This window comes from Bradyrhizobium sp. SZCCHNS3016, from assembly GCF_032484535.1.
In the GTDB taxonomy this organism is placed as follows: Bacteria; Pseudomonadota; Alphaproteobacteria; order Rhizobiales; family Xanthobacteraceae; genus Bradyrhizobium.
Window position 1 is genome coordinate 112,894 of the sequence record NZ_JAUETE010000004.1, and the last position, 55,772, is coordinate 168,665.

Below are 55,772 nucleotides of genomic sequence, written 5' to 3' on the forward strand. Positions count from 1 at the left end.
AGGGAGTTGGCCGTGAGCACAGACCGTTCCACCGTCGAGGCCGTCGTTCAGGGCTATTTCGATGCGCTGTACGAGGGCGACGCCGATAAGCTTGGTGCCGTGTTCCACCCCACCGCTGACCTGCGCTGGGTCGAGAATGGCGAGCTCAAGATCCTGACCGTGCCGGATTGGCTGGCCTGGGTGCGCAAGCGCCCATCGGCCAAGGCTGAGGGCAAGCCGCGCGAGGACTTCATCGTCACCATCGATCGTTCGGACGACAAGACGGCCTTCATCAAGGTGCGGTGCCAGCTGCCGCCGCGCTATTTCACCGATTATCTCGTGGCGATGAAACTGAAGGACGGCTGGCAGATCGTGTCGAAGTCCTACCGCTACGACCTCCGGGATTGAGGCCGGCGCAACGATGCCCGGCTGATATCTATGGAAGCCCATTTTCAGACATTCCTGATCCTGCTGGCCGTGCTGGCAGGAACCGCCCTGATCGCGCGGCGCGCCAACCTCGCGCCGGCCATCCTCTTGATGCTCGCCGGCATCGCGCTCGCCTTCGTGCCGACCATGCCGGCCTTCGCGCTGCCGCCGGAGTTGGTGCTGCTGGTGGTGCTGCCGCCGCTGATCTATTCGTCGAGCGTCGCGATGAGCTGGCGCGAGTTCAAGCGCAATCTGCGGCCGATCGTGCTGCTCGCGGTCGGCTGCGTGATCTTCACCGCCTCCATGGTGGCCACCGTCACCCACTATCTTCTCGGCCTGCCCTGGAGCATCGGCTTCCTGCTCGGCGCCATCGTGGCGCCGCCCGACGTCGTGGCGCCGCTCGCCATCGCCCGCCGGCTGCATTTGCCGCGCCGGGTCATGGTGATCCTCGAAGGCGAGGGCCTCGCCAATGACGCGACAGCGCTGATCCTCTATCGCTTCGCGGTGGCCGCGATCACGACCGGCGTTTTTTCCTTCCCCGTCGCCGCGGGCGAGTTCGCAGCCATCGTCGTCGGCGAGATCGCCTTCGGCATCGGCGTCGGCTGGCTGATGCTGCGCGCCCGTCACTACGCGCGTGACCCGCAGGTCGAGATCACGTTGTCGGTGCTGACGCCGTATCTGGCGTTCTGGATCCCCGAGCATGTCGGCGGCTCCGGCGTGATCGCGACCGTGGCCTGCGGCCTTTACATGAGCTGGAACGGCCCATTGTGGATCTCCTCGGCAACCCGCCTGCAGGGCGTCTTCTTCTGGGACCTCATGGTCTACCTGATCGAGGGCATGCTGTTCCTGCTGACCGGCTTCCAGATGCGGCTGATCTACGAGAAGTCGAAGATCTTCCCGCTCGACGAGATCATGATCGCGACCGCGCTGGTGCTCGCCATTGTCGTGATCGCGCGCTTCGCCTGGACCTTTCCGGCGACCATCCTGCCGCGCCTGCTGAGCAGTTCGCTGCGCGCGCGCGATCCGCTGCCATCGTGGCGGCAGACCTTCATCATCGGCTTCACCGGCGTGCGCGGCACGGTCTCGCTCGCCACCGCGCTGGCGCTACCGTTGACGCTCTCGACCGGCGATGCGTTTCCCTATCGCGACCAGATCCTGTTCATCGCCTTCGGCGTGATCTTCTTCACCCTGATCGGGCTCGGCCTGACCCTGCCGGCCGTCGTGCGCTGGCTCGGGATCGGAAACCAGGGCCGCGCCGAGCATCAGCGCGAGCACGAGCAGGAGATCGCGGCGCGGCGCGAGGCGCTCGACAGCGCCCTGCACTCTCTGGAGACGATGACCAGCGACCGCGAGCTATCGGACGAGGTGGTTCGGCTGCTGCGGGCGCGTCATGAGGTGCGGACCAACCAGCTCCCGGAGGGTCTCAAGCCGGACGACAACGATTCGTCCGCGCTCGGCATCGAGCTGACGCGCGAGCTGATCATGGCGGAACGCAAATTCATCCATGTGATGCTGCGCGACGGCAAGATCACCGACGAAACCCGCCGCCGCATCGAGCGCGATCTCGATTTGGAGGAAGCGAGCCTCGCCAACCGGTCGTATGGCGAACTGCCGCTGTAGGGATCGAGCTGCGAGTCCACCGCCTCACATTCAGTGTCATCCCGGCGCACGCCGGGATCCATAACCACCGCGTTTCATGGGTGGCAAATCTCACAGCTCCAGCGTACCGCGCGAGAGGCCGGCAGTCTCACCTCACCGCTCGATCATCCAGCGCGTCACCGCCTGATGGTAGTTCATCGGCCCGGGCACGGTCTTGTAGGTCTTCAAGTAGCGGAATCCGGCCTTCTGCAGGGCGCGGTTGGGGGCGGTGTTGTAGGCGTGCGGCTCGCAGAACAACTGCTTGAGCTGCAGCCGCTCGAAATAGAAATCGATGCTGCGGCGGACGCATGCGGTGCCGAAGCCGCGGCCGCGCAGCTCCGGCTCGGTGACGTGCAGATGCATGTGGGCGCGATTGCCGAACACGATGCGGTCGCAACTGGAGAAGCCGATCGGGCGGCCGTCGAGCCGCCAGATCACCAGCAGCGCCGCGCGCTCGGCCAAGGGCGTGTCGTAGAGCGTCTCGAACAGTCCGGTCCACACCGACCTGGTCGGCATCCGCGTCGGATCGATGCCCATCAGGTCGAGCTGCTCGATGCTCGACGAATAGAAGTAGTCGATGACCATCGAGGTCTCGGCGAGTTCCATTTCGCGGATGTCGAGATTCATCGAGGCGTCCTCTTCAGCAGGCCTCAAGGTGCCGATCATGCGGGCAGCAGTGGGGCGGCGCGAGGCGGATCGTGTCGTCACGGCAACGGCGCGTGTCGCAGCAGCCGCGCGCTGCGGAAAATTTCAGAATGAGTAGCTGGAGACCAGCAGCCGCCGGTTGCAATTGCAGCACGGTCGGCGCGGCGAAGTCGGGCCTCATGGTTCTCAAAGCGATGCGAGAGCATCGCCTGAACGCGCCGCGAGCGGCGCTCCTCACGATGAGGGTCCGATAGTTCGTTCGCCGAGACGTCGGTCCTCGTCCTGGGGAGACCGCCGCAGGCGGTCGTCTCGAAGGAACGGCCAAGAGGGTTCTGCCTAACGGGCCCTCCGCACCTACGCGGGATGGCCGGGGCGGGGCCTGGAGCGGAGCCTACTACTCCGCCGCGGTCACGCTCTCCGGCGCCTTGGCACCCTGCTGGCCGTAGCGCTGGTCGATGTAGTCGATGACGAGCGCCTTGAAGTCGGCGGCGATGGTGGGCCCGCGCAGGGTGCGGAACTTCTTGCCGTCGACGAAGACGGGCGCGGCCGGGGCCTCGCCGGTGCCAGGCAGCGAGATGCCGATATTGGCGTGCTTGGATTCGCCGGGGCCGTTGACGATGCAGCCCATGACGGCGACGTTGAGCGCTTCCACGCCGGGATATTGCGTCTTCCACGCCGGCATCTCCTCGCGGATGAAGTCCTGGATCGAGCGTGCCAGCTCCTGGAACGTGGTCGAGGTGGTGCGGCCGCAGCCGGGGCAGGCCGCGACCAGCGGCACGAAGGTGCGGAAGCCCATGGTCTGCAGCAGCTCCTGCGCGACCTGCACCTCGAGCGTGCGGTCGCCGCCGGGCTCCGGGGTCAGCGAGATGCGGATGGTGTCGCCGATGCCCTGCTGCAGGAGGATGCCGAGCGCGGCCGAGGAGGCGACGATGCCCTTCGAGCCCATGCCGGCCTCGGTGAGGCCGAGATGAATGGCGTAGTCGGAGCGTGCGGCGAGGTCCTGATACACCGCGATCAGGTCCTGCACGGCCGAGACCTTGGCCGACAGGATGATGCGGTCCTTCGGCATGCCGAGCTCCTGGGCGCGGGCGGCCGACAGCAATGCCGACTGCACCATCGCTTCGCGCATCACCGCGCGGGCATCGCGCGGGCTCGCGGAGGCAGCGTTCTCGTCCATCAGCTTGCTGAGCAGCTCCTGATCGAGCGAGCCCCAATTGGCGCCGATGCGGACCGGCTTGCCGTATTTGTTGGCGAGCTCGATGATGGTCGAGAACTGCGTGTCCCGCTTGTCCTTGAAGCCGACATTGCCGGGATTGATGCGGTATTTCGCCAGCGCCTCGGCGCAGGCCGGATAGTCGGTCAGCAGCTTGTGGCCGATATAGTGGAAGTCGCCGATCAGGGGCGTGGTGATGCCGCGCTTGTCGAGCTGCTCGCGGATCTGCGGGACGGCCGCGGCGGCCTCCTCGCGGTCGACCGTGATGCGGACCATCTCGGACCCGGCGCGCGCCAGCGCTGCAACCTGGGCCACCGTCTGGTCGACGTCGGCGGTGTCGGTGTTGGTCATCGACTGCACCACGATCGGAGCGCCGCCGCCGACGGCGACGTTGCCGACCATGACGCGGGTGGTCTGATGCCGGGGAGCGGGTCCGGCGACATCGGACGCTGAAGTGTTCTCGGTCAGGATCTCGGGCTTGTTCATGGGCGCTCGGATATCAGGTTTTGGTGACATTCAGCAATGGATCAGTCGCGGCCAGGACCACGCGGTTCGGGCGGTTTACGAGAAAAAGCCCAACGATCACAAGCACGGCAGCCAGGCCAAAGGCCAGCGTCAGGGCGTCATGCAGGATGAAATAGCTCGCCACCACCCCGAATAAAGGGGTGATGAAGGTAAATGCCGACAATTTGCTGGCCGAGTAGGCCTTGATCAGCGCGAACCAGATCGTGAACGTGGTCCCGACCACCCAGATCGACTGGTAGGCCATCAGGCCGATCACGAACGGGCTGGGAACCTGGGTCAACCGCTCCCCGGCAATGAGGGCCGCCAGGGCCATGATCGGGACGGAGACCGCCACCTGGTACCCCAATGCCCGCTCGGGCGCGATGAAGCGCAGCCGGGTGCCTTTGACGAACACCGTGGTCACACCCCAGAGCAGGCCGCCGCCGACCACCAGGAGATCGCCGAGCAGCACGCGGCCGTCGACATCGGCCTGGGGAATGCCGATCGCCAGCGCCACACCGGTGAAGCTGAGCGCCAGCCCGCCCCATTGCGCCGGCCCCATCCGCTCGCCGAGGAAGCGGAACGAGCCGAGCGCGACGAAGAACGGCGCGGTATACAGGAACACGATGGCGCGCGACGCCGAGGTCAGCAGCAGGCCCTGATAGATCAGCACAAATTCCAAGCCGAACAGCAGGCCTGCCACCAGGCCGAGCCCCAGCGTGCCGTCGCGCTCGAACATCTTCACGCCGCGCACCCGCGCGAACACCAGCAGCACCGGCAGCGCACCGAGCGAGCGGAAGGTGGCCTGCAGCAGCGGCGGAATTTCAGGCAGCGCGAGCTTCACCGCGATCTGATTGAACGCCCAGGACAGGCACAGCACGAGGATGACGGCGATCGCACCCAGGCCGAGCGGCCGGGTCGCGGCGGATGAGGTTGACGTTGCGGACACGAGGACGTTGGCTCCCTGGCGCGCTTCTTTGTATTCGGACCGCCATCAAGGTGTGGTCAGCTTTGTCTTGGTCGGTCGGAGGTGATGCGGAGGTAGAGCGGCGGCGGTGCTGGCCTCTCCCTGCGCGCACCGTTCTCGCGCTGAACCTCGAATACGACAGTCATTCACACGTGTATAGCTTCGGCCGCAGTGACGGACCTCACGCGGCCCTCTGGCAATGCGCGCACAACCCGGTGATCTCGACGACGGAAAGCTTCGGTGTGAAGCCCGTTGCCGCAGCGGCCAGCTTCAGGCTTTCCGCGATCGGCGCAGCCGGAACCTCGCCAACGGCGCCGCAGCTCTCGCAGATCAGGAACGCCACCAGCGCGGTCTGCTCGTGGTCGTGGGCGCAGGCGAGGAAGGCATTGCGGCTCTCGATGCGGTGCACCAAGCCGTTCGCCATCAGGAACTCGAGCGCGCGGTACACGGTGATCGGCGCGGGCCGCGCGGTGACCTTGGCAAGTTCCTCGATGATCTCGTAGGCCCCGAGCGGCCGGTGGCTCGACAGCAGCGCCTCCAACACCTGGCGGCGCTGCGATGTGAACTTCTGGCCGCGCTGAGCGCAGATGCGCTCGGCATGGTCCAGGGCATCGGCCGCGCAGCGGCCATGGTCGTGGTCCGGCGCCGGGAAGGTGGGCTTTGCGAGGGTCATTGTTGACAATCTAGCATCTCGGGCCGGTCTCGCCAAAGGCCGCGGCCGAGCCATGCATCTTCGGCGGGACCGGTGCGCTCGGCGGGGCCATCAAATATTCATAAGCTTGCTTATTATATCGGAAGCTCATTACAGCCAAAGCTCAATTTCTTCCGCCACTGAATCGAGATCCGCCATGACCCGCACGTCCGCGGACGTGAATTTCCTGTTTACGCTCGGCGAGCTGCAGCGCCTGGTGCGCGCCTATGCCGACAAGGAGGCGGCGCGCTTCGGCATGACCCGCGCGCAATGGGCAGTGCTGGCCAAGGTGGAGCGCAACGAGGGGATGAAGCAGTCCGAGCTCGCCGAGCAGATGGAGATGCAGCCGATCACGCTGACGCGGCTGATCGACAAGCTCGCCGACGCCGGGCTGATCGAGCGGCGCGGCGACGACACCGACCGCCGCGTCAACCGGCTCTATCTGAAGAAGGCCGCGCGTCCGCTGCTCGCGAAGCTCGCGGTGCTGCGCGGCGATCTGACCGACACCGCCCTTCAGGGCATCAGCGCCGACGACGCCGAGCGGCTGATGACCCACCTCGAGGCCATCAAAGAAAACGTGAGAAACGCCCTGCAGTCGTTGTGCGACGAGCAGCGAAAGGAGCAGCGCTATGGCTGAGCCCGCCCTGAAACTCGCCCCCGAACAGAAAGCCGGCTCGGATGCGGCGGCCGCCGCCGAAAAGCCGGCGCGCCCCGGATTCGTGCGCCGCTACCGTCGCACGCTGCTGCTGGTCGTGCTGCCGCTCGTCGCCGCCGTCGGCGGCCTCGCGCTCTATCTCAACGGCGGCCGCTACGTGACGACAGACGACGCCTATGTCGGCGCCCAGAAGGTGCTCATCACCCCCGACATCTCCGGCAAGATCATCAAGGTCGTCGTCAAGGAAGGCCAGCAGGTGCAAAAGGGCGACGAGCTGTTCGAGATCGATCCCGTGCCCTACCGCCTCGCGGTCGACCAGACCAAGGCGGCGCTGGAGCAGGCGCGGACCACCTACGACAACCTCACCGCCAACATCAAGATCTACGGCCAGATGCTCGACCTGGCCCAGCAGGGCATCGAGCTGAAGCAGAAGGACGTCGAACGCAAGCAGACGCTCGCCAAGAACAATTTCGGCTCGCAGCTCGACCTCGACAACGCCGCCAATGCGCTGGTGACGGCGAGCGCGCAGGCGCAGTACATCAAGCAGCAGCTATCGAACGCGAAAACGCAGCTGCTCGGCAATCCCGAGCTGCCGCTGGAACAGTTCCCGCCCTACATCCAGGCCAAGGCCAAGCTCGATGACGCCCAGCGCGATCTCGACCACACCACCTTGCGCGCGCCGATGCCCGGCATCGCCACGCAGGTCGACCAGATCCAGCTCGGCCGCTTCGTCACCGCGGGCACGCCGGTGTTCTCGGTGATCGACGTCAGCAATCCCTGGGTCGACGCCAATCCGAAGGAGAGCGACTTCACCTATGTCGCGGTCGGCCAGCCGGTCGAACTCGACGTCGACGCCTTCCCGAACCATCGCTTCAAGGGCACGGTCGGCTCGCTGTCGCCGGGCACCGGCGCGCAGTTCGCGATCCTGCCGCCGCAGAACGCGAGCGGAAACTTCGTCAAGGTCGTGCAGCGCGTGCCTGTGCGGATCCATTTCGACAAGACCGACAGGTTTGTCGCCAGGCTGAAGGCCGGCATGAGCGTCAACGTATCGATCGACACCGGCCACGAGCGTACGCTGGCCGGGCTGTTCGGAGCGGCGCATGCGGCGGAGAAGGAGGAGTAGCGCGCCATGACTGCGCCGGCGGCCTCATCATCGGCGGTTCCGGGATTCCGCCGCAACATGGTGACGATCTGCGCCATGACGGCGACGATCATGCAGGCGCTCGACACCACCATCGCCAACGTCGCCCTGCCCTACATGCAGGGCACGCTGTCGGCCTCGCAGGACCAGATCAACTGGGTGCTGACGTCCTACATCGTCGCGGCCGCGATCATGACCGCGCCGGTGGGGTGGATCGCCAACCGCTTCGGCCGCAAGCGCACCTTCATCGTCTGCTCGGCCGGCTTCACCATCGCGTCCGTGATGTGCGGGCTTGCCCAGGACATCACCCAGATGGTGCTGTTCCGCCTGTTGCAGGGCGTGTTCGGCGCCTCCCTGGTACCGCTGTCGCAGGCCGTCATGCTCGATTCCTACGCGCTGCATGAGCGCGCCAAGGCGATGGCGATCTGGGGCATGGGCGTGATGCTCGGCCCGATCATGGGGCCGTCGCTGGGCGCCTGGCTGACCGAGACCTATTCCTGGCATTGGGTGTTCTTCGTCAACCTGCCGTTCGGCGCCGTGACCGTGCTCGGCCTGATGGCGTTCATGGAGGAGACCAAGCCGAACGCGGAACTGACCTTCGACTGGTTCGGGTTCGCTGCGCTCGCCATCGGCATCGGCTCGCTGCAGATCGCACTCGACCGCGGCGAGGATCAGGGCTGGCTGGAGAGCAACGAGATCATCATCGAGTTCATCGTCGCCGGCGTCGGCTTCTACTATTTCCTGGCGCATTCGCTGACGACGCAGCGCCCGTTCATCCAGTTCGCGCTGTTCAAGGACCGCAATTTCGTCGGCGGCTGCGTGTTCATGACGGTGATGGGCCTCGTGCTGTTCTCGACCATGGCGCTGTCCTCGCCCTATCTGCAGAACGTCATCGGCTATCCCATCATCACCGCCGGCGTGCTGTTGGCGACGCGCGGCTGCGGTACGTTCGTCGCGATGATGCTGGTCGGGCGGATGCTGCGCTATATCGAGGCGCGCACGCTGATCATCGTCGGCTTGGCGCTGACCGCACTGTCGCTGTTCCAGATGACGGCGTGGACTGACCAGACCGGCGTGCCCGAGATCATCACCATCAGCATCATGCAAGGGTTCGGCTTCGGCCTCGTCTTCGTGCCGCTGTCGACGGTTGCGTTCCTGACGCTGCCGGGCGAGCTGCGTACCGATGGAACCTCGATGCTGACCCTGGTGCGAAATGTCGCAAGCTCGATCGGCATCTCCATTGCGATCGCGCAGCTCACCGAGGGAACGCGGCGAAACCACGCGATCCTGGTCGAGCACATCAACCCGTTCAATCACGCGCTGCAGATGCCCAATGTTGCCGGCCTCCTGAACCTGTCCACCGATGCCGGGCGCGCGATGGCCGACGCGATGGTGACCGTGCAGGCGCAGATCCTGGCGTTCTCCCACGACTACCAGCTGGTCATGACGTTCATCCTGGTCTCGATCCCGCTCGCGGCCATGATCGGCTCGACCCGCAGCGCGTTGCGCGCACAGTCCGCACCCGCCGATCACGCCGTGATGGAGTGACGGCTTCCCCCGCGACGGAAAAAGCGTGCGCTGTTGAGACGCAGTGGGACCGGGATAGCAAAAAGGTGACCGCGACGTGATGGATTTGTAACTTCAATCCGGCGCGTTTCCGGCTATCTTCTACTCACCCCACTCGGTTCTCTGCGTATGAGTTGCGCGCAGGGACTGCACTTCATGAGCGCCCCACTCGTGATGTGCCGGGCGGGGGCGGTGGCTCCTCCAGCGCCGCCCCCAGCCCCGGGGGAATTGGTCGCTCGCGTCGCGGGCTGACGGTATCAAGAATCCCAAACCGAGAACCTCCGCTGTCGTCCCGGGCAAGCCCGATGACGCCAAGCGTCAGCGGGCGCCGACCGGTCTGCCACGCCGTCTGCGTCGCGCTCGCCACCTCGGCACGGGTGCTCGCGGTCTTGTCGGCGATGTCGCGCTCGTCGAAGAAGTTCTCGGCGTTGAAGAACGAGATGTCGGTCTGGTCGAGCTTGGTCAGCGACACCGATTCCAGCTCCAGGCCGTTGGACTGCACGTCGGCCTCGACCGCGGCCTGGACGTGCTTGACGAAATCCGAGCGCTTCTCCTGCAGGTCCAACAGCTCCATCGTCGCCGCGACCGAACGCAGGCCGTCGACGAACTTGGCCTCGATGCCATGCCCATGCCGATATGTCGCGCCGATGCTGGCCGGCGGTTTAAGGCCGGCGAACAATCTCTGGTAATCGTTAAGGGGGCTGGTAGCGACGACGGCAAATGCATCGCAGTGACGTGTACCGACAAAGACCTCGCCGCGCGCGTGCGGCCCTGTCTCGAGGGAAGCGCCGTCAGTCCAGCAATTCGCGGCAGCCGAGATCGTCGAACGCAAGGAAGATGCGCTCGAGATTATTCCACCAGATCACCGGCGGGAGCTGGATCGCCCATTGCCAGACCGGCTGGGCGACGTGCCAGAGCACGGCGAGACGATAGTCCTGATCCAGCGACGCCCTGTCGTAGCCGGTCACACCGCCTGCGACCAATGTCTGATGATAGCTGTCGAGCAACGGCCGCTCGATCCGCGCCCGACGGTCGGGATAGATTTGCAGCGCGATCATGTAGGCGAGATCGTTCGCGGGCACGCCGATCCGCCACTGGTCGAAATCAAACGCGCGCACGTCGTCGCTGTCGGCGGCCTTCGGCACCAGAAAATTCCAGACATGCGCGTCGCCATGCGCAATGCTGAGGTTTCGCCGCGACAGATAGCGTTCCGAGAGCCGCGGCGTCGCCGCCATCAGGCGTTCGTAGACCGCGCGCCGGTCCGCGCTCAGGCGGTCTCCCAACTGATCGGCGAAGCGCTGATAGTGGCCGGCAAAGGTCCTGCCGCGCTCGGCGCGCTCGTCCGCGGTCGCGAAGCTGCCGATGGACACGCCAAGCCGCGGATCGTCCCACCACGCCGCATGCAGCCGCGCCAGCGCCCGCACGATCCCCTCGGCCTGGGGCAGCGCGGGCGGCAGCGGCCATGGCGTCGCCGTCTGGTGCGTATCGGTGAGATCTTCGAGCAACAAGTGCCAGGTGAGCGCGGCTTCGTCCCACGCGCCGCCGTAAGAGCCGGGCACCATGCCCGTCGGCATGAGCCGCGCCAGTCCGCGATAAAAGTTGACCTCGTGGCGCCCACCCCGCCACAGCGTCTTGGCGAAGGCCGGCATCGGGATTTTCAGGATCAGCACCTTCGGCGCGTCCGGGGCCGCGCCGCTATAGGACAAACCAAGGCGGATGATGCGCGACAACAGCATCGGCCGGTCGCTGATCACGGCGACGTCCGAGACCGCGCCGGACTCGAGCACACCCGCCTCACGCATCGTCGCCGTCAACGCGGCAGGCTTGGCAACGGACGGCAAGTCGGAGGAGGACATGTGGGCGCCGTCCCTTCAGGGTTGCAGCTTGCCCACACTAGCATGGATATTCCGAAGCGCTACTTGATCGGCGCGCGCGGCAGCACGGTGTTGCCGATCTCCATCCGGTAGACGTGATCGAGCGAATACCAGGGCGTGGTGACGTCGGGTTCGGTCGGGTGCGGCGTGTCGTGGCGAATGAAGTTGCCGAGCAGCGCCTTGGTGACGCCGAACTGGACGTCGCTGTCGATGTGCGGGTCGTTGGGGTCGTAGACCTGCGAGATCAGGACCTTGAATCCCGGCTTGACGATCAGCGCGTGCAGATGCGCCGGCCGAAAAGGATGGCGGCCCTGCGCCTTCAGAAGGCGGCCGACCACGCCGTCGGTCGGGATGGGATAGCCTACCATCATCACCGAGCGAAACCAGAAGCGGCCATCGGCATCGGTCACGAGCTTGCCGCGCAGGTTCATGTCGGCCTGCTCCGGGTCCTGGTTCTCGTAGGCGCCGACCGGCGAGGCGTGCCAGACATCGACCTCGGCGCCGGCGACCGGCGCACCTTTCGGATCGACCACCCGCCCCTGCACGAACAACGCTGGCCCTGGTGTCGCCGAGCGCACGATCGAGCCGCCGTTCGCGGTAACAGGCGAATTCAGCCGCCAGAACGGGCCGAGCAGCGACTGCGCGGTCTCGGTGTTGCCGCCATCGCCATTGTTGAGCAGGCAGACCAGCGGCGAGACGCCGAGCGAGCCGGCCATCAGCACCACCTCGTTGTGGGTGTCGTTCGTGCGCTGACCGAGCTCGGCGACGAGGGCGGCGGCCTCGCGGAATTCGGCCTCGGTCAGCCTGACATCGCGGACGAAGCCGTGCAGGTGCTTGATCAGCGACACCATGATCTCGCGCAGCCGCGGATTGGTGGTCTGCTCCATCACCGCCAGCACGGCCGGCGTGACGTCCTGTTCGCGGGAGATGGTCATCGTCAATTCTCCGTCATTCCGGGGCGATGCGAAAGCATCGAACCCGGAATCTCGAAATTGTTGGGACTCATCTCCAGATTCCGGGTTCAGCCCTGCGGGCTGCCCCGGAATGACGAAGCGCTTAGCGCTTCGTCAGTTGATCGTCTCGACCGCCAGCGCGACGCCCTGGCCGACGCCGACGCACATCGTGGCGAGCGCACGCTTGCCGCCGCGGACCTCGAGGCCGTGCACCGCGGTCATCGCGATGCGCGCGCCGCTCATGCCGAGCGGATGTCCCAACGCGATGGCGCCGCCATGCGGGTTGACGAAATCGGCATCGTCGGCGACGCCGAGCTGGCGCAGGCAGGCGATGCCTTGAGACGCGAACGCCTCGTTCAACTCGATCAGGTCGAAATCGGTGATCTTCAGACCGAGCCGCTCCATCAGCTTGCGCACCGCCGGCACCGGGCCGATGCCCATGATGCGGGGCGGCACGCCGGCCGAGGCGAGGCCGAGAACGCGCGCGCGCGGCGTGAGGCCGTGCTTCTTCACGGCGGCCTCCGACGCGAGAAACATCGCGGCCGCGCCGTCATTGACACCGGAGGCGTTGCCGGCGGTCACCGTGCCCGGATTGCGCACGATCGGCTTCAGCTTGGCGAGGCCTTCGAGCGTGGTCTCGGGACGCGGATGCTCGTCCTTGTCGACGGTCACGGGCCCTGCCTTGCCGCCGGGCACCGACACCGGCGTGATCTCGGCGGCGAAATAACCCGAGGCGATCGCCTGGCCGGCGCGCTGCTGGGAGCGGATCGCGAACGCGTCCTGGTCGGCGCGCGACACCTGGAATTCCTCGGCGACGTTCTCGCCGGTCTCCGGCATCGAATCGACGCCGTACTGCTGCTTCATCAGGGGATTGATGAAGCGCCAGCCGATCGTGGTATCGAAGATCTCGGCCGAGCGCGAGAACGCCTCCGTCGCCTTGCCCTGCACGAACGGCGCGCGCGTCATGGATTCGACGCCGCCGGCGATCGCGAGATCGACCTCGCCGGCGCGGATCGCACGTCCCGCCGCGCCGACCGCGTCGAGACCGGAGGCGCAGAGACGGTTCAAGGTCTGGCCGGGAATTGAATCCGGCAGGCCCGCGAGCAGCAGCGCCATACGCGCGACGTTGCGGTTGTCCTCGCCGGCTTGGTTGGCGCAGCCGAAGAACACCTCGTCGACCGCCGCCCAGTCGAGATTTGGATGCTTGGCCTTGAGCGCCTTCAGCGGTGTCGCCGCGAGATCGTCGGTGCGCACTTTCGCCAGCGAGCCGCCGAAGCGGCCGATCGGGGTCCGCACCGCATCACAAATAAACACGTCTCGCATCGCTCTCTCCCGGGATCTCAGTGTTTCTGGTCGAAGTTGACGGCGGTTTTAGGAGTGCGCCGGAGGCAGGTCAAATGACGGAGGCGCGGGGTGGTATGCGCAGAGACTGACGAAGGCTCCCTCTCCCCACGCGACCGGTGCGCCCCCTCTCCCGCTTGCGGGGGAGGGCTGGGGTGGGGGCAGCCCCAAGCGAGAATCCCCGTGAGGAGAGACTTCCCCCACCCGTATCGCATCTTCGATGCGATACGACCTCCCCCGCAAGCGGGGGAGGTGCAACAGCAGGCACCGCTCATCGTGGAAAACCGGGACATCGCCGCCAAAGCGGTAGGACCGTCCGGGCAAATTGGCTAGTTTCCGCGCCATGACGATCCAGCAGCCTATCTCCGCCCCGGTTCCGCCCGACGCCGCGCCCGCCGAGGCGCCGGCCAAGCTCACGCCGATGATGGAGCAGTATCTCGAGATCAAGGCGGCGCATCCGGGCCTGATGCTGTTCTACCGGATGGGCGATTTCTACGAGCTGTTCTTCGAGGACGCGGAAGTCGCATCGAAGGCACTCGGCATCGTCTTGACCAAGCGCGGCAAGCACCAGGGCCAGGACATCCCGATGTGCGGCGTGCCGGTCGAGCGCTCCGAGGACTATCTGCACCGGCTGATCGCACAGGGCATCCGCGTCGCGGTCTGCGAGCAGATGGAGGATCCGGCGGCGGCGCGGGCGCGCGGCAACAAGAGCGTGGTCAAGCGCGGCGTGGTGCGCGTGGTGACGCCGGGCACGCTGACGGAAGACAATCTGCTCGATGCGCGCGCCAACAACTATCTGTTGTCGATCGCGCGCAGCCGCGGCTCGTCCGGCGGCGATCGGCTCGGGCTCGCCTGGATCGACATCTCGACCTCGGACTTCATCGTCACCGAATGCGCGTTCGCGGAACTGACCGCGACCCTGGCGCGCATCAATCCGAACGAGGTGATCGTCTCCGACGCGCTATACTCGGACGAAGCCTTCGAGCCTGTGCTGCGCGAGCTCGCCGCGGTGACGCCGCTGACCCGCGACGTGTTCGACGGCGCCACCGCCGAACGGCGGCTGTGCGACTATTTCGCGGTCGCCACCATGGACGGCCTCGCGGTGCTGTCGCGTTTGGAGGCGACCGCGGCGGCCGCCTGCGTCACCTATGTCGAACGTACGCAAGTGGGGCAGCGCCCGCCGCTGGCGCCGCCCGCGCGCGAGGCGACCGGCAGCACCATGGCGATCGATCCGGCCACCCGCGCAAATCTCGAGCTGACGCGCACGCTCGCCGGCGAGCGCCGCGGCTCGCTGCTCGACGCCATCGACTGCACGGTGACCTCGGCCGGCTCGCGCCTGCTAGCGCAGCGGCTCGCCGCGCCGCTGACGGAGCCGGTGCAGATCGGCCGGCGGCTGGATGCCGTCAACGTCTTCGTCGCCGACAGCGCCGCGCGCGAGGACATCCGCTCGATCCTGCGCGGCGCGCCCGACATGACCCGTGCGATGGCGCGGCTGTCCGTCGGCCGCGGCGGTCCGCGCGATCTCGCCGCTCTGCGCGACGGTATCCTTGCGGCCGACCAGGCACTGGCGCGGCTGTCGGCGCTCGACCAGCCGCCGCAGGAGGTGGCGTCGGTCATGTCCGCGCTGGCGCGGCCGGCGCGCGCGCTGGCGGAAGAATTTGCGCGCTCGCTCGACGAGCAGTTGCCGCTGATTAAGCGCGATGGCGGCTTCGTGCGCGCCGGTTACGACGCGACGCTGGACGAGACGCGCAATCTGCGCGACGCCTCGCGCCTCGTCGTGGCGTCGATGCAGGCGCGCTATGCCGACCAGACCGGCGTGAAGGCGCTGAAGATCCGGCACAACAACGTGCTCGGCTATTTCGTCGAGGTCACCGCGCAGCACGGCGACAAGCTGATGTCGGCGCCGTTGAACGCGACCTTCATCCACCGCCAGACGCTGGCGGGCCAGGTGCGCTTCACGACATCGGAGCTCGGCGAGATCGAGGCCAAGATCGCCAATGCCGGCGAACGCGCCCTCAATCTCGAGCTCGAGATCTTCGACCGGCTCTGCGCGTCGGCGCTTGCGATCGGCGATGATCTGCGCGCGGCCGCGCACGGCTTTGCGATGCTCGATGTCGCGACCGCGCTGGCCAAGCTCGCGGTCGACGACAACTATGTGAGACCCGAAGTCGATGGCTCGCTCGGCTTCGCCATCGAGAGCGGCCGCCATCCCGTGGTGGAGCAGGCACTCAAGCGCGACGGCCAGCCGTTCATCGCCAATTCCTGCGACCTGTCGCCGACGCCGGGGCACAAGAGCGGTCAGCTCTGGCTGCTCACCGGCCCCAACATGGCGGGTAAGTCCACTTTCCTGCGCCAGAACGCGCTGATTGCCCTGCTCGCCCAGATCGGCTCATTCGTGCCGGCGAGCCGTGCCCGCATCGGCATCGTCGACCGGCTGTTCTCGCGCGTCGGCGCCGCCGATGATCTGGCGCGCGGACGCTCGACCTTCATGGTCGAGATGGTCGAGACCGCGGCGATCCTCAACCAGGCCGGCGAGCGCGCGCTGGTGATCCTCGACGAGATCGGGCGCGGCACCGCGACCTTCGACGGCCTCTCCATCGCCTGGGCGGCGATCGAGCACCTGCACGAGAGCAACCGCTGCCGCACGCTGTTCGCGACGCACTATCACGAGCTGACCGCGCTCGCCGCGAAGCTGCCACGGCTGTTCAACGCCACGGTCCGCGTCAAGGAATGGCAGGGCGACGTCGTGTTCCTGCACGAGGTGCTGCCCGGCTCGGCCGATCGCTCCTACGGCATCCAGGTCGCGAAGCTCGCCGGCCTGCCGCCGGCCGTGATCAGCCGCGCCAAAGCGGTGCTCGCGAAGCTGGAAGCCCAGGACCGCGGCCAGAGCGCGCGCGTTTTGGTCGACGACCTGCCGCTGTTCGCGGTGCCCTCGCGCGCGGCTGCGGAGCCCGCGATGTCGAAGGAGGCAGAGGAACTGATCGCCGCCGTGAAGGCGCTGCATCCGGACGAGATGACCCCGCGCGAGGCGATGGACGCGCTGTATCAACTGAAGTCGAAACTGCCGAACAAGTAGTTGCCGTCATTCCGGGGCGCGCGCAGCGCGAACCTGGAATCCATCCTTCGTCAGCGCATGCAGCCAGATGGATTCCGGGCTCGCCGCCTTCGGCGTCGCCCCGGAATGACAGAGAGATGAGTTCACGGTGCCGTAGGGTGGGCAAAGACGCGAGGCGTCGTGCCCACCATTTGCAGCGTGACATGCAACTCGGTGGGCACGCTTCGCTTTGCCCACCCTACGCAAGCTGACGAGCTGCCTTCCGTCGCCCCAGCCACCACAGGCCGAGATTCCAGCCGACGCAGGTCGCCAGCGCGCCGCTGAGGCCGACCGCCGCGCCGAGATGCAGGCTGCCGAGATGCAGCACGACGACGGCGAGCGAGAAGCCGATCAGGCCCCAGGCGCCATTGGCCAGCACGGCGGCGGTGGCGGGGCCGCCGATACGCGGCTGCAGGATCAGCATCATGGAGGTGAAGACGATCGGAAACAGCGCCAGGATGCCGGAGACGCTAGGGCCGGCCCAGCCGGAGACCGAGGTGACGGTGGCGACGAGCGTTGCCACCAGCGAAGCGCGCAGCGGCACGTCGTACCAGCGCCGCGTGATCAGCGGCATCTTGGCATGGCGATAGCGCTGCAGCAGCGGCAGGCAGATGGCGAAAGTGATGATGTTGGCGACGATGCCCATCAAGAGCGTCCATTGCACGCTCTTGATCAGCGCGGCGAGACCGAGCCACACCGCGACCGCGGTGGCGCTTGCCACCAGCACGCTGCAGCGCTGCGCCAGCACGGCGTAAGCGAGACTGAGGAAGATCGTGGCGGCATTGATCGGCAGGCTGGTCAGCGCGCCCTGCGCGATGAACGCGGCATCGTGATCCAGCGCCAGGAAGACGTAGGTCGGTCCCGCCGAGATCGGCAGCGTCGCGACCAGCGCGCCGATCACGGGCCCGGTGCGCTCGGCGATCATCGACGCCGACACCACGAACGACGCCGCGATCGCCATGCGCAAGGCCAGCAGCAGCAGGAAGGGGGGATCGAGGGACATCAGGTCCTGCGGCACGGGGGCTCCCTCCCCCGCCTGCGGGGGAGGGCCGGGGTGGGGGCGCGGCTCGGCTGGTGATGATGGGTGCGTTGTGTGGAGAGAATTCCCCCACCCGCCGCGCATCTGCGATGCACGGCGACCTCCCCCGCACGCGGGGGAGGCCCAGACCGCGCAAGCCTCACCAGCTTGTCGTCATCAGTGGCAAGGCGAGGGCGACCTCACACCCGCTTCAGGCTGACCGACACTTTCGGGCCGTTCTTGATGGTCTGATACACCACGCAATAGCGCTCGGTGAGCTTGAGCAGGAGGTCGAGCTTGTCCTGCGGGGCGTCGGTGTCGACCTCGAAGCGCAGACGGATTTCCTGGAAGCCGACCGGCGCCTCCTTGTCGACGCCGAGCGTGCCGCGGAAATCGAGATCGCCTTCGGCCAGCACGAGGCCGCTCTTGAGCGGGACTTCGACCGCGGTCGCGACCGATTTCAGGGTGACGCCGGCGCAGGCGACCAGCGCTTCCAAGAGCATGTCGCCGGAGCACAGCTCGAGCCCCGAGCCGCCGGTCCCCGGATGCAGGCCGGCCACAGCCATTGCGCGCCCGGTCTCGAGCTTGCAGGTCAGGCCCTCACCGCCGACCTCGCCCTTGGCCTTCAGCGTGATGACGGCGGCGGACGGATCGGCCTTGTAGCGTTCCTTGATCGGCGCCTGCATGGCGCGCAGCTCGGCAGCATCCATTGTCGTTCTCTCCCGGAGTCATTTCGGACGAGATGTACCGGGCCGGGCCGCCAAAGTCACCACCACAGGCCGCCGCCGGCGTCACGCCTGCCCTGCGCGTCCGGCATCGTCCGGTCGAGCGAGCGATCCAGTGCAGTGAGCACATGGCGCCTGAACTGGTCGAACAAGGGCGCGTTGCGGTCGCGCGGCCGCGACAGATTGATGGTGATCTCCTCGAACAGCCGGCCGGGATGCGGCCGCATCACCAGCACGCGGTCGGCCAGCACCACGGCTTCCTCGACGTCGTGCGTGACCAGCACCAGGGTCGGGCGCGTATCGGCCCAGAGGTCGAGCAGGTGGTCCTGCAGGTCCTTGCGCGTGAAGGCATCGAGCGCAGAGAACGGCTCGTCGAGCAGGAGCACCTCCGGCCGCGCCACCAATGCGCGGGCGATCGCGACGCGTTGCGCCTGGCCGCCGGACAATTCGCGCGGCCAGACCTTCGCTTTGTCGGCGAGGCCGACACGTTCGAGCGCGCGCGCGACGCGATCGCGGCGCCCGGCCGCCGGCAACTCGGACAGGCCGAAGCCGATGTTGTCGGCGACCGTGAGCCACGGCAGCAGCCGCGGCTCCTGGAAGATGATGCCGACCTTGGGATGCGGCGCCGTGATCGCCTCACCGTCGAGCGTCACGGTGCCGGCGCTGGCGCGGTCGAGCCCGGCGACGGCGCGCAGCAAGGTCGACTTGCCGCAGCCGGAGCCGCCGATGATGGCGATGATCTCGCCGAGCTGGATCTCGGCCGAGAACCGCTCCAGCGCATGGACGCCGTTCGGATAGACCTTGGTGACGGATGCGAACTGCAGCATCAGGCGGCCCCGCTCTGGCGCGCAAAGCCGTCCTGCCAGCGCAACAGCGGCGCGGTAGCGATCTCCAAGAGCCAGTCGGTCGCCTTGCCGATGATGGCGAAGATCACGATGGCCGCCACGATCTGCGCCGGCTTGCCGAGCTGCTGGCCGTCGATCAGGAGGTAGCCGAGCCCTTCCGACGCCCCCATGAATTCGGCGGCGACGACGAACATCCACCCCAGGCCGAGGCCGACGCGCAGCGACACGACGTACGCCGGCAGCACCGCGGGCAGCAGGATGCGGCGGATCATCGCCGGCCCGGAGAGACGGAAGATGCGGCCGACCTCGACGATCTTGCGGTCGACCGAGAGGATCGCGCCGGTCAGGCCGAGATAGACCGGGAAGAACACGCCGACCGCGATCAGCGCCACCTTGGAGGTCTCGAAGATGCCGAGCCACAAGATGAACAACGGCACCCAGGCGATCGAGGGAATCGCGCGCAGCGCCTGGATGGTGGGATCGACCAGCCGCCGGGCGAGGCCCCAATAGCCGCAGATGCCGCCGAGGACAGTGCCGGCAATGACGCCGAGGCCAAAACCGACGCCGACGCGGGTCAAGGTCATCGTGACGTGGCGGGAGAGTTCGCCGGAGCGGGCGAGCTCGGCGATGGTGGTGAAGACCTTCGAGGGCGGCGGCACCAGCCGGCCGTTGGACAAGCCGGCCCGGACGGCAAGCTCCCAGGCGAGTGCGAGCGACAGCGGCAGCAGCAAGCCGAGCAGCGGCCGCGCCAGGCGCGTGAGCCACGGCTGGCGGGTGGTCTGGGGTATGGCGGCAGCCGGCGCCTGCAATTCGACGGTCATGGTCATAGTGAGAACAGTGTCCCGCGCGGGAATGCAAGGCGTGGTGATGGTGGTGGATGGTAATGGGGACTGAGGACCGCGCCAAAAAACTCGCCGTCGTCCCGGCCTTGAGCCGGGACCCATACTCCACGGCCGTCGTGGTGAGACGAGATGCCGCTCCAGCCTGCCTCCCAACGACCTTCACGGAGTATGGGTCCCGGATCTGCGCCCGCCAACGCTTCCGCGCTAGCGGGCTTGTCCGGGACGACACCGTTATTTTGTCTGCAGCATTGGCTGTATCTGCAACAGTGCTTCGTGCGTTCTAGTTCGTCGGCAGCGGGACCTGGTCGTCGATCAGGGCGTCCAGCGTGGCCTTCACATCGACCTTGGCATCGACGACGCCCGCCTGCTGCAGCGCCAGGCCAGCGGCCAAAATCGACTCGCGCTGCGGCGCGCCGATGCGGCTGTGGGTCAGCTCGGTGCGCTCCTTGAGCTGCTTGTCGACCACCGTCTCAGGCAGCTTCGTGACGGCGATGAAGGTCTTCTTGAGGTCGTCGTAATTGGCCAGCGCGTCCTTGCGTGCCACCTCGTAGGTGGCGAGCACGCGGCGGACGATCTCCGGATTATCCTTCAGGAACTGCTCGCGCACGTTCAGGATGCCCCAGGTGTTGGCGTCGGCCTTGCGGTAGAACAGCCTGGCGCCCTCCTCGACCTCGGCCTGCGCCATCATCGGATCGAGCCCCGCCCAGGCGTCGACATCGCCGCGGATCAAGGCCGCCTTGCCGTCGGCGTGCTGCAGCAGCACGGGCGTGATGTCCTTGTCGGTGAGGCCGGCCGACAGCAGCGCGCGCACCAGGAAGATGTGCGGATCGGTGCCACGGGTCACCGCGACCCGCTTGCCCTTGAGGTCAGCCACGGAGGCAATCTTGGAATCCTTGGCCGTGACCAGCGCGGTCCATTCGGGCCGCGAATAGACGTAGACCGACTTGATCGGATTGCCGTTGATCCTGGCGACCAACGCGGCGGAGCCGGCGGTCGAGCCGAAATCAAGCGAGCCGGCGTTGAGAAATTCGAGCGCCTTGTTGGAGCCGGCCGACTGCACCCAGACGATGCTGATGCCATCCTTGGCGAACTCCTTCTCCAGAAGTCCTTTCTGCTTCAGCACCAGCGACACCGGATTGTAGGTCGCCCAATCGATGCGGATCTCCTTCACCGGCTCGGCCGCGCGTGCAGCGCCGCATCCCAGTAGAACCACGGCCGCAACCGCAGCAAATCCGCGCCTCGACAATCCACCCATCGTCATCCCTCCAAGCCTCAAGAAACATTGCTGTGGTTTCAATGAGTTATGCCAGGGGCGCGCGAGAATTGCTTTTCCTTTCGACGGCACCGTTCAGAACGATCATCATCCCGTGACCACCGATGACAGCATGGATCGATTGTTGCATTGGAAGTTTCGTGACAGCACAGGCCTTGTTCGATATCCGGTTGCATCCATGGACAGCGTCGCCCCCCATTCCCACCCTGATAGCCTTTCCGATTTCGACAGCGCCGGCATCGCGGCTGCGGTCGACGCGTTGGCCGCGCAGCATTCGGGACGCGAGGACATGTTCCGCGCCGCCGTGGTGCAATTCCTCAAGGCCGAGCTGGTCAAGGCGCGCGCGGCGGCCCAGGCGCAACTGTTGAAGGACCGCCACGGCCGGCGCTGCGCCGAGCAGCTCTGCTTCGTGCAGGACGAGATCATTCGCATCCTCTACGCCGCCGCCACCCAGCACCTCTATCGCTCGCAGGTGCCGAGCGGCGCCGAGCGCATGGCGGTGGTCGCCACCGGCGGCTATGGCCGTGGCCTGATGGCGCCGGAGTCCGACATCGATCTCCTGTTCATCCTGCCCTACAAGCAGACCGCCTGGGGCGAGCAGGTCGCCGAAGCCATTCTGTACTCGCTGTGGGACATGGGACTGAAGGTCGGCCACGCGACCCGCTCGGTCGACGAGTCGATCCGCCAGGCGCGCGGCGACATGACCATCCGCACCGCCATCCTGGAGACGCGTTATCTCGCGGGCGACCGGCCGCTCTATGACGAGCTGGTCGCGCGCTTCGACAGCGAGGTGGTGCAGGGCACCGCAGCCGAGTTCGTGGCCGCCAAGCTCGCCGAGCGCGAGGAGCGGCACCGCCGCGGCGGCCAATCGCGCTATCTGGTCGAGCCCAACGTCAAAGACGGCAAGGGCGGCCTGCGCGACCTGCACACGCTGTTCTGGATCGCCAAATACGTCTATCGCGTGCGCGAGACCGCTGAATTGGTCGAGCGCGGCGTGTTCGACGCGCATGAATACCGCACCTTCCGGCGCTGCGCCGATTTCCTGTGGTCGGTGCGCTGCAACCTGCATTTCGTCAGCGGGCGTCCGGAAGAACGGCTGTCATTCGACCTGCAGCGCGAGATCGCGGTGCGGCTGGGCTACACCAGCCATCCCGGCATGCAGGATGTCGAGCGCTTCATGAAGCACTACTTCCTGGTCGCCAAGGAGGTCGGCAATCTCACCGCCATCCTGTGCGCCAAGCTCGAGGACCAGCAGGCCAAGCCGGCGCCGGTGCTGAGCCGGATGATCTCGCGCCTGACCACCGGCTCGACCTGGCGGCGCGTGCCGGAGAGTGACGACTTCATCGTCGACAACAACCGCATCAACCTCGCCGCGCCCGACGTCTTCAAGCACGATCCGGTCAATCTGATCCGCATCTTCCGGCTGGCGCAGAAGAACAACCTCGCCTTCCATCCCGACGCGATGCGCGCCGTCACGCGCTCCTTGAACCTGATCGACACCGAGCTGCGCGACGATCCCGAGGCCAACCGGCTGTTCATGGAGATCCTGACCTCCAACGATGCCGAGGTCGTGCTGCGGCGGATGAACGAGACCGGCGTGCTCGGCCACTTCATCCGCGCCTTCGGCCGCATCGTGTCGATGATGCAGTTCAACATGTATCATCATTACACGGTCGACGAGCACCTGATCCGCTGCATCGGCTTTCTGCAGGAGATCGAGCGCGGCGGCATCGACGAGTTCACCCTGGCCTCCGACCTGATGCGCAAGATCCGGCCCGAGCACCGCGCCGTCATCTACATCACCGTGCTGCTGCATGACGTCGCCAAGGGACGGCCCGAGGACCATTCCGTCGCCGGCGCCAAGATCGCGCGCCGGCTGTGCCCGCGGCTGGGCTTCAACAATGCCGACACGGAGCTGGTCGCCTGGCTGATCGAGGAGCATCTGACGATGTCGACGGTGGCGCAGTCGCGCGACCTGTCGGACCGCAAGACGATCGAGAATTTCGCCGCCGTGGTGCAGTCCGTCGAGCAGATGAAGCTGCTGACGATCCTGACCACCGCCGACATCCGCGGCGTCGGCCCCGGCGTCTGGAACGGCTGGAAGGCGCAACTGCTGCGCACACTCTACTACGAGACCGAGCCGGTGCTGACCGGCGGCTTCTCCGAGGTCAACCGCGCCAAGCGCATCACCGCGGCGCAGGCCGAATTCCGTAACGCCTTTACCGATTGGCCGGAGGACGAGCTCAACACCTATATCGGCCGGCATTATCCGGCCTACTGGCTCAAGGTCGAGCTGCCGCGCAAGATCCGCCATGCCCGCTTCGTGCGATCGAGCGAAGATGCCGGCCACAAGCTCGCGATCAATGTCGGCTTCGATCCGGCGCGCGGCGTGACCGAGCTGACGATCTTCGCGATGGACCATCCGTGGCTGCTGTCGATCATCGCCGGCGCCTGCGCCTCCGCCGGGGCGAACATCGTCGATGCCCAGATCTACACCACGACCGACGGCCGCGCGCTCGATACCATTGCGATCTCCCGCGAATATGAGCGCGACGAGGACGAAGGCCGCCGCGCGACGCGGATCGGCGAGACCATCGAGCAGGTGCTGGAGGGCAAGCTGCGGCTGCCGGACGCCGTGGCGCGGCGGACGACGCGGGGCAAGCAGCACAAGGCGTTCTCGGTCGAGCCGGAAGTGACCATCAACAATCAATGGTCGGAGCTCTACACCGTCATCGAGGTCTCCGGCCTCGACCGCCCCGGCCTGCTGTACGAGCTGACGACGGCGATCTCGAAGCTGAATCTCAACATCGCCTCGGCCCATGTCGCCACCTTCGGCGAACGCGCCCGCGACGTGTTCTACGTGACCGATCTGCTGGGCGCGCAGATCAGCGCACCGACCCGGCAGGCGGCGATCAAGAGCGCGCTGCTGCATTTGTTGGCGAACGACGACGCGGCCGCCCAACCGGCGGCATGAGAGACCATTGCGCGGCATTGAGCCGATCGGAGCCGATTTGAACGAGGGGGCCGGCACCACCGCCGGTCCCGGCAGGCTTGGGGGAGCCGAACCATGGCATTGATTGCAAACATCGTCGTCGGACTGATCGGCCTGCTTCACGTCTACATTCTCGTGCTCGAGATGTTTCTCTGGACCAAGCCGGCCGGCTTGAGGGCGTTCAACAACACGCCGGAGCGCGCGGAGCAGACCAAGGTGCTCGGCGCCAACCAGGGCCTCTACAACGGCTTCCTCGCCGCCGGCCTGTTCTGGGGCCTCGCGCAGCCGGCGCCGGCGTTCGCTTTTCAGATCAAAGTGTTCTTCCTGCTCTGCGTGCTCGTCGCGGGCCTCTATGGCGCCGCCACCGCGAGCCGGAAGATCCTGTTCATCCAGAGTGTGCCGGCGGCAGTCGGCCTGGTGCTTGTCTGGCTGGCGGCTTGATCAGCACCGAGTCCGCGGCCGTCCTTCGAGACGCCTGCGGACGATGTCGGTGCCCATGAGGACGTCATTCCGGGACATTCGCGCGCAAAATGGCGAAGCCGTTTTGAAGCAGCGACCACAGATGTCGTCCCGGGCAAGCACGGCGGCGCAACGCGCCGGCGTGCGCCGACCCGGGACCCATACTCCCGGGCGACGTTCGAGGCAGGATCGCAACTCCGAGTCTTCGCCACAGGGCGGTCTGTGGTTATGGATCCCGGCTCTGCGCCCTGACGTCGCTGCGCGACGCCAGGGCTTGGCCGGGACGACACTGAATGTCAGGGGGCAGCTTGGCTCGCAATGGTGCGAAGTCACGATCATCGAGCTTGCATCCTAAGCCCTCGCCCCGCGGAACCGCCGCAGTCCCGGTGGCGGCTCGCCTTGCGTCCGCCAAGCCGTTCCTCCACACTGCCTGTAGCGATGGCGCCCGTCCGGGCAGACCAGCCGCACAACAACATTCAGGAGGAATGCAGACCCCATGCGACAGGGATATTTCCGCCTTGCAGGCGCGGCCGCTTTGGCCGTCACCCTCTCCGTCACGTCAGCCTCGGCCCAGAAGAAGTATGATCCCGGCGCCTCCGACACCGAGATCAAGATCGGCCAGACGGTGCCGTTCTCGGGTCCCGCCTCGGCCTATGCCTCGATCGGCAAGACCCAGGCCGCCTACTTCAACATGATCAACGAGCAGGGCGGCATCAATGGCCGCAAGATCAAGCTGATCCAGTATGACGACGCCTATTCGCCGCCCAAGGCGGTCGAGCAGGTCCGCAAGCTGGTCGAGGACGACGAGGTGCTGCTGACCTTCCAGATCATCGGAACGCCGTCGAACGCTGCGGTCCAGAAATACCTCAACGCGAAGAAGGTGCCGCAGCTGTTCGCCGCGACAGGCGCGACCAAGTTCACCGACCCCAAGAACTTCCCTTGGACCATGGGATACAATCCCAACTACTTCACTGAGGGCCGCATCTACGGCCAGTACATTCTGAAGGAGCATCCCAACGCCAAGATCGGCGTGCTCTATCAGAACGATGATCTCGGCAAGGACTATCTGAACGGGATCAAGGCCGGCCTGGGTGACAAGGCATCGACCATGATCGTCGCCGATGCCTCCTACGAGGTGTCCGATCCGACCATCGACTCGCAGATCCTCAAGATCAAGGCGGCCGGCGCCGACCTGCTGTTCTCCGCCGCGACGCCGAAGCAGGCCGCTCAGGCCATCAAGAAGCTGCATGAGCTCGACTGGCACCCCGTCCACATCGTCGATATCAATGCCACCTCTGTCGGCGCAGTGATGCAACCGGCCGGCCTCGAAGCCTCCAAGGGCGTGATCTCGGTCAATTACGGCAAGGACCCGCTCGATCCGACCTGGAAGGACGATCCGGGCATGAAGCGCTATCTGGATTTCATGGCCAAGTATTATCCGGACGGCGACAAGAACTCCAATTTCAACGTCTATGGCTACGGGAACGCACAGCTCCTGGTGACGGTGCTGCAGATGTGCGGCGACAACCTGACGCGCGAGAACGTCATGAAGCAGGCGGCGTCGCTGAAGGACGTCGTCGGCGACCTGTCCCTGCCGGGCATGAAGATCAACACCTCGCCGACCGACTATCGCGTCAACAAGCAACTACAGATGATGAAGTTCAACGGCGAGCGCTGGGAGCTGTTCGGCCCGATCCTGGAGGACAAGGGCGCGGCGGGCTAGCTGCACTCGACGTCGTTCCAGGGCGTCGCGACAGCGACGAGCCCGGACCCTCGAGATTCAGGGTTCGATGCTGCGCATCGCCCCGAATGACGCGGTCAACATCGATGGGACGGGGCTGCGGGATAGCGCGGCCCCGTTCTGCATTGCGGCACGGGTTGCGCCCGTTCGCCGCTGCGTGCGCTCGCCGACGGCCGTTCGACCGCATCGCGGGTGACGACGGATATTGCGGTGGGATCCGCCGTCGCGTCGAGGAGTATCAGTCGTCGATGACCTCACCCTGGTCTCGTTGCTTGACGACCCGGTCGATCAAGCCCCACTGCAAGGCTTCGTCCGCGGTCATGAAGTGATCGCGATCCAGGGTGCGCTCGACGTCCTCATAGCTGCGCCCGCAATGCTCGGCGTAGAGCCTGATCATGCGGTGCTTGGTCTGCTCCATCTCCTTGGCGTGAATCAGGATGTCGGACGCCTGGCCCTGAAAGCCACCGAGCGGCTGATGCACGTGAAGGCTTGCATTGGGCAGCGCCGTCCGCTCGCCGGGCTCTCCCGCCATCAGAAGAAACGAGCCCATCGACCGCGCCGTTCCCATGCACAGCGTGTGCACCGGTGCTTTGACGAATTGCATCGTGTCATACATCGCGAGGCCGCTGGTGATCACGCCGCCGGGTGAATTGATGTAGAGATGGATCGGCCGCTTTGGGTTTTCCGCCTCGAGAAACAGCAGTTGCGCGCAGACCAGGGCGGACACCGTGTCGTTGACCTCGCCGTTCAGGAAGACGATCCGCTCACGGAGCAGCCGCGAATAGATGTCGAAGGATCGTTCGCCCCGACTGGACTGCTCGATGACCATAGGGACGAGTTGCATCGTGTCGCGCATGCGCGAGCTCCCGGTTTCAGTGGGTTGTTAGTGAACTAGAGCGTCAAGCCGCGCGCATCAGGCTGCGCCAGTTGCTGTTCGCCGCCGGCGGCGTCCGCCGCATCAGCTTCGTGACGACCAGTCCGTGAATGATTCTCAGCCTGGTCCCGCCTGCGGCATTGGGCATGACCTGGAACGTCACGATGCTCTCAAGATACGGCGGTTCGTCGTCGCGCATTCGGTAGCGAACTTCTTCGCCGGGCGTCGAGGAGATCGGGGCGGCATCGGCCAATTCTCCTGAAGGCAGCCAGTTCTCGCGCAGCGCGGGAATGCTGATCGCCCGCCACACCTTCTCCGGCGGAGCGTCGAGCTCGTAGTCGAGCACCAGATCGTCGCTCTGCCGGTCAGCCTTGATATCGGTCATTGGTCCATGTCCTTCAGCACGGCCTTCAACGCATCGACCCGCGACGGCCAGTAGGCGCGGTACCTCGCCAGCCAGCGCGCGATCTGCGCTAGGCCCTCCGGATCGACCTCATAGTTGACGAAGCGACCCTGCCGTTCTTCCCTCACCAATCCCGCGCTTCTGAGAACCGCGAGGTGCTGGGACATCGCCGGCTGGCTGATCGTCAGACCCTCGCGAAGCGCGCTGGCATTCATGCTGCCGTTCGCCAGCTTCTCGAAGATCGCGTATCGCGTCGGATCAGCCAGGGCCCTGAAGATGTCACTCTCGATCATGCCAACACATAAGCATAAACTTATGTGTCGTGCAAGCGGCAACGGAGGCTGAGAACGCGGATGTCTTCGAGCAGAGCGACGCGCCTGGGCGCTTCTGGATCAGGACTCGCTCTCACTCAGCCCACTGCCGCGCTCCCTCCCCCCTTGTGGGGGAGGGTTGGGGAGGGGGGTAGCCACGGAGACGGTCGCCCGGAGCGCCCCCCTCCCTAGCCCTCCCCCACAAGGAGGGAGGGAACGTACCTTTTGCTTGGCGACTGCGGACTACCAATCTTGCGGGTGTAGTCAGACTTACCCCGCCGGCACCTCACCAAAATTCTTGCCCACCGGCAGCACGGCGTGGCGGATCAGGCGCGAGTCTTCGACCGCAGCCTGGCGGTGCTTCACTGCCTCGCGATAGACGGGATCGCGGATCATCTCGACGAAGGCTTGCACGCTCGGATATTCGGCGATGAAGCAGTGATCCCAGTATTCCTCCTGCGGACCGATCAGCATCAGCTCGAAACGACCCTGCCAGACGACGCGGCCGCCGAGGCGCTCGAACACCGGGCCGCTCTCGCGGCCATAGGCGGCATAGGCTTGCGCGCCGCTGACCTTGCGTCCATCGGGATAGGCCGCCTCCTTGCGCAGCCGCACCAGGTTCAGCATGTGGATCGGACCCGGGCGGTCGTTCTCCCGGAACTGCGCGAACACCTCCTTGGTGGGATCGATATGGCCCATGAATTCCCTCGCCTGATTGTTGTTGACCTTCGCTTAACCATAACGCGGCGTTAGCGGCGCGAAACTCCTAATCGCGCGTTAAGCTCTTCCTAACTGCCCCTTAAACTCCGGACATTACCGTGGTCGGACGGCGGGGTCGCGGGCTCGGGTTGCGTATGGCGCGGGGACGGAAACAGAGCGGCGGACGCAAGGAGCCGCGATTCGGTCTTGCGGCCGCGATGGCCGATCTGCGCCTCGACCCCAAGGATCGCATCCCCTCCGGCAACAACGCGCCCAAGAAGTCCGCTGCGAAGAAAAGGCCGGTCGAGCCCGACGACGAGGACGATGTGCCGGCGCGCGAGCCGAAGACCTCAACGCCGAAACCAAAGCCGAGCCGCGGCAGGTCGCGCTGGGGATTGTCGATCGGGCGCATGTTCTACTGGGCGCTGGTCTGCGGCCTGTGGGGCGTGATCGCGCTGGTCGGCGTCGTGATCTGGGCCGGCGCGCATCTGCCGCCGATCCAGTCGCTGGAGATCCCGAAGCGGCCGCCGACGATCGAGATCGTGGGCTATGACGGCACCATGCTGGCGCAGCGCGGCGAGATGGCCGGCGCCAATGTCGCGCTGAAGGATCTGCCGCCCTATCTGCCGAAGGCCTTCATCGCCATCGAGGACCGCCGCTTCTACCAGCATTTCGGCATCGACCCGATCGGCATCGCCCGCGCTGTCGTCGCCAACATCCTGCATCGCGGCGTATCGCAGGGCGGCTCGACCCTGACGCAGCAGCTCGCCAAGAACCTGTTCCTGACCCAGGAGCGCACGCTGGCGCGCAAGCTGCAGGAGGCCGAGCTGGCGCTGTGGCTGGAGCGCAAATATTCCAAGCGCGAGATCCTCGAGCTCTATCTGAACCGGGTCTATTTCGGCTCCGGCGCCTATGGCGTCGAGGCGGCGGCGCAACGCTATTTCGGCAAGTCCGCGCGGCAGGTGACGATCGGCGAGGCCGCGATGCTCGCAGGTCTCGTCAAGTCGCCGTCGCGGCTGGCGCCGAACCGCAACCCGGAGGGCGCGGCCAAGCGCGCGCAGACCGTGCTTGCGGCGATGGCCGAGGCCAAGTTCATCACCGACGCCCAGGCGCAGGCCCAGATCGCCCATCCTTCCGTCGCGGTGAAGCCGGCCGGCGCCGGCACCGTGAACTACGTCGCCGACTGGATCGGCGAGGTGCTCGACGACCTCGTCGGCCAGGTCGAGGAGTCGATCGTCGTGGAGACCACGATCGATCCGAAGCTGCAATCCGTCGCCGAGGCCGCCATCATCGACGAGCTCGCGGCCAAGAGCGTGAAATTCAACGTCAGCCAGGGCGCGCTGGTGGCGATGACGCCGGATGGGGCCGTGCGTGCGATGGTCGGCGGCCGCAACTACGCGGACAGCCAGTTCAACCGCGCCGTGACCGCCAAGCGCCAGCCCGGCTCGGCGTTCAAGCCGTTCGTCTATCTCACCGCCATCGAGCAGGGCCTGACGCCGGACACGGTGCGGCAGGACGCGCCGCTCGACCTGAAGGGCTGGAAGCCGGAGAACTACACCCGCGAATATTTCGGCCCGGTGACGCTGACCCAGGCGCTGGCGATGTCGCTCAACACGGTCGCGGTGCGCGTCGGCCTCGAGGTCGGGCCGAAGAACGTGGTGCGGACCGCGCATCGGCTCGGCATCGCCTCCAAGCTCGATCCCAACCCGTCGATCGCGCTCGGCACCTCCGAGGTGTCGATGATCGAGCTGGTCGGCGCCTACGCGCCGTTCTCCAATGGCGGGGTCAGCGTCTCGCCGCATGTGGTGACGCGGATCAGGACGCTCGACGGCAAGCTGCTCTACATGCGCCAGGCCGAGCAGCCGGTGCAGGTGATCGAGCCGCGCAACGCGGCGATGATGAACCAGATGATGCAGGAGACGCTGATCTCCGGCACCGCGAAGAAGGCGGAGATCCCGGGCTGGATCGCCGCCGGCAAGACCGGCACCAGCCAGGATTTCCGCGACGCCTGGTTCATCGGCTACACCGCGCGCCTCGTCACCGGCGTCTGGCTCGGCAATGACGACAACTCGCCGACCAGGAAGGCGACCGGCGGCGGCCTACCCGTCGAGGTCTGGACCCGCTTCATGCGCGCGGCGCATCAGGGCGTGCCGGTGGCGGCGCTGCCGAACGCGCAGGGCTCCGGCCTTGTGCCGACGCTGGCGCAGATCGCCTCGCAGATTTCAGCACCGTCGGCCCCCGCGCCCAATGCAGCCTACTCGGCGCGCTCGGCGGCGCCGAGCCCGAGCCGCAGCAATGTTCGTCCGGAGCCCGCGGCCGGACTCGACGGCTGGCTGGTGGACCGGTTGTTCGGCGGCCGGCGCTGATCTGATTGCACCACGACCACCGTCATTCCGGGGCAAGGCCGCAGGCCTTGAACCCGGAATCTCGATGTTGTCTGGCATTCGTTTTCAACAGGCTCGGGATTCCGGCTTCAACCGCCAACGCGCGGATGCGCGTTGACGATTGCCCCGGAATGACGACGGAAGCGCAAATGCGCTGCGTGTTGCGACGCAACGAGCGATGCTCGTCAGGGGAAGACAGTGAGTCCGGCCTGATCAGCCCGCGGCGGCCGCAGCGGGCCGCGATGACGGCTCGCTTTTCGCAGCACCCTCGCCTTTCGCATCACCGGAGGCCTGCGCCAGCGCGCGTCCGACGAGTCGCAGCATCAGGCTCGCGCGATGGGCGCTGTAGTCCAGCAGCCAGCGGCTGAAGGCGCTGGCGGCCATCGGCCGCGCGAAAAGGAAGCCCTGCATCGCATCGCAGCCGAGTTCGGCCAGTAGCTTGCGCTGCGGCTCCGTCTCGACACCTTCGGCGACCACGGCCACGTCGAGGCTCTGGCCGACGCGCACGACCGCGGTCACGATCGCCCGCGTGCCGCTGTCGTTCTCGAAATCGCGCATGAAGCTGCGATCGATCTTCAGCTCGTCGATCGGTAGCTGCGCCAGCCTGCTGAGGCTCGAATAGCCGGTGCCGAAATCGTCCAGCGACAGGCCGACGCCCATGTTGCGCAGCTCGTTCATGGTCGCGATCACGGTGGCGCGCTCGTTGAGGATCACGCCCTCGGTGATCTCCAGCATCAGCATCTTCGCCGGCAGATCGTTGGCGGCCAGGATCTGCGCCACCATCGCCGCCAGATTGACGTTCTGGAAGTTGATCGGCGACAGGTTCACCGAGATGCAGGGAATGTCGAGACCGGCACGCCGCCACGACGCCATCTGCTGGCAGGCCAGCTTGATCGACCACACGCCGATCTGCTCGATCAGGCCGCATTCCTCGGCAAGCGGAATGAACTTGGCGGGCGAGACCTCGCCGAGCACCGGATCGTGCCAGCGCGCCAGCGCTTCCACGCCGTGGATCGCGCCGTCGCGGGTGCGGATCTGCGGCTGATAGTGCAACGTCAGGGCCTCGCTGGCGATCGCCTCGCGCAGCGCGGTCGAATGCATCAGCCGTTCTTCGGCGAGCTTGTCGATGTCGGCGCTGAAGAAGCGGTAGGTCGCCCGGCCGCCGCGCTTGGCCTTGTACATCGCCGCGTCGGCCTGCTTGATCAGGGTCTCGATGTCCTTGGCATTATCAGGATAGAGGCTGAGCCCCATGCTCGCCGACATCGGCACCTGGCGCTTGCCGATCGTCAGCGGCATCGCCAGCGCGGCGGTGATGCGCGCCGCCGCGAGCGAGGCTTCCAGGGCATCGCGGTTCTGCAGCACGATCACGAACTCGTCGCCGCCGAGCCGGCCCAGCATATCGCCGTTGCGGATCTGCGCGCGCAGGCGGTTGGCGAAGCCGACCAGGAACTCGTCACCGGCGGCATGGCCCAGCGTGTCGTTGACGTCCTTGAAATTGTCGGCGTCGAGGAAGGCCACGGCGACGTGTCCGCCGTCCGGACACGCCTTGATGGCTTCGGCGATCAGCGACGGGATGCGGGCCCGGTTCGGCAGGCCCGTCAGCATGTCGTGATAGGCGACCTGTGAGATCGTCGAGCGGACCTCCTGGCGCTCGATGGCGAGCGCACCGAGCTGGACGCAGGCGGCGACGATCTGCTCGTGCCAGGGACTGGGGCCGCGGCATTCCCGGAAGTAGAAGGCAAACGTGCCGATGACGCGGCCATCCTTGCCCTTGATGGGCGACGACCAGCAGGCACGCAGGCCGGCGGCGAGCGGGCCGGCCTTGTAGGGTTGCCAACGCGGATCATTATCGATGTCGTGCGACAGCACCGGCTCGCAGAGATAGGCGGCGGTGCCGCAGGAGCCGACGTCCGGACCTATCGCGACGCCGTCGAGGCTGGCCGAATAAGCGGGCGGCAGGCTGGGGCCGCCGAGCGGATGTACGTGCCCATCGGAATCGACGTGCAGGATCGAGCAGACGGCGTCCGGAGCGAGCTCTTCGACCCGGCGGCACAGCTGATCGGCGATGGTCGTGATCGAAACGTCGGACGCCAGCGACGCCATGATCAACTGCTGCAGCGAGCGCAGTTGCTTGGTCTCCCGGATGTCCGTGAGCAGCCCGAACAGATATCTGACCTTGCCCCGCTTGGTCCGATGCGCCTTGACATAGGCGGTCGTCCAGATCTCGCGGCCGTCCTTGTCGTAGACCAGCACGTCCTCTTCGATGCCACGGTCGTCCTCGAGGCATTGTCTCAGCCGGTCGACGATGGCGGGATCGGTGCAGGGGCCGATCAGCAGCTCCTCGGCGCGGCGCCCGATCGCCTGTTCAGGCGTGTAGCCGAACAGGCTGGCAAAGGCGGCGTTGGTGTAGAGGACGTTGAGATCGCGATCGGTGACGATGACGGCCCGGTTGGTCCGGTCGGCGACCGACGTCAGCAGCGCATTGCGCTCGCGCATGTCGACTTCGGTGGTCACGTCACGAATGAACAGCAGCGAACGGACCGGCTCATCCTCCCGGCCCGGCGGGAGCGCGCACAGCGACAGGCGGAGGCGGGTCCGCCCGCCGTCGGCATGGCGCATCGTCGTTTCGCGGGCGTCGGACTGGTCCGCCTCCTGCGGCGCGTCCGTCGTCTCGTCGCAGGGGGGCGCCGGGATCAGATCCGCGGGCAGGCCCAGGCTTTCGAGGTCGGCGCCGACCAGAGCGGCCGGCTCACGCCGCAGCAGCACCGACGCCGCCTGGTTGGCGTGCTGGACATGGCCCTGCGCGTCGAGAAACAGGATCGCCTCGGGGGCACCGTCGAGCGCGGCCGAGAGCAATTGTGTGGATGCGGCCGGTTGGAACTCGCTTGCAGGCATCGTTCGATTCGAGGCGCGCCGCTCGTTTCGAGAGAAACGATCCGCGCTTTGGTTGCAGCGAACGACCCGGCAGCTCGCTGGGACGTCACCTTGGGGTTGATCGCGGTAAATCTGGCGAGCGCAGCGTTACGGCCGCGTTAAGGCGCCGCCGAATTGAGCAATATCCTCCGACTGCAGGCGAGAAGGCTTAAGAATTCGATAGTCCGCACGCGGGTTCTGAGTTCATCGATGCAGATTGGAACCCGACAAAGAAATGGCCCGGACCAGAAGGCCGGGCCATTGGGACTCGCATCGTCGAGATGCTCTATCGTCGAGACTTCAATCGTCGACGCCATAGCGATGCAGGTCGTTGCCGCAGGTGTCGAGCCACTTCTTGGCGCGCTCGACCGAGGAGCAGATCCTGCCACACACCTTCCAGAACCGCGGCGAGTGGTTCATCTCGATCAGATGAGCGACCTCGTGCGCGGCGAGATAATCGAGCACGAAGGGCGGCGCCAGGATCAGGCGCCACGAGAACGACAGCGAGCCGGCCGAGGTGCATGAGCCCCAGCGGCTCGACTGGTCGCGGATCGACAGCCGCTTGACCTTGACGCCGAGCTGCTCGGCATAGGCATCGGCGGCCTTCTGCAGGTCACGGCGCGCCTCGCGCTTCAGGAAGTCGAGCACCCGGCGTTCGGTGTGCTCGATCCCGCCGGCCACGCACAGGATCTTCTCGCCACTGTCTCGCGTCTCGGTCCACACCGTGCCGCGCTCGCCCGCGCGATGCACGATCTTGTGCGGCACGCCGCGCAGCGGCACCAAAGTGCCCGGCAGGAACGGCGCCGCCTTCGGCAGACGGCCAAGACGCGCCGCGATCCACGCGCCATGACGCTGCGCGAAGTCTTTCGCTTCGATGATCGTGCCGCGCGGAGGCATCGTGAGGATCGCTTCGCGATCCGACGGATGAATTCTCAGGGTATAACGTCGCGCACGACGGTGACGCCGCAATCTAATCGAGTAGATTTGCGAGCCATGCTTGACGAGAAGACGCGAAGGTTCGGCGGGCCGCCGATAAAGTAGCGCGCGAGTGGCCATTTCTGTCAGTCCGGGAGGGAAGAACTCGCCCGGATTTTGCCATATCCACCGCCAGGGAAAGCGCTCGGCGCAAAAACAAATCATTTGCCCAACATACAGGGGTTCGGAAGGTTCCGCACCCTAGCGGTTGGGCCTCGCGCGCCCCCGAAAACATGAATTCAGATTCAAAAGCATCGCTCAAGGAGCGACGCCACATTCACTGCTTGAGTCACTCCTGAGTTCCGGTTTCTACCGTCCCTTCAAAGGGTTACCCCGCATCCGGATTCGGATGCGCGGTGACCATCATCTTCACTCATTCAGCCGCAATGGCGAGCAGCGACTTCGGATCGGCTGCCGACAGCATGAAATCGTTGATGCGCGGCACGATCTCCGACTTGAATCGCGAGCCGTTGAACACGCCGTAATGACCGACACCCGGTTGCACGTAGTGAACCCGGCGGTGATCCGGGATCGACGAGCAGAGTCCGTGCGTCGCTTCGGTCTGACCGAGACCGGAGATGTCGTCCTTCTCACCTTCGACTGTCATCAAGGCCACGCGCGTGACCTTCGACGGATCAACCAGCGTGCCGCGATGGGTCATCTCGCCCTTCGGCAGCGCATGTTTGACGAACACGGTCTCCACCGTCTGCAAATAATATTCCGCAGCCAGGTCCATGACCGCGAGATACTCGTCGTAGAAGTCGCGGTGCTTGTCGACCTGGTCACCGTCACCCTTCACGAGGTTGGCGAACAGCGCCTTATGGGCGTCGACATGGCGGTCGAGGTTCATGCTGATGAAGCCGTTCAGCTGCAGGAAGCCCGGATAGACGTCGCGCATGACGCCTGGATGCGGGAACGGCACCTTGGTGATGACGTGGTTGCGGAACCAGTCGATGCCGCGCTCCTGAGCGAGATTGTTCACGCCGGTCGGGTTGCGCCTGGTGTCGATCGGGCCGCCCATCAGGGTCATCGAGATCGGTGCGAACGGATCGCGCTCGGCCTCCATGACAGACACCGCCGCCAGCACCGGCACCGCCGGCTGGCACACCGCCATGACGTGCATGTTGGTGCCGAGGAAGCGCAGCATCTCGATGACATAGTCGATGTAGTCGTCGAGATCGAAGCGGCCTTCGGCCAGCGGGACCATCCGCGCGTCAGACCAGTCGGTGATGTAGACCTCGTGGGTCGGCAGGAACGCTTCCACCGTGCCGCGCAACAGGGTCGCGTAATGGCCGGACATCGGCGCCACGATCAGCAGCCGGGGCTGGGGGCTGCGCAGCGGGCGGGTCAGCTTGCGGTCGAAATAGAGCAGCCGGCAGAACGGCTTTTCCCAGATCGAGCGGACCTCGACGGGGGTCCGGATGCCGTTGACCTCGGTCTCGTCGAGGCCCCATTCGGGCTTGCCGTAGCGGCGCGTGGTGCGCTCGAACAGCTCGCAGGCCGCCGCGACCGATTTGCCCATCTGGGTGTGGGCCCAGGGATTGAGCGGGTTCTGAAACAGGATCTTGGTAGCGTCGGTGACAGCGCGCGCCGGATTGAGCGAGGCGTGCGCCATTTCGTACATCCAGTACATCGGCGTCGTCAGGACCGGACTGCCTTCCGACGCCAGGGGCGGTGCACCGCCAAACTCACCTATCGGCATTCTCGTTCAACCTCTCTGCAATGCAGCATACTGCCGAATGCGCAATTAAGCGTCAATGCGGTGTTGTACGTGTCAATGCCGCAAAGCGACGAAATGAGCCCGGAAATCCACGGGAAAAGCGCAATTATTCCCCTGCCGCCAGCAACGAGCCGGCGCGGCGCGCGCTACGCAAAAGGGCAATGAATGCCGCAAACGACGCCAGCAGCAGGGCGGCATTGAGCCCAAGCGCGGTCAGCATCAGGTCCGATCGGAAGACGTGATCGGCCAGCAGCGCGCGCATGCCCTCGAACACATAGGTCGGCGGCAGGGACCAGGCGACCAGTTGCAGCCAATGCGGCAGCACCTGAACGGGATAGTACACGCAGGCGAGCGGCATCAGCGCGAACATCAGCGTCCAGACGATGCTCTCGGCGCCGAGCCCGTTGCGCAGCACCAGCCCCGACACGAAGATGCCGACCGCCCAGGAGGTGAAGATCAGGTTGCAGAAGAAGGCGATCAGCGGCAGGCCGAGGCTGTAGAGGTTGAAGTCGAAGAACCAGACCGCGATCAGGGTCATCGGGATGATGCCGATGGCCAACCGGATCAGGCTCATCGTCATTAGCGCCAGCAGGAATTCGATCGGCGTCAGCGGACTCATCATCAGGTTGCCGATGTTGCGCGCCCACATCTCCTCGAGGAAGGAGATCGAGAACCCGAGCTGTCCGCGGAACAGGATGTCCCACAGGATCACCGCGCCGATCAGGGTGCCGCCGGCCCGGGCGAAGAAGCCGGCATTGGCGGTGATGTAGGTCTGCAGGAAGCCCCAGGTGATGATCTGCAGGGTCGGCCAGTACATCAGCTCCAGCAGCCGCGGCCAGGACGACAGCAGCAGATACCAGTAGCGCAGGATCATCGCGCCGATGCGATGGGGGGCGATGCGGAGCGAAAGATCGTTCATTGCGCGGCCTCCCGGTCGCGGCCGCGGGCGACGTCGAGGAATACGTCCTCGAGCGTCGAGCGGTTGTAGCGCGCCATGATCTGCGCCGGGCTGTCGTCGTCCTCGATGCGGCCGCGCTTCATGATGATGACGCGGTCGCACAGACGCTCGACCTCCAGCATGTTGTGCGAGGCGAGCAGCACGGTGGCGCCGCGGCGCTTGCGGTAGCTGTCGAGATGGCCACGCACCCAATCGGCGGTGTCAGGATCGAGCGAGGCGGTCGGCTCGTCCAAGAGCAGCAGCTCGGGATCATTGATCAGCGCCTTGGCCAGCGCGACGCGCGTCTTCTGCCCGGCGGAGAGCTTGCCATTGGCACGATCGATGAAGTCGGTCAGGTCGAGCTGGGCGGCGAGCTCCGCGATCCGCTCCTTGAGGTGGTCCACCGCATAGAGCCGGCCGAAGATGGTGAGGTTCTGCCGCACCGTGAGGCGCATCGGCATGTCGACATAGGGGCTCTCGAAATTCATCCGCCCCAGCACGGCAGCAGCCTCGTCCGGCATCCTGTGGCCGAGCACGGCGACCTCGCCCGAGGTCGGCTGCACCAGCCCCATGATCATCGCAATCGTCGTGGTCTTGCCGGCACCGTTGCCGCCGAGCAGTCCGGTGATGCTGCCCCGGCGGATCGCAAAGGAGATGCCGTCGACAGCGGTCGTCGTCTTGTAGACCTTGGTCAGCCGCGACACGGCAATCGCGGGCGAAACCGAGCTGGAATCGGATGAGAGGGTCGGCACTGCGTCATCTTGCGTCATGGGAGGGGTTCATTGAGGCATTGTGCCGCAAACCGCAACAGGCCACCAACGGCCGGCCAGATTTGTCGCCGCGCCTGCGCGGCATTAGGTTCCCGTCATGACCGACGACGCCCTGATCATCGACACGCCCGACACCGACTATCGCCATCCGCGCCAGCGCGTCCGGCTCGACACCATCCTGCGGCTGCGCTGGCTGGCGGCGCTCGGTCAGTTGAGCGCGATCTTCATCGTGGTGCAGGGGCTGGAGTTCGACCTGCCGGTGGTGCCCTGTCTCGCGGTGATCAGCATCTCGGCGCTGCTCAATCTCGGCCTGCAGATCGCCTTCAACCCGATGCAGTTGTTGGAGCCGGCCCACGCCGGAGGCCTGCTCGCGCTCAACATCGTCGAGCTGACGGTGCTGCTCTATCTCACGGGCGGGCTGGAGAATCCGTTTTCCTACATGTTCCTGGCGCCGGTGCTGATCTCGGCGACCGCCCTCCCCGTCCGCCTGACGATCATGCTCGGCCTGCTCGCCGTGGCCTGCGCAACCGCCTTGTTCTTCATGCACCTGCCGCTGCCGTGGGAAGGCGAGGAGCCGTTGATCTTCCCGCCGATCTATCTGTTCGGCGTGTGGCTCTCGATCGCGCTCGCGATCGGCGTCACCAGCCTCTATGCGTTCCAGGTGACCGAGGAGGCGCGCAAGCTGTCGGACGCGCTGGCGGCGACCGAGCTGGTGCTGGCGCGCGAGCAGCACCTCACCCAGCTCGACGGCCTCGCGGCGGCCGCCGCGCACGAGCTCGGCACCCCGCTCGCGACCATCGTGCTGATCTCGCGCGAGTTGGAGCACGCCCTGCAGGACAACAGCCAGGTCACCTCCGACATCAAGACCCTGCGCGAGCAGGCGCAGCGCTGCCGCGACATTCTCGGCAAGATCACCCAGCTGTCCTCGATCGGGTCGATGTACGACCGGATGAAGCTGTCGACCTTGATCGAGGAGACGGTGGCCCCGCATCGCGACTTCGGCGTCGACATCAAGGTGCGCGTCGCCGTGGCCGCGGCCAAGGAGCCGGTCGGCTCGCGCAACCCGGCGATCCTCTATGGCGTCGGCAACATCCTGGAGAATGCCGTCGACTTCGCGCGCAACGCCGTCGAGGTGAACGCCTGGTGGAACAATGAGACGGTCGAGATCGTGGTGTCCGACGACGGCCCCGGCTTCGCGCCTGATATCCTGAAGCGGATCGGCGAGCCCTATCTGTCGCGACGGCCCACCGCCGAGGACGGCCCGGGAGGTAACCAGGGCGGCGGCCTCGGGCTCGGCGTGTTCATCGCCCGCACGCTGCTGGAGCGGACCGGGGCCAAGGTCTCGTTCAGCAATCGCACCTTCCCCGACCATGGCGCCGTAGTCCAGATCGTGTGGCCGCGACGGCGCTTCGAGGCCAGCGAGGACGACGATGGCGAGGCGGAGCCGGAATGAAGCCTCGGCGGCAGCCGCCGCCGGCGTGGTCCTGGCATACAGCACACCCGCCCCGCGCGGCGTCACGCCGCACACTGCGGCAACCCGCGATCTTGGCAGCGGCCGGTCGGCAGACCATATGAGGATGGACCAGACGTCTCGCAACCATCGAGCCTTCTTCTCAAGGATATGACCGTGGGCGCCATCGCCGAACTGACGAACCACCCGGACCGCTCTCTCCTCATCGTGGAGGACGACAAGCCGTTCCTGGAGCGCCTGTCGCGCGCCATGGAGACCCGCGGCTTCACGGTCACCTCCTGCGAAAGCGTCGCCGAAGGTATTTCACAGATCGGCAAGGCAGCGCCGGCCTTCGCCGTGGTCGACCTCCGGCTGGGCGACGGCAACGGCCTCGACGTGGTGTCGGCACTGAAGCGCAAGCGCCCCGAGGCCCGCGCCATCGTGCTGACCGGATACGGCAACATCGCCACCGCCGTGACGGCGGTGAAGATGGGCGCCGTCGACTATCTCGCCAAGCCCGCGGATGCCGACGACGTCGTTGCAGCACTGCTGTCGACCACCAGCGAAAAGTCCGAGCTGCCGCAGAATCCGATGTCGGCCGACCGTGTCCGCTGGGAGCACATCCAGCGTATCTATGAGATGTGCAACCGCAACGTCTCGGAAACGGCCCGCCGGCTCAACATGCACCGCCGCACCCTGCAGCGCATCCTCGCCAAGCGCGCGCCGAAGTAGGCTTTTGCGGCTCGTCCGCACTCAGTGCGACTTCACGAATGCCTGCAGCGCATGGAAGACGGTGCGCCGCGGATTGCGGCTGCACCAATTGCGCATCCAGCTGTCGACCTCGGTCAGATCGAGCTTGATCTGCCGGCCCTCGTCGCCGCGGTTCGCATTGATGGCGGAGACGTAGCCCATCATCCACTGCTGATACTTTGAGATGGCGTTGACGTATGGGCCGTCGGCATTGCCGATCGCCTTGTAGGTGCCGGGCGGCTGCTCCTCGGCGGCGGTGATGAAGCGCTCGCAGGAATCGGCGCCCACGCCCAGGACGTAGAACGCCATCTCCTCCGCGCGAACTCCGGTCGCGTAGAGCAGTGTCAACGCCAAGAGCACCCGTCGCATCTGTCGTCCCTGTTCGCACCCCTCGGCTGGATACCGCTCGAGCCTTAAAAATGTTCCGAGATGTTGCGCCCCATGCGGGGCATTTATCGGGCAGAGATGGGAAATTGCCGGGAGGGCGGGACAAGCGAATGTTGTTGCGCCAGCAACAGTCTTGGATCGGGCGGGGGATCCAAGGCCGGGCGGCGCCCCGATGCCCCGACTCGCGTCAGCTCTCCCCCGTCAGCCGGGAGAAGTCGGCCAGGACGGCGGCGATCAGCTCCCGGTGCCTGGTATCCTGTTCCGCAAGGCTCGCGGCGTACATGTTCAGGAGATAGCGCGCCTTCGCGGCGGCTTCCGGCCACGACTCGGCCGCGTTGGCGAGCAGGTGCTGCTCGAGAACAGCCTGCCGCTCGCGCAGGTCCCGCGCGTGACTTTCGGCCTCTGCCAGAGCGCGACGCAGGTCCACGGCCTTCTGCGCGCTCATCCCGCGGTGCCTGTCGAGATCGAGCGGTTCGTCAGTCATCCGATACACTCGCGTCGACATGCTGCGCGTCTGCAAGATCGACCGAGCTGACGGACACCATCTCGACGGCCGCAGAGCGCGAACCGGCGGCGGGCAGCATCATCATCGTCGCAACCCGGCGGTAGGCAGCAAAGGACAATCCTTCGATCAGCTCCTCGTCCGTGACCACCTCGTAGGTGCCCTCGGGCAAGAGACGCTCGATGCTTCTGATCCGGAACGGATGTTTGAAGGTGACGAATTCGCGCCGCGAGCGGATGCTCATCTGCGCCTACCTTTCGCAACAGCCTCGCTGTCGCTGTCGCAACGAGCTTTTCGAAGCATGCGCCTTACGGCCGGCAATAGCCACCGCTTTCTCATCAGCACGACGTGACGAGCGGCCCGGCGTCATCGGACCGTGTCGCTGCGCTTTGGTGCTCGCTATTGCAGGAGCCAGGGTGTATCAATGGTGATCACCGCCATTCCGACGGCATTCATCGGTGACTGAGGGTCACGAGCGCTCCCGCCGCAAACACGCGAGGGACAGCCAATGCCGCAGTTTCGTCTGAGCGAGTGGATCGTTCCACCCATCATTGTGCCGCTTCTGCTGATCCTTCTCGCGCTCGCAACTGCCGCGCTGCATTCGTAGATCAGACCACCGTGCGCCCCGTCGGCAGCCGGTGGACGACGGCCACCCGGCCGATAGGCAGTGACGCCGCGCACGCAGGATCGACGCGGCGCCTTCGATGCGTTGAACCAGCTCCAACCCGAGCCGAGAGGAGATCGACATGGCCAAAGGTCAGCAAAAAGGCAATCGCGAAGCCAAGAAGCCCAAGAAGGAAAAGCCCAAGAGCATTGCCGCAGCGCCGAGCCAGAAGACCGGAGCATGGCAGCCGGATTTTTCCAGCGACAAGAAGAAGCGCTAGGAGATTTCCGGCCCTCATCAGTCTGGATGGTTCTCCCGCAAGGCCGCAGGGCCGCGCGCGATCAACGCCGCGCGCAATGCGGCGACGTGGCCGACCGCACTCGACAGCCCAAAGGACAGAACATGGCGCGCGAAACGATCTATTTCGTTCAGGCGTTCAGCGCCGGCCGGGGCGGACGCGCGAAAGCCGAGACGCCGATCGCCTGCAAGACGGAAGCGAGCGCGCTCCGGACTGCGGAACGACTGGTGTCGAGCAAGGCAGGCGTCGTCGCCTTCTCATCCTCGGGCGATCCCGACATGGGTGACTATGACGATGAGCCGACGGTCCTCTTCCGCCACGGCGAGTTGCCGTCGGCTTTCGATTGAGATGCGCGCAACCCTTTGTCGCCGGCGACCACCGCCGAACGACGCCCCTTGGATGACGTCCGCCCTATCGGCGGCGTCCTCCGAACCTGATCGGACACACACATGATTGAGTTTCCAAATCACAGCCGCTCCTATGACCGCACGCGACGTGCCGTACGGTTCTGGGGCTATGACAGCGCGATGGAAGCGTCGTTCTTCGTCGACGAGGGTGCGTTGAGACGCCTTCAACCCGACACCCGTCCGGACGAGTCGGGCTTTCTGACCGCGTTCGATTCCAACCGCGAGCGGATCTGCGCCGCCGCCGCCAGGGTCTATGTCCGCGGCAGCCGGGGATCCTACGATCTCGTCGCTGCCAATTTTTGACGGCGATGCCTGGCGATCGATCGGCCAGGCTGGTGGTGATGCGGATCGGCTCTCAGCGATGCTGATGTCTCTCATCTTGAGACTCGTGACCTGACGGAGCCTCTGTCACCTACCTAGGCGGGAACCCCCCGTCCAGTGGACCGCACTTGAGGATTCTCTAGAGGTCCGCGTGGCCCTGCGGGTCGATCAGCCGGTTGATCCGCTGCGCCGCCGCGAGCCCGAAGCGTACCGTCATGAGCTTGCGCGTCGGCGCCGGCAATCTGTGCTCTGGCGCCTCGCAATGCAGGTGGGCGCCATAGGCATCGGCCACGATCAGGCCGGTGTCCTGCGGAAAGATCTCGCACGGCAGATCCTGCGTGAAGGCGAAGAACAGCCGGTCGCAATGGGCACGGTAGTCCTCCCATTTGTGATCCGCGCGCAGATCCTCGACCGACGACTTGATCTCGACGATCCAGATCTCGCCGCGCTCGTTCAGCGCCACCAAGTCGGCGCGACGGCCCGACGGCAGCGGCAGCTCGCTGATGGTGGCAAAGCCGAGCGAGCGCAGCAGGCGCGAGGTGCCGCGCGCGATCGCCAGCGCCGTCTCCGACTGGCGTCGGTCGACCGGAACGAGGCTGATCCTGGCGGCGGACGATTCCATGCGCCGCAGCATAGCCGATTCCGGGCGTCGCCCAAGCACGCTGATCACCGGGGAACCGGAACCTGACGCCAGCCTTCCGCTTAACAGACGGCCGCCAGCAGGGCGGCGCTCGAATCCAGGTCGACGTCGTAGCTCTGCGAACGTGACGACATGGCCGACGACAAGACTGTGGATCACGGAGACATCGACCTCGTCGAAAAACGCCTGCACGTGCACGCGCCACCTTGGGTCGGACTTCTCCGTTCTCAGACACGCCAACAATGTCGCCTCGTCGATCCCGACCGGCATCGGCGTGTTGATCGTGGTCACGGCGGCCGTCAGGCCGTCAGCCGTACTTTGCGGCCGACGAAGTGAAGATCGGCGACAGCCAGATCGCATCGACATCGAGCGTCAAGAGAGTGGCAGGCGATGGACGATGCCGGTGAGGTGTCAGGCCGCCGTGACGCGGTGTTTTTCGCTTGGCGCACTGCGAAAAATCGGCATGCTGGCGCCATGAGCGAACCCGAAACCACCAAGGCGAAGGCCGGCGCGATGATCGTGCCCGTCACGCCGTTCGAGCAGAACTGCACCATCCTGTGGTGCGAGGCGACCCGGAAGGCGATCGTGATCGATCCCGGCGGCGACGTGCCCAACATCCAGGCGGCGATCGCGCAGGGCAATATCACCGTCGAGAAGATCTGGCTGACGCATGGCCATATCGATCACGTCGGCGGCGCGGCCGATCTGCGCGACGCGCTGAAGGTGCCGATCGAGGGGCCGCATGTCGCCGACAAGTTCCTGCTCGACAACGTCGTCGCCAGCGGCGCGCGCTTCGGCATCACAGGCGTGCGCAATTTCACACCGGATCGCTGGCTCGAGGAAGGCGATACAGTCGAGATCGGCGAGCTCGTCTTCGACATCCTGCATTGCCCGGGGCATTCGCCCGGCAGCGTCGTGTTCTTCAACAAGGAGATGCGCTTCGCCCAGGTCGGCGACGTGCTGTTCAACGGCTCGGTCGGCCGCACCGATTTGCCCGGCGGCAGCCATGAGACGCTGATCAGATCGATCAAGGACAAGCTGCTGCCGCTCGGCGACGACGTCGGCTTCATCTGCGGCCATGGCGCCGGATCGAGCTTCGGCCAGGAGCGCATGACCAACCCGTTCCTGACCGGGGACGTCTGACCCGCGCGTCCCTCGCGAGCGAGCTCTGAACGCTGCGGTTGTGGCCGTCTACTTCAGGCCGGCCGCTTGCAGGGCACGGTCGATCACGGCGGCGACATCGATGGTCCGGCGCCGCGGCCTGACGGTCGCGCCACTGCCGTTGATCGAAGATTCGCCGGTCGCCGATTCCAGCCGTTTCGGCTCCGCAGGCTTGGAGACGGCCACGGGCTTGGACTCCGGCCTCTGGTCCGCCTTGGGCTTGGCCGCTTTCCGCGACTCGGATGCCGGCGACTCGGGCTCGACCTTGGGCTGCGGGACCGCAGCGGATGACGGTGCAGAGAGCAGCATGCCGGTCGGCGACATTCTGGGCTCGACCACTTTGATCTCGGCCGGCTTGACGTCGACCGGTTCCGCAGCGGGCGATGGGGCGTCCGCCGCGCGTCGCAAGATCTTGGTGAAGGCCGGCACCGCCGAGATCGGCGACACCTGCGGGATCAGCTTCGTGCTCGGCGACGTCGTGGCCGCCTTGAGCGGACGAATCCAATCGGTGACGCCGAAGAATTTCGCGATGTGATAGGACGAGGAAATGCCGGCCTCGAGCAGGAACGGCCCGGCCTTGCCATAGCGCTTGTCGTTGGCCGCGATCCCGATCGGCGTGCCATGCGCCATGTTGGAGATCGTGAACGATTCCACGACGGTCTCGCCGTCGGCATTCCACCATTGCTCATGCGGATAGCCGTTCACCTCGGCCGCGGCCATCGGCGCCAGCGGCAGATGGTGCAGGTCCAGCCACTGCTTGACGATCTCGCCGGCATTGTCCGGATGCACGGTGAAGTCCGCTGTGCCGTGCCACACCGACAGCTTCGGCCACTTGCCGCGGTGGTTCGAGGCACGACGAACGAGATCGCCGAGCTCGCCTGCGGGGCGCGCCGGCGGCATCCGCATCTGCAGGATCGCGTCGCGCATGCTGCGCGCGGTGCCGAACGGCAGCCCGGCGATGACGGCGCCGGCAGCGAACAATTCGGGATGCGCCGAGAGCAGCGCCATGGTCATCGCGCCGCCCGCCGACAGGCCGGTGACGTAGATGCGCCGGGGATCGATGGCACAATCCGCCACCATGCGCGCGATCATCTGACGGATCGAGGCGACCTCGCCCTGATCACGCGTGATGTCCTCGGACTGAAACCAGTTGAAGCAGCGCTGCGGATTGTTGACCCGCTGCTGCTCCGGCAACAGCAGCGCGAAGCCGAAATGCTTGGCGAGCGTCGACCAGCCGGCGCCGAGATCGTAGTCGGCGGCGCCCTGCCCGCAACCATGCAGCACGACGACCAGCGGCGCCAGCGGCTGACGCTGCGCCGGCACATAGGCGAACATCTTCAGGCGCCCAGGGTTGGTGCCGAAGTGCTCGATCTCGATCAAGGGATTCTCTGGAGCGCGACGCGGCTGACGATGAAAATCGGCAAATCCGGTAATACTGTTCAGCTCGCGCAGCCGTCGCAAATACTCAACATTTTCGGCGAGGGACAACGGCAGCTCCTTAGGCATTCGCGTATTCACGGCAGCGGGTAGACAATCCACCATCACCCAGATGGTTGCTGCAGTGCAAAAGAAAAAGCCCACACCATCCCGGACGTCAGCAATTTGATTGCGAATTTCGGTCTTGCTGCGATCTAAATGCCACGCCGACGCGGCGCTTCACGCAGCAATCACTGAAATGCGAACCGAGCACCACGAATATCGCCGCTGGCGTGAACGCGACAGACTCCGCAACCGCAAAGGCCGACGACCGCGATTTGGAAATCATCATTCGAGCCACATCGCGAATCGACCATGTCAGCGGGAAGTGTGCCGTACCGATCGGCGATCAGTAAACAAACAAATGGCAGCCATGCACCGATCGGCATACGCGCCAAGGTGATTGCCTGACACCGATGGGCCAACTAGCCTGATCGGCAAGCAAAAACGAATTCCGCTTGGGAGAAAACGCATGGCGCGACTCAAATTCGGAGCGTTCCTCGCTCCGCATCATCCGATCGGCGAGCATCCGATGCTGCAATTCCGCCGCGACCTCGATCTGGTCGCGCAGCTCGACGAGCTCGGCTACGATGAGTTCTGGTGCGGCGAGCATCATTCCAGCGGCTGGGAGATGATCGCTTCCCCCGAGATGTTTCTCGCCGCCGCCGGCGAGCGCACCAAGCGCATCAGGCTCGGCACCGGCGTGATCTCGCTGCCCTACCATCATCCCTACAACGTCGCGCAGCGGATGGTGCAGCTCGATCACATGACCGGCGGCCGCGCCATCTTCGGCTCGGGCCCCGGCGCGCTCGCCTCCGATGCCCACACGCTGGGCATCGATCCGATGACGCAGCGCGACCGTCAGGACGAGGCGATCGCCATCATCCGCCGCCTGTTCAACGGCGAGCGCGTCACCGCCAAGAGCGACTGGTTCACGATGAACGATGCGGCCTTGCAGATCCTGCCGTTGCAGGAGGAGATGCCGTTCGTCGTGGCCTCGCAGATCTCGCCGTCCGGCATGACGTTGGCCGGCAAATACGGCATCGGCATCATCTCGCTCGGCTCGATGTCGACGCAGGGGCTGATGGCGCTGCCGCAGCAATGGGAGTTTGCCGAGGACGCGGCGAAGAAGCACGGCACGACAGTGAGCCGCGCCAACTGGCGCGTGCTGCTGTCCTGGCACATCGCAGAGACGCGCGAGCAGGCACGGCGCGAGGCCGGCGCGGGACTGATGCGCTGGCACAACGAGTACACCGTCGGCACCCTGATGCGGCCCGGCCTGAAGGCCTTCTCATCGCCGGACGAGGCCGTCGACAAGACCGCCTTCGTCGAGGGCGCGGCGTCGACGATCGGCACGCCGGACGATCTCGTCAAGACGATCAGGAACCTGATGCAGGTGTCGGGCGGCGTCGGCCACATCATCGGCTTCGTGCACGACTGGGCCAATCCGGAAGCTTCGCGGCGCAGCTGGGACATGGTCGCGCGCTACGTCGTGCCGGAGATCAACGGCTACATCGACGGCCTGCGCCGCTCGCAGAAATTCGTCATCGAGAACCGCGCCATCTTCGACCGCGCCGGCCAGGCCGTGATGGCCAAGATCATGGACAACGACAAGGCCGCCGCCGCGCTGTCGCAGACGGGGCCAGGACGGATCGCGATTCCGGCCGTGAATGCCCCGGATCTGCAGGAGGCGGCGGCGAAACAGCGAGGGTGACCGTGGGGCGAAGCCGCTCCGTGGCACGCGCAATATCGCGGCATTCGATGCCGCTAATTAGTTACTCGTCATGCCCGCGCTTGACCCGGGCATCCACGTCCATCCACCATCTCGAACGACGTGGATCGCCGGGACAAGTCCGGCCATGACGGCCTTAATGGTTGGACTCTAATATGGCGGCAAGGCGCAACTCGAACGGTCGAGCGCGTTACTACCTCACCGCCGCGACGAGCTTCTCGCAGTCGGCGATGGTTGCTATCTGCTTCAGCGTCTCGCGCAGGGCCGGCAGGTCGACCGGCTTCTGGAATTGCGGGTAGACGACGAGGCCGAGCACGGTGGCGAGGCGGACATTCTTCGTCGCCGGCGGCGTCGGTGTCGGCTTCGACGACCGCTTCACCGCGCATGTGACGACGCGAACGCATACGGCGACGATCGGCGTCGGCTACAAGTTCTGAGGCGCGGCTAGTCCTGAAGCGAGCGGTCGTGCGCTCGTCGATGACAGTGAGAACAGTCAAACCATGGGGCAGGCGAGGCTTGGCTCCAAACTGCTCGGGCGCTACCTTGAGCGCCATGCCCGCTGCCAAACCCCAGTGCCCTCCACAGCCGCCCGCTCCCTTGTCTGGTGATGAAGTCATTTTCATCAAGGACACGATCAAGCGCTTTTATGGCGACGACGCGATCGTGCGCAATTTCGGCCCAGACCCGGCCCGCATGGAATTGCACGTCGAAACAGGCCGCGACATTGGAATTGCGCATTATGACTGCTGCGGCGTCCTGATGACCCGAATCGACCGCGACCAAATCGCTCTCAAGGTCTCGCGGCGAGGCATGCGGATAAAGGGCCGGGCCAAGCTCGCCTATCGCCAAGGCGTCGTGCTTTGAAATCGGCGCCTCGACGCGAACCGACGTTCGTGCGCGACGCGGCCACGCGCGCGGCAGACGACGCATAGGCGAAGCGAGCGTCACGAGGATTTTCTTAACCCCGCTCTGCCATTCTCGCGGCTAATCGCGCACGGTCTGCAAGGGACCGCTCGCGCGTAGGACGCGTCAGGCAGCCCGTCGTCTCGACCCGGCGGGCTTTTCCGTGGGAAAGGTCGCCAATGTCACTCTCCTCAGCCAAGAACTACGCGCTGCGCGCCGAACGGTCGCAGGATCCCAAGGAGGCCGCCGACCTCCTCGCAAAGGCGATCCTGGAGCTGGCGGCCTCGATCGAGGCAACCGACGCCAAGGTTAAAAAAATCAACAAGTCGGGCGGCTGACAGCCTTGGCGTCCGCGTCAGAACGCGTGGCGGCTTCTGACGGCGACGAGGCTTTATCGCCTCGAAAGATGATCCGCTGAACCTGCGTCGATCGATCGCCGATATCGCGGCGTCGCGCATCAGCGACAGCAGAAGGCTGATGGCGACCGTCAGGCCCGACGGGCAAATCGCTTCCAGCAAAACGTCTTGAGAAAAGAAACACCACCGCGCCGGCCTGCCGATCACAGGTCGATCGCCGCGAGACGGTGCGCGCCGAAAAACTCATTTCGCGAACCACCTCAATCACATCACCCCTGTCCAGTCCTGCGCGCAAAAATATTCATGTTTCTTTTTATCAGAATTCGTGCTTCTCTCCCACCGTCCCGTCTCGATAAGAGGGGCGCTTCGCGGTCGTCACGAACGTTGAGGCGGGATGCGGTGGGCGCGTCGATGTCGCAGCGTGGTCGATGCCGCGCGGACGAACGACGGCGATGCGCACGGTCAAGTCGCGTGGTCCTGGCACCCCGATGCTGGTGTTACGCTTGCGGCGGCGCTCACGCGTCGCGCAGGCAACGGTGACCAACAAGCCCGGCGCACCGGGGAGCACGCGAAGCAGCCGTTCAAACCATCGCGCGGGGAATGCCGGGAGGTGGATTCAATTGGTCGTCGCAACACTCGATGAGGAGGTTGCGATGGGCATTCGAAAGAAACGGTCAACGCGGGGCAAGCTGGGATCATTGGGGCGCCCACCAGTTGCGGGGCGTGCGGAACAGCAGAAATTTTGGCGTGGGATTGCCGCTGGATTGAACAGCGAGAATGCTGCGCTGGCTGCTGGATTATCGGATGCTGTCGGCCCCCGATTATTTCGAAAAGCGGGCGGCGTGGCACCGGCAATGTTCCGACCTTCAGCGAAGCCGCTCTCCGGACGGCACCTCTCCTTTTCTGAGCGCGAAGAGATTGCGCTGCTGAATGCGCAGCGCCATTCTGTACGAGAGATAGCACGGCGCCTCAATCGGTCTCCCTCGACCATCTCCCGTGAACTCGATCGCAATGCAGCCACGCACGGCGGCAAGATGGCCTATCGGGCGACGGCCGCCCAGTGGCATGCAGATCGATCGGCCCGGCGTCCTAAGCCGAGCAAGCTTGCAAGCAACGCCGCCTTGCGCGCTTATGTTGAAGAGCGGCTTGCAGGGTTTGTCGCGCCTCCAGGCGGCGTTCGGCGGAAGGCCGGTCGTGCGGGCTCTAGCCAGGATCAGGGGTGGACGAAAGCGTGGAGTCCCGAGCAGATTGCCCGGCGCTTGCCGATCGACTTCCCGGATGACGAGGCGATGCGCATCAGCCACGAAGCCATTTACCAGGCGCTTTTTGTTCAGGGCCGAGGAGCGCTGAAACGCGAGTTGTCGTCCTGTTTGCGAACGGGACGTGCGCTGCGCGTGCCCCGAGCGCGTACGCGGAAGCGCAGCAAAGGCTTCATATCGCCGGAGATCATGATCAGTGAGCGTCCGGCCGAAGTCGCGGATCGAGCTGTGCCGGGACATTGGGAAGGAGATCTGATCGTCGGCTCCGCCAGCTCGGCAATCGGCACGCTGGTCGAACGCAGCACGCGGTTTACAATGCTCCTACACCTTCCACGGTTGCCGGGGTTTGACGACGGCCCACGTACGAAGGATGGGCCTGCGCTCTCCGGACACGGAGCTGAAGCGGTACGCGATGCGATCACGCGCACCATCGTCACCTTGCCCAAAGAACTCCGCCGCTCGCTAACCTGGGATCAGGGGACCGAAATGGCTCAACACAGTGACCTCAAGATCGATACAGACCTTCAGATCTACTTCTGCGATCCAAGAAGCCCCTGGCAACGTGGCACGAACGAGAACACGAATGGCCTGCTGCGGCAGTACTTCCCGAAAGGTACCGATCTGAGCGTCTACGATGCTGACGAGATCGCCGCCGTGGCCGCAGCGCTCAATTCCCGACCGAGAAAGACGCTAGGATGGAAAACTCCAGCAGAGGCGCTTGACGAGCTGCTGTCACGAATGAAAACACTTGGTGTTGCGACCACCGCTTGAGCCCGCCGGATGCCTCGGCTGAACCTGTGGTACCTGCCGCCTGCATTTTTTTCTGCAGGCGGGCCATGGGTGCGGCCAGCGCCCGGCATTCCCCGTGCCCTCTGTCTGGAGGAGGGCGGAATATTCCATCCCTCGGACGCATCAACGCGCCGCGAGATCGCAGCCGCGTGCGACGCAGCACAACTGGCGGATCATGAGACACCGGAGCGTATTGCATCAGGGCCGCAACCGCCCGACAATGCAGGCCACGGTGTCTGCCACTGTGCCACTGACCGAAACGAAGTCAGATCCGAGACACCGGCCATCAGACGAGAGGAAGCCCCGCGATGTCGATGCAGCATGTGGTCTCTGATGCGATCAGGCTGACCCCGCCACGGCGCAATTCACTCACCCATATCCCCGGCGACGAAGGCTGGCCGATCATCGGCAAGACATTCGAGACGCTCGCCGACCCCAAGGGTCACGTCGAGCGCAACGCCAGGAAGTATGGCCCCGTCTACCGCACGCACATGTTCGGCGACGTCAACGTCGTGCTGCTCGGCCCCGAAGCCAACGAGCTGGTGCTGTTCGACCAGGCCAAGCTGTTCTCGTCGGCGCATGGCTGGGGCCACATCCTCAATCTGCTGTTTCCGCGCGGCCTGATGCTGCTCGATTTCGAGGAGCATCGCATGCACCGCAAGGCGCTGTCGGTCGCCTTCAAGGCCGGGCCGATGAAGTCCTATCTCGCCGGCCTCGACCGCGGCATCGCCGCGCGCGTCGCGCAGTGGAAGCAGACGCCCGGCGAGATGCTGTTCTATCCCGCGATCAAGCAGCTGACGCTGGATCTCGCGGCGACGTCCTTCCTGGGGAGCGAGATCGGGCCCGAGGTCGATGCGATCAACCGCGCCTTCGTCGACATGGTCGCGGCCGCGGTGGCGCCGATCCGCCGGCCGCTGCCGGGCACGCAGATGGCGCGCGGCGTCAAGGGCCGCCAGCGCATCGTCGCCTATTTCTCCGAGCAGATTCCGCTGCGCCGCGCGCGCGGCGACGGCGAGGACCTGTTCTCGCATCTGTGCCGCGCCACCGACGACCGCGGCGCGCTGCTGTCGACGCAGGACATCGTCGATCACATGAGCTTCCTGATGATGGCCGCGCACGACACGCTGACCTCGTCGATCACCTCGTTCGTCGCCCAGCTCGCCGCGCATCCAGAGTGGCAGCAGAAGCTGCGCGGCGAGGTCGCGAGCCTCGGCCTTGCAGAGGGCGATCCGATGAGCTCGGAGCATCTGGAGAAGATGAAGCTCACCGAGATGGCGTTCCAGGAGACCTTGCGGCTGATGCCGCCGGTGCCGTCATTGCCGCGCCGCCCGGTCCGAGACTTCACCTTCAAGGGCTATGCGATTCCCGCCGGCACCGGCGTCGGCATCAATCCGATGTTCACGCATCACATGCCGGAGATCTGGCCCGAGCCCGAGCGCTTCGATCCGATGCGCTTCACCGACGAGGCCCAGCGCGGCCGCCACCGCTTCGCCTGGGTGCCGTTCGGCGGCGGCGCCCACATGTGCCTCGGCCTGCACTTCGCCTACATGCAGGTGAAGTGCTTTGCCCGGCACTTCCTCGCCAACATCGAGGTCTCCTTCGCCCCCGGCTATCAGCCGAGCTGGCAGGTCTGGCCGATCCCGAAGCCGCGCGACGGTCTGAAGGTGATGCTGAAGGCGGTGTGACCCGCGCGCATTGATACAGCAAGGGCGCCAAGGATCTTGGCTTGTTGCGGACTCTTTCCTCGTCGTCATGGCCGGGCTTGACCCGGCCATCCATCCTGCTGCAACTCGCGGACGAGAGACGTGGATGCCCGGGCATGACGAAATGTATACTTCGCCGTCCCCTACTCCACCGCATCCCCCAGCAGCTTGCGCATCGCCTGATAGCCCTGCTGCTGCTGGCTCCAGTTGCGGCCGCCAGTGATGGCGCCGTCGATGACGAGATCATGGCCGTTGATGAAACTGGATTCGTCGCTGGCGAGAAACACCGCGGCGTAGGCGATGTCATCGGGCAGGCCGGCACGCGGAATCGGCTGCGCCGTGGCATAGGCGTTGCGGATCGTCTCCGGCGTCTTCTCGGCGGCCTCGGTCGGCAGACCGAGCGCCTTGCCGAAGATCCCGGTGGCGATCAGTCCGGGCGAGATCGAGTTGACGCGCACGCCGGACTCGCCGAGCTCCATCGCCACGCATTTCGTCAGATGGATCACGGCCGCCTTCGCCGTGCTGTAGACCACCGAGGTCGAATAGCCCGCGAGCCGGCCGGCGATCGAGCCGTTGTTGATGATGCTGCCGGCGCCTTGCCGCTTCATGTGGGGCGCGGCGTATTTCATGCCGAGCATGACGCTGCGCACCAGCACCGCCATGGCCTGGTCGAAACGATCGGCGTCGAGCCCTTCGATGCCGCCGGTCTGCGCCGGGCCGCCAGCATTGTTGAACACGCAATCGAGCCGGCCGAAGCGCTCGACCGCGCCATCGATCAATGCCCGCATCTGCTCGTCGACGGTGACGTCGGTCTGCCGGAAGACGCAGTCCGCTCCGAGCCGGCGCGCCAGCGCCTCGCCCTCGGCGCTGCGCCGGCCTGCAACGACGACCTTCGCCCCCTCGGCCACGAAGATCTCCGCCGTCCGCAGCCCGATCCCGCTGGTCGCGCCCGTGATCACGGCGACCTTGCCCTCCAACCGTCCCATTCCCTGCTCCTTCCGTTGTTACTGCGTGCTCATTCTTGGCGACGGAATAATAAGCGCCTGAGTTCCGCCGCGGAACCATCATCGTGCGCGCCAACCTGCAACACACGCAAGACGGCTTCCATCAACCGGACAAATTACCGCCACGTCGGCCTTAATTTGGTTGCGCAGTTGAGGCTCATGGATGTCCATGACGCGACTCATCGACGACATCAAGCGGATCTGGCGCGGCGAGCAGCAGCCTTCCCTGACATGGAGCTGCATGTTTGCAGCGATGTGCCTGCTCGCAGCCACGGCGATTCGCTACGGCATGGCGCATCTGCGGCCAGACGTGTTCTTCACGCCCTACATGCCGGCCGTCTTCTTCGCCACCGCGATGGGCGGATCGGGCGTCGGCCTGGCAACGGCGATCGCAGGCGCAGCGCTCGGCCTGACGCTCGATTTTGGCGGCGGTCCGGCCGATGGCGCCCGGCTCGCGCTGATGGCGATGTATATGGTCGTGGCGATGCTGGTGATCTGGGGCGTCGATCACTACCGACGCCTGGCCGGCAAACAGCGCGAGATCGCCCGGCGCCTCGCCCAGGAGGAGCAGTATCGCAAGCTCCTGGTCGACGAGCTGCATCACCGGCTCAAGAACAAGACCTCGACCATTCACGCCGTGCTGCATCAGGTGCTGTACGACCAGCCGCAGGTGTGGAGCCGCATCGACCAGCGCATCCGCGCGCTCGCGACCGCCGACGACCTGATCGCGCGTGCCGACGGACAGGGCTGCGACCTGAAGGATCTGCTGGTCTCGGAGCTCGGGCCATATGGCCATGTCCGCTTCGAGCTCAACGGCCCGCCGCTGTTCCTGCCTGCCAAGCTCGCCGTCAGCCTCGCTTTGATCTTTCACGAGCTTGCGACCAATGCCGGCAAGTACGGCGCCTTTGCCTCACCGCGCGGCTTCCTTCAGGTGTCGTGGACGATGCAGGAGGACCGCCTCGATCTGACCTGGGACGAGGCCGGGGGTCCACCGATCGGTCCGATCGGCAAGCCCGGTTTCGGGAGCAAATTGCTGAAGTCCGTGCTGTCGTCGTTCGATGGCAGGACCGAGACCAGGTTTCTCGAATCCGGCCTTCACTGCACCTTGCAGTGTCGCGTGCCACCGAACTGAACCGGCCGCCGGGCGGCCATTCCTGCCTACGACTTTCGCCGCATGCGTGCGGCCGCGTCGCTACTCCGATTCACGAACGGTTAATGACGCCGCGGCACAAAGCTCCGTCATTTCCAATACTTGGCTCGCGCGTTCCGTGTTTCTACGTAGCGCTTAACTAAAATGAAGCGGGAACTTTGCACAATCGGCGCATGTACAGCAGCGACCGATTCAACTTTTCCCCCGGGCCGAACGAGGGGCTGGGCTCGACCGAGGCCGAGCTGCGCTTCCTGCGTAGCGTCCTCAGCCAGCTGCCGTCGGGCGTCACGGTCCAGGACGAGCACGGTCGCT

Annotated in this window: 52 protein-coding genes and 1 pseudogene (1 of these 53 running past the window's edge); 24 read left to right on the plus strand and 29 right to left on the minus strand. The window is 65.7% G+C overall.

Features of this window, described 5'->3' with window-relative positions:
* Nucleotides 1-12: 12 nt before the first annotated feature.
* Complete coding sequence (locus QW881_RS10430; protein WP_315756871.1) at nucleotides 13-387, plus strand: nuclear transport factor 2 family protein; 375 nt, start codon at nucleotides 13-15, stop codon at nucleotides 385-387.
* A gap of 30 nt (nucleotides 388-417) precedes the next feature.
* The gene (locus QW881_RS10435) at nucleotides 418-2,025 is read left to right on the plus strand and encodes a Na+/H+ antiporter (protein ID WP_315756870.1); all 1,608 of its coding nucleotides are present in this window, start codon (nucleotides 418-420) and stop codon (nucleotides 2,023-2,025) included.
* 132 nt (nucleotides 2,026-2,157) lie between these two features.
* Here QW881_RS10435 and QW881_RS10440 read toward each other — a convergent pair whose 3' ends face one another.
* From QW881_RS10440 to QW881_RS10455, 4 genes are all read right to left on the minus strand, one after another.
* Nucleotides 2,158-2,670: a GNAT family protein gene (locus tag QW881_RS10440; RefSeq protein WP_315756869.1), complete on the minus strand. Its 513-nt coding sequence runs from the start codon at nucleotides 2,668-2,670 to the stop codon at nucleotides 2,158-2,160.
* Between the two features lie 412 nt (nucleotides 2,671-3,082).
* Nucleotides 3,083-4,387: a flavodoxin-dependent (E)-4-hydroxy-3-methylbut-2-enyl-diphosphate synthase gene (gene ispG / locus QW881_RS10445; protein ID WP_315756868.1), complete on the minus strand. Its 1,305-nt coding sequence runs from the start codon at nucleotides 4,385-4,387 to the stop codon at nucleotides 3,083-3,085.
* A gap of 13 nt (nucleotides 4,388-4,400) precedes the next feature.
* Entirely contained in the window at nucleotides 4,401-5,354 is a 954-nt protein-coding gene (locus tag QW881_RS10450; protein WP_315715166.1) for a DMT family transporter, read from the minus strand.
* A gap of 199 nt (nucleotides 5,355-5,553) precedes the next feature.
* Nucleotides 5,554-6,045 carry a Fur family transcriptional regulator gene (locus QW881_RS10455; protein WP_315756867.1) on the minus strand — a complete coding sequence of 164 codons (492 nt, stop codon included), beginning with the start codon at nucleotides 6,043-6,045 and terminating at the stop codon, nucleotides 5,554-5,556.
* Nucleotides 6,046-6,220: 175 nt separating this feature from the next.
* Here QW881_RS10455 and QW881_RS10460 point away from each other — a divergent pair, with 175 nt between their 5' ends.
* Genes QW881_RS10460 through QW881_RS10470 form a run of 3 tightly spaced genes read left to right on the plus strand, consistent with a single transcriptional unit; the run spans nucleotide 6,221 to nucleotide 9,407 of the window.
* Nucleotides 6,221-6,700, plus strand: a complete 480-nt coding sequence (locus tag QW881_RS10460) for a MarR family transcriptional regulator (protein ID WP_315756866.1) — start codon at nucleotides 6,221-6,223, stop codon at nucleotides 6,698-6,700.
* Nucleotides 6,693-7,841: an HlyD family secretion protein gene (locus tag QW881_RS10465; RefSeq protein ID WP_315756865.1), complete on the plus strand. Its 1,149-nt coding sequence runs from the start codon at nucleotides 6,693-6,695 to the stop codon at nucleotides 7,839-7,841. The genes QW881_RS10460 and QW881_RS10465 overlap by 8 nt, the downstream gene beginning before the upstream one ends.
* 6 nt (nucleotides 7,842-7,847) lie before the next feature.
* A complete protein-coding gene (locus QW881_RS10470; RefSeq protein ID WP_315756864.1) occupies nucleotides 7,848-9,407 on the plus strand; it encodes a DHA2 family efflux MFS transporter permease subunit in 1,560 nt (519 codons plus the stop codon).
* 361 nt (nucleotides 9,408-9,768) lie between these two features.
* On the opposite strand, the pseudogene QW881_RS10475 reads toward QW881_RS10470, so the two are convergent.
* The 4 genes and pseudogenes from QW881_RS10475 to pcaF form a co-directional block, all read right to left on the minus strand.
* Nucleotides 9,769-10,044 (minus strand): annotated as a pseudogene (locus QW881_RS10475) (SPFH domain-containing protein); the annotation flags it as partial.
* A 172-nt stretch (nucleotides 10,045-10,216) separates the two neighbouring features.
* Nucleotides 10,217-11,281, minus strand: a complete 1,065-nt coding sequence (locus tag QW881_RS10480) for a phosphotransferase (protein ID WP_315756863.1) — start codon at nucleotides 11,279-11,281, stop codon at nucleotides 10,217-10,219.
* Nucleotides 11,282-11,340: 59 nt separating this feature from the next.
* Nucleotides 11,341-12,234, minus strand: a complete 894-nt coding sequence (locus tag QW881_RS10485) for a dioxygenase (RefSeq protein WP_315756862.1) — start codon at nucleotides 12,232-12,234, stop codon at nucleotides 11,341-11,343.
* 132 nt (nucleotides 12,235-12,366) lie between these two features.
* Entirely contained in the window at nucleotides 12,367-13,575 is a 1,209-nt protein-coding gene (gene pcaF / locus QW881_RS10490) for a 3-oxoadipyl-CoA thiolase (protein WP_315756861.1), read from the minus strand.
* 361 nt (nucleotides 13,576-13,936) lie between these two features.
* Here pcaF and mutS point away from each other — a divergent pair, with 361 nt between their 5' ends.
* A complete protein-coding gene (gene mutS, locus QW881_RS10495) occupies nucleotides 13,937-16,669 on the plus strand; it encodes a DNA mismatch repair protein MutS (protein WP_315756860.1) in 2,733 nt (910 codons plus the stop codon).
* 217 nt (nucleotides 16,670-16,886) lie between these two features.
* Here the strand turns inward: mutS and QW881_RS10500 are convergent, their stop codons facing one another.
* The 5 genes from QW881_RS10500 to QW881_RS10520 form a co-directional block, all read right to left on the minus strand.
* A complete protein-coding gene (locus tag QW881_RS10500; RefSeq protein WP_315756859.1) occupies nucleotides 16,887-17,690 on the minus strand; it encodes a hypothetical protein in 804 nt (267 codons plus the stop codon).
* A gap of 215 nt (nucleotides 17,691-17,905) precedes the next feature.
* Nucleotides 17,906-18,415, minus strand: a complete 510-nt coding sequence (locus QW881_RS10505; RefSeq protein WP_315756858.1) for an OsmC family protein — start codon at nucleotides 18,413-18,415, stop codon at nucleotides 17,906-17,908.
* 56 nt (nucleotides 18,416-18,471) lie between these two features.
* Nucleotides 18,472-19,257, minus strand: a complete 786-nt coding sequence (locus tag QW881_RS10510) for an ABC transporter ATP-binding protein (protein ID WP_315756857.1) — start codon at nucleotides 19,255-19,257, stop codon at nucleotides 18,472-18,474.
* Entirely contained in the window at nucleotides 19,257-20,102 is an 846-nt protein-coding gene (locus QW881_RS10515) for an ABC transporter permease (protein ID WP_315756856.1), read from the minus strand. Before QW881_RS10515 ends, QW881_RS10510 begins: the two co-directional genes overlap by 1 nt.
* A 295-nt stretch (nucleotides 20,103-20,397) precedes the next feature.
* Nucleotides 20,398-21,372, minus strand: coding sequence for an aliphatic sulfonate ABC transporter substrate-binding protein (locus tag QW881_RS10520; protein ID WP_315756855.1), 975 nt, complete (start codon nucleotides 21,370-21,372; stop codon nucleotides 20,398-20,400).
* Between the two features lie 196 nt (nucleotides 21,373-21,568).
* On the opposite strand from QW881_RS10520, the gene QW881_RS10525 reads away from it, so the two are divergent.
* The 3 genes from QW881_RS10525 to QW881_RS10535 all read left to right on the plus strand — a co-directional run bounded on the left by QW881_RS10525 (nucleotide 21,569) and on the right by QW881_RS10535 (nucleotide 26,564).
* The gene (locus QW881_RS10525) at nucleotides 21,569-24,364 is read left to right on the plus strand and encodes a [protein-PII] uridylyltransferase (RefSeq protein WP_315756854.1); all 2,796 of its coding nucleotides are present in this window, start codon (nucleotides 21,569-21,571) and stop codon (nucleotides 24,362-24,364) included.
* Nucleotides 24,365-24,457: 93 nt separating this feature from the next.
* Nucleotides 24,458-24,823 (plus strand): DUF1304 domain-containing protein, encoded by a 366-nt coding sequence (locus QW881_RS10530; RefSeq protein WP_315756853.1) that lies wholly within the window; start codon nucleotides 24,458-24,460, stop codon nucleotides 24,821-24,823.
* A gap of 514 nt (nucleotides 24,824-25,337) precedes the next feature.
* Entirely contained in the window at nucleotides 25,338-26,564 is a 1,227-nt protein-coding gene (locus QW881_RS10535; protein ID WP_315756852.1) for an ABC transporter substrate-binding protein, read from the plus strand.
* Nucleotides 26,565-26,820: 256 nt separating this feature from the next.
* On the opposite strand, the gene QW881_RS10540 is transcribed toward QW881_RS10535, so the two are convergent.
* From QW881_RS10540 to QW881_RS10555, 4 genes are all read right to left on the minus strand, one after another.
* Nucleotides 26,821-27,438 carry an ATP-dependent Clp protease proteolytic subunit gene (locus QW881_RS10540; RefSeq protein ID WP_315756851.1) on the minus strand — a complete coding sequence of 206 codons (618 nt, stop codon included), beginning with the start codon at nucleotides 27,436-27,438 and terminating at the stop codon, nucleotides 26,821-26,823.
* 43 nt (nucleotides 27,439-27,481) lie between these two features.
* Nucleotides 27,482-27,841 carry a polyketide cyclase gene (locus QW881_RS10545; protein ID WP_315756850.1) on the minus strand — a complete coding sequence of 120 codons (360 nt, stop codon included), beginning with the start codon at nucleotides 27,839-27,841 and terminating at the stop codon, nucleotides 27,482-27,484.
* A complete protein-coding gene (locus QW881_RS10550; protein WP_315756849.1) occupies nucleotides 27,838-28,152 on the minus strand; it encodes a metalloregulator ArsR/SmtB family transcription factor in 315 nt (104 codons plus the stop codon). Before QW881_RS10550 ends, QW881_RS10545 begins: the two co-directional genes overlap by 4 nt.
* A gap of 288 nt (nucleotides 28,153-28,440) precedes the next feature.
* Complete coding sequence (locus tag QW881_RS10555; protein WP_315756848.1) at nucleotides 28,441-28,869, minus strand: DUF1330 domain-containing protein; 429 nt, start codon at nucleotides 28,867-28,869, stop codon at nucleotides 28,441-28,443.
* A gap of 155 nt (nucleotides 28,870-29,024) precedes the next feature.
* On the opposite strand from QW881_RS10555, the gene QW881_RS10560 reads away from it, so the two are divergent.
* Nucleotides 29,025-31,235 (plus strand): penicillin-binding protein 1A, encoded by a 2,211-nt coding sequence (locus QW881_RS10560; RefSeq protein WP_315756847.1) that lies wholly within the window; start codon nucleotides 29,025-29,027, stop codon nucleotides 31,233-31,235.
* A 231-nt stretch (nucleotides 31,236-31,466) separates the two neighbouring features.
* Here the strand turns inward: QW881_RS10560 and QW881_RS10565 are convergent, their stop codons facing one another.
* From QW881_RS10565 to QW881_RS10585, 5 genes are all read right to left on the minus strand, one after another.
* Nucleotides 31,467-34,148, minus strand: coding sequence for an EAL domain-containing protein (locus tag QW881_RS10565; RefSeq protein ID WP_315756846.1), 2,682 nt, complete (start codon nucleotides 34,146-34,148; stop codon nucleotides 31,467-31,469).
* Between the two features lie 318 nt (nucleotides 34,149-34,466).
* Nucleotides 34,467-35,306 (minus strand): SprT family zinc-dependent metalloprotease, encoded by an 840-nt coding sequence (locus QW881_RS10570; protein ID WP_315756845.1) that lies wholly within the window; start codon nucleotides 35,304-35,306, stop codon nucleotides 34,467-34,469.
* Between the two features lie 208 nt (nucleotides 35,307-35,514).
* Nucleotides 35,515-36,843 carry a polyhydroxyalkanoate depolymerase gene (locus QW881_RS10575; protein WP_315735335.1) on the minus strand — a complete coding sequence of 443 codons (1,329 nt, stop codon included), beginning with the start codon at nucleotides 36,841-36,843 and terminating at the stop codon, nucleotides 35,515-35,517.
* A 124-nt stretch (nucleotides 36,844-36,967) separates the two neighbouring features.
* Nucleotides 36,968-37,780: an ABC transporter permease gene (locus QW881_RS10580; protein ID WP_315735337.1), complete on the minus strand. Its 813-nt coding sequence runs from the start codon at nucleotides 37,778-37,780 to the stop codon at nucleotides 36,968-36,970.
* Nucleotides 37,777-38,568: an ABC transporter ATP-binding protein gene (locus QW881_RS10585; protein ID WP_315756844.1), complete on the minus strand. Its 792-nt coding sequence runs from the start codon at nucleotides 38,566-38,568 to the stop codon at nucleotides 37,777-37,779. The genes QW881_RS10580 and QW881_RS10585 overlap by 4 nt, the downstream gene beginning before the upstream one ends.
* Before the next feature lie 97 nt (nucleotides 38,569-38,665).
* Here QW881_RS10585 and QW881_RS10590 point away from each other — a divergent pair, with 97 nt between their 5' ends.
* Together QW881_RS10590 and QW881_RS10595 are read left to right on the plus strand one after the other, a co-directional pair.
* Nucleotides 38,666-40,021, plus strand: coding sequence for an ActS/PrrB/RegB family redox-sensitive histidine kinase (locus tag QW881_RS10590; protein WP_315756843.1), 1,356 nt, complete (start codon nucleotides 38,666-38,668; stop codon nucleotides 40,019-40,021).
* A gap of 174 nt (nucleotides 40,022-40,195) precedes the next feature.
* A complete protein-coding gene (locus tag QW881_RS10595) occupies nucleotides 40,196-40,750 on the plus strand; it encodes an ActR/PrrA/RegA family redox response regulator transcription factor (protein WP_315715137.1) in 555 nt (184 codons plus the stop codon).
* Between the two features lie 21 nt (nucleotides 40,751-40,771).
* On the opposite strand, the gene QW881_RS10600 is transcribed toward QW881_RS10595, so the two are convergent.
* The 3 genes from QW881_RS10600 to QW881_RS10610 all read right to left on the minus strand — a co-directional run bounded on the left by QW881_RS10600 (nucleotide 40,772) and on the right by QW881_RS10610 (nucleotide 41,901).
* A complete protein-coding gene (locus QW881_RS10600) occupies nucleotides 40,772-41,137 on the minus strand; it encodes a hypothetical protein (protein ID WP_315756842.1) in 366 nt (121 codons plus the stop codon).
* Between the two features lie 205 nt (nucleotides 41,138-41,342).
* Nucleotides 41,343-41,639: a hypothetical protein gene (locus tag QW881_RS10605; RefSeq protein ID WP_315756841.1), complete on the minus strand. Its 297-nt coding sequence runs from the start codon at nucleotides 41,637-41,639 to the stop codon at nucleotides 41,343-41,345.
* The gene (locus QW881_RS10610) at nucleotides 41,632-41,901 is read right to left on the minus strand and encodes a hypothetical protein (RefSeq protein ID WP_315756840.1); all 270 of its coding nucleotides are present in this window, start codon (nucleotides 41,899-41,901) and stop codon (nucleotides 41,632-41,634) included. The genes QW881_RS10605 and QW881_RS10610 overlap by 8 nt, the downstream gene beginning before the upstream one ends.
* Nucleotides 41,902-42,403: 502 nt before the next feature.
* Here QW881_RS10610 and QW881_RS10615 point away from each other — a divergent pair.
* The 3 genes from QW881_RS10615 (at nucleotide 42,404) to QW881_RS10625 (ending at nucleotide 43,269) form a co-directional block, all read left to right on the plus strand.
* Nucleotides 42,404-42,541: a hypothetical protein gene (locus QW881_RS10615; protein ID WP_315735351.1), complete on the plus strand. Its 138-nt coding sequence runs from the start codon at nucleotides 42,404-42,406 to the stop codon at nucleotides 42,539-42,541.
* Nucleotides 42,502-42,906 carry a hypothetical protein gene (locus tag QW881_RS10620; protein ID WP_315756839.1) on the plus strand — a complete coding sequence of 135 codons (405 nt, stop codon included), beginning with the start codon at nucleotides 42,502-42,504 and terminating at the stop codon, nucleotides 42,904-42,906. The genes QW881_RS10615 and QW881_RS10620 overlap by 40 nt, the downstream gene beginning before the upstream one ends.
* 102 nt (nucleotides 42,907-43,008) lie before the next feature.
* Entirely contained in the window at nucleotides 43,009-43,269 is a 261-nt protein-coding gene (locus tag QW881_RS10625; protein WP_315735356.1) for a DUF1488 domain-containing protein, read from the plus strand.
* A 157-nt stretch (nucleotides 43,270-43,426) separates the two neighbouring features.
* Here the strand turns inward: QW881_RS10625 and QW881_RS10630 are convergent, their stop codons facing one another.
* Entirely contained in the window at nucleotides 43,427-43,909 is a 483-nt protein-coding gene (locus QW881_RS10630) for an MmcB family DNA repair protein (protein ID WP_315756838.1), read from the minus strand.
* Nucleotides 43,910-44,059: 150 nt separating this feature from the next.
* Between QW881_RS10630 and QW881_RS10635 the strand changes: the two genes are divergently transcribed.
* Both QW881_RS10635 and QW881_RS10640 read left to right on the plus strand, forming a co-directional pair.
* Entirely contained in the window at nucleotides 44,060-44,263 is a 204-nt protein-coding gene (locus QW881_RS10635; RefSeq protein ID WP_315756837.1) for a hypothetical protein, read from the plus strand.
* A 138-nt stretch (nucleotides 44,264-44,401) separates the two neighbouring features.
* Complete coding sequence (locus QW881_RS10640; RefSeq protein ID WP_315756836.1) at nucleotides 44,402-45,070, plus strand: MBL fold metallo-hydrolase; 669 nt, start codon at nucleotides 44,402-44,404, stop codon at nucleotides 45,068-45,070.
* A gap of 48 nt (nucleotides 45,071-45,118) precedes the next feature.
* Here the strand turns inward: QW881_RS10640 and QW881_RS10645 are convergent, their stop codons facing one another.
* Nucleotides 45,119-46,594 (minus strand): PHB depolymerase family esterase, encoded by a 1,476-nt coding sequence (locus QW881_RS10645; RefSeq protein ID WP_315756835.1) that lies wholly within the window; start codon nucleotides 46,592-46,594, stop codon nucleotides 45,119-45,121.
* A 442-nt stretch (nucleotides 46,595-47,036) separates the two neighbouring features.
* On the opposite strand from QW881_RS10645, the gene QW881_RS10650 reads away from it, so the two are divergent.
* Nucleotides 47,037-48,278: an LLM class flavin-dependent oxidoreductase gene (locus tag QW881_RS10650; RefSeq protein ID WP_315756834.1), complete on the plus strand. Its 1,242-nt coding sequence runs from the start codon at nucleotides 47,037-47,039 to the stop codon at nucleotides 48,276-48,278.
* 211 nt (nucleotides 48,279-48,489) lie between these two features.
* On the opposite strand, the gene QW881_RS10655 is transcribed toward QW881_RS10650, so the two are convergent.
* A complete protein-coding gene (locus QW881_RS10655; RefSeq protein ID WP_315756833.1) occupies nucleotides 48,490-48,675 on the minus strand; it encodes a hypothetical protein in 186 nt (61 codons plus the stop codon).
* A gap of 164 nt (nucleotides 48,676-48,839) precedes the next feature.
* Here QW881_RS10655 and QW881_RS10660 point away from each other — a divergent pair, with 164 nt between their 5' ends.
* From QW881_RS10660 to QW881_RS10675, 4 genes are all read left to right on the plus strand, one after another.
* The gene (locus tag QW881_RS10660) at nucleotides 48,840-49,160 is read left to right on the plus strand and encodes a hypothetical protein (protein WP_315756832.1); all 321 of its coding nucleotides are present in this window, start codon (nucleotides 48,840-48,842) and stop codon (nucleotides 49,158-49,160) included.
* Nucleotides 49,161-49,378: 218 nt separating this feature from the next.
* Nucleotides 49,379-49,537, plus strand: a complete 159-nt coding sequence (locus QW881_RS10665; RefSeq protein ID WP_213737209.1) for a hypothetical protein — start codon at nucleotides 49,379-49,381, stop codon at nucleotides 49,535-49,537.
* Between the two features lie 671 nt (nucleotides 49,538-50,208).
* Nucleotides 50,209-51,585, plus strand: coding sequence for an IS30 family transposase (locus QW881_RS10670; RefSeq protein WP_315715219.1), 1,377 nt, complete (start codon nucleotides 50,209-50,211; stop codon nucleotides 51,583-51,585).
* Nucleotides 51,586-51,911: 326 nt separating this feature from the next.
* The gene (locus QW881_RS10675) at nucleotides 51,912-53,288 is read left to right on the plus strand and encodes a cytochrome P450 (RefSeq protein WP_315756831.1); all 1,377 of its coding nucleotides are present in this window, start codon (nucleotides 51,912-51,914) and stop codon (nucleotides 53,286-53,288) included.
* A gap of 161 nt (nucleotides 53,289-53,449) precedes the next feature.
* Here the strand turns inward: QW881_RS10675 and QW881_RS10680 are convergent, their stop codons facing one another.
* Nucleotides 53,450-54,292, minus strand: coding sequence for an SDR family oxidoreductase (locus QW881_RS10680; RefSeq protein WP_315756830.1), 843 nt, complete (start codon nucleotides 54,290-54,292; stop codon nucleotides 53,450-53,452).
* Between the two features lie 181 nt (nucleotides 54,293-54,473).
* Between QW881_RS10680 and QW881_RS10685 the strand changes: the two genes are divergently transcribed.
* Nucleotides 54,474-55,442, plus strand: coding sequence for a sensor histidine kinase (locus QW881_RS10685; RefSeq protein WP_315756829.1), 969 nt, complete (start codon nucleotides 54,474-54,476; stop codon nucleotides 55,440-55,442).
* Nucleotides 55,443-55,633: 191 nt separating this feature from the next.
* Nucleotides 55,634-55,772, plus strand: the 5' portion of a protein-coding gene (locus QW881_RS10690) for a putative bifunctional diguanylate cyclase/phosphodiesterase (RefSeq protein ID WP_315756828.1). 1,640 nt of this gene lie beyond the right edge of the window; the window shows 139 of its 1,779 coding nt (coding positions 1-139); it begins with the start codon at nucleotides 55,634-55,636; the stop codon falls past the right edge of the window.

What these genes read in the sequence shown, in the direction of transcription:
- QW881_RS10435 (WP_315756870.1), top strand. Translation starts at nt 418, where the DNA reads ATGGAAGCCCATTTTCAGACATTCCTGATCCTGCTGGCCGTGCTGGCA.
- QW881_RS10440 (WP_315756869.1), bottom strand. Translation starts at nt 2,670, where the DNA reads ATGAATCTCGACATCCGCGAAATGGAACTCGCCGAGACCTCGATGGTC.
- ispG (WP_315756868.1), bottom strand. Translation starts at nt 4,387, where the DNA reads ATGAACAAGCCCGAGATCCTGACCGAGAACACTTCAGCGTCCGATGTC.
- QW881_RS10455 (WP_315756867.1), bottom strand. Translation starts at nt 6,045, where the DNA reads ATGACCCTCGCAAAGCCCACCTTCCCGGCGCCGGACCACGACCATGGC.
- QW881_RS10460 (WP_315756866.1), top strand. Translation starts at nt 6,221, where the DNA reads ATGACCCGCACGTCCGCGGACGTGAATTTCCTGTTTACGCTCGGCGAG.
- QW881_RS10465 (WP_315756865.1), top strand. Translation starts at nt 6,693, where the DNA reads ATGGCTGAGCCCGCCCTGAAACTCGCCCCCGAACAGAAAGCCGGCTCG.
- QW881_RS10470 (WP_315756864.1), top strand. Translation starts at nt 7,848, where the DNA reads ATGACTGCGCCGGCGGCCTCATCATCGGCGGTTCCGGGATTCCGCCGC.
- QW881_RS10480 (WP_315756863.1), bottom strand. Translation starts at nt 11,281, where the DNA reads ATGTCCTCCTCCGACTTGCCGTCCGTTGCCAAGCCTGCCGCGTTGACG.
- QW881_RS10485 (WP_315756862.1), bottom strand. Translation starts at nt 12,234, where the DNA reads ATGACCATCTCCCGCGAACAGGACGTCACGCCGGCCGTGCTGGCGGTG.
- pcaF (WP_315756861.1), bottom strand. Translation starts at nt 13,575, where the DNA reads ATGCGAGACGTGTTTATTTGTGATGCGGTGCGGACCCCGATCGGCCGC.
- mutS (WP_315756860.1), top strand. Translation starts at nt 13,937, where the DNA reads ATGACGATCCAGCAGCCTATCTCCGCCCCGGTTCCGCCCGACGCCGCG.
- QW881_RS10500 (WP_315756859.1), bottom strand. Translation starts at nt 17,690, where the DNA reads ATGTCCCTCGATCCCCCCTTCCTGCTGCTGCTGGCCTTGCGCATGGCG.
- QW881_RS10505 (WP_315756858.1), bottom strand. Translation starts at nt 18,415, where the DNA reads ATGGATGCTGCCGAGCTGCGCGCCATGCAGGCGCCGATCAAGGAACGC.
- QW881_RS10510 (WP_315756857.1), bottom strand. Translation starts at nt 19,257, where the DNA reads ATGCTGCAGTTCGCATCCGTCACCAAGGTCTATCCGAACGGCGTCCAT.
- QW881_RS10515 (WP_315756856.1), bottom strand. Translation starts at nt 20,102, where the DNA reads ATGACCATGACCGTCGAATTGCAGGCGCCGGCTGCCGCCATACCCCAG.
- QW881_RS10520 (WP_315756855.1), bottom strand. Translation starts at nt 21,372, where the DNA reads ATGGGTGGATTGTCGAGGCGCGGATTTGCTGCGGTTGCGGCCGTGGTT.
- QW881_RS10525 (WP_315756854.1), top strand. Translation starts at nt 21,569, where the DNA reads ATGGACAGCGTCGCCCCCCATTCCCACCCTGATAGCCTTTCCGATTTC.
- QW881_RS10530 (WP_315756853.1), top strand. Translation starts at nt 24,458, where the DNA reads ATGGCATTGATTGCAAACATCGTCGTCGGACTGATCGGCCTGCTTCAC.
- QW881_RS10535 (WP_315756852.1), top strand. Translation starts at nt 25,338, where the DNA reads ATGCGACAGGGATATTTCCGCCTTGCAGGCGCGGCCGCTTTGGCCGTC.
- QW881_RS10540 (WP_315756851.1), bottom strand. Translation starts at nt 27,438, where the DNA reads ATGCGCGACACGATGCAACTCGTCCCTATGGTCATCGAGCAGTCCAGT.
- QW881_RS10545 (WP_315756850.1), bottom strand. Translation starts at nt 27,841, where the DNA reads ATGACCGATATCAAGGCTGACCGGCAGAGCGACGATCTGGTGCTCGAC.
- QW881_RS10550 (WP_315756849.1), bottom strand. Translation starts at nt 28,152, where the DNA reads ATGATCGAGAGTGACATCTTCAGGGCCCTGGCTGATCCGACGCGATAC.
- QW881_RS10555 (WP_315756848.1), bottom strand. Translation starts at nt 28,869, where the DNA reads ATGGGCCATATCGATCCCACCAAGGAGGTGTTCGCGCAGTTCCGGGAG.
- QW881_RS10560 (WP_315756847.1), top strand. Translation starts at nt 29,025, where the DNA reads ATGGCGCGGGGACGGAAACAGAGCGGCGGACGCAAGGAGCCGCGATTC.
- QW881_RS10565 (WP_315756846.1), bottom strand. Translation starts at nt 34,148, where the DNA reads ATGCCTGCAAGCGAGTTCCAACCGGCCGCATCCACACAATTGCTCTCG.
- QW881_RS10570 (WP_315756845.1), bottom strand. Translation starts at nt 35,306, where the DNA reads ATGATTTGTTTTTGCGCCGAGCGCTTTCCCTGGCGGTGGATATGGCAA.
- QW881_RS10575 (WP_315735335.1), bottom strand. Translation starts at nt 36,843, where the DNA reads ATGCCGATAGGTGAGTTTGGCGGTGCACCGCCCCTGGCGTCGGAAGGC.
- QW881_RS10580 (WP_315735337.1), bottom strand. Translation starts at nt 37,780, where the DNA reads ATGAACGATCTTTCGCTCCGCATCGCCCCCCATCGCATCGGCGCGATG.
- QW881_RS10585 (WP_315756844.1), bottom strand. Translation starts at nt 38,568, where the DNA reads ATGACGCAAGATGACGCAGTGCCGACCCTCTCATCCGATTCCAGCTCG.
- QW881_RS10590 (WP_315756843.1), top strand. Translation starts at nt 38,666, where the DNA reads ATGACCGACGACGCCCTGATCATCGACACGCCCGACACCGACTATCGC.
- QW881_RS10600 (WP_315756842.1), bottom strand. Translation starts at nt 41,137, where the DNA reads ATGCGACGGGTGCTCTTGGCGTTGACACTGCTCTACGCGACCGGAGTT.
- QW881_RS10605 (WP_315756841.1), bottom strand. Translation starts at nt 41,639, where the DNA reads ATGACTGACGAACCGCTCGATCTCGACAGGCACCGCGGGATGAGCGCG.
- QW881_RS10610 (WP_315756840.1), bottom strand. Translation starts at nt 41,901, where the DNA reads ATGAGCATCCGCTCGCGGCGCGAATTCGTCACCTTCAAACATCCGTTC.
- QW881_RS10615 (WP_315735351.1), top strand. Translation starts at nt 42,404, where the DNA reads ATGGCCAAAGGTCAGCAAAAAGGCAATCGCGAAGCCAAGAAGCCCAAG.
- QW881_RS10620 (WP_315756839.1), top strand. Translation starts at nt 42,502, where the DNA reads ATGGCAGCCGGATTTTTCCAGCGACAAGAAGAAGCGCTAGGAGATTTC.
- QW881_RS10625 (WP_315735356.1), top strand. Translation starts at nt 43,009, where the DNA reads ATGATTGAGTTTCCAAATCACAGCCGCTCCTATGACCGCACGCGACGT.
- QW881_RS10630 (WP_315756838.1), bottom strand. Translation starts at nt 43,909, where the DNA reads ATGGAATCGTCCGCCGCCAGGATCAGCCTCGTTCCGGTCGACCGACGC.
- QW881_RS10635 (WP_315756837.1), top strand. Translation starts at nt 44,060, where the DNA reads ATGGCCGACGACAAGACTGTGGATCACGGAGACATCGACCTCGTCGAA.
- QW881_RS10640 (WP_315756836.1), top strand. Translation starts at nt 44,402, where the DNA reads ATGAGCGAACCCGAAACCACCAAGGCGAAGGCCGGCGCGATGATCGTG.
- QW881_RS10645 (WP_315756835.1), bottom strand. Translation starts at nt 46,594, where the DNA reads ATGCCTAAGGAGCTGCCGTTGTCCCTCGCCGAAAATGTTGAGTATTTG.
- QW881_RS10650 (WP_315756834.1), top strand. Translation starts at nt 47,037, where the DNA reads ATGGCGCGACTCAAATTCGGAGCGTTCCTCGCTCCGCATCATCCGATC.
- QW881_RS10665 (WP_213737209.1), top strand. Translation starts at nt 49,379, where the DNA reads ATGTCACTCTCCTCAGCCAAGAACTACGCGCTGCGCGCCGAACGGTCG.
- QW881_RS10670 (WP_315715219.1), top strand. Translation starts at nt 50,209, where the DNA reads ATGGGCATTCGAAAGAAACGGTCAACGCGGGGCAAGCTGGGATCATTG.
- QW881_RS10675 (WP_315756831.1), top strand. Translation starts at nt 51,912, where the DNA reads ATGTCGATGCAGCATGTGGTCTCTGATGCGATCAGGCTGACCCCGCCA.
- QW881_RS10680 (WP_315756830.1), bottom strand. Translation starts at nt 54,292, where the DNA reads ATGGGACGGTTGGAGGGCAAGGTCGCCGTGATCACGGGCGCGACCAGC.
- QW881_RS10685 (WP_315756829.1), top strand. Translation starts at nt 54,474, where the DNA reads ATGTCCATGACGCGACTCATCGACGACATCAAGCGGATCTGGCGCGGC.